The organism is Arthrobacter sp. 2RAF22, assembly GCF_052115325.1.
GTDB lineage: Bacteria > Actinomycetota > Actinomycetes > Actinomycetales > Micrococcaceae > Arthrobacter.
On the sequence record NZ_JBFRGL010000018.1, the window covers coordinates 115,059 to 172,729 of the forward strand.

Annotated in this window: 51 protein-coding genes (2 of these 51 cut by a window edge); 26 read left to right on the forward strand and 25 right to left on the reverse strand. The window is 65.3% G+C overall.

What is annotated here, in order from left to right:
• The 3 genes in view from AB4068_RS13715 to galT are tightly spaced (at most 53 nt apart) and all read right to left on the reverse strand, a layout consistent with a single transcriptional unit that may run on beyond the window.
• On the reverse strand, positions 1-1,003 hold the 5' portion of the coding sequence (locus AB4068_RS13715; protein ID WP_284990399.1) for an acetyl-CoA C-acetyltransferase. Its footprint begins 236 nt before the window's first position; only the first 1,003 of its 1,239 coding nucleotides appear in the window; the start codon lies at positions 1,001-1,003; its stop codon lies beyond the left edge, outside the window.
• Between the two features lie 53 nt (positions 1,004-1,056).
• Entirely contained in the window at positions 1,057-2,226 is a 1,170-nt protein-coding gene (galK, locus tag AB4068_RS13720; RefSeq protein WP_441433666.1) for a galactokinase, read from the reverse strand.
• Complete coding sequence (galT, locus tag AB4068_RS13725) at positions 2,223-3,356, reverse strand: galactose-1-phosphate uridylyltransferase (protein WP_284990401.1); 1,134 nt, start codon at positions 3,354-3,356, stop codon at positions 2,223-2,225. The genes galK and galT overlap by 4 nt, the downstream gene beginning before the upstream one ends.
• A 102-nt stretch (positions 3,357-3,458) precedes the next feature.
• Between galT and AB4068_RS13730 the strand changes: the two genes are divergently transcribed.
• Genes AB4068_RS13730 through ilvA form a run of 3 tightly spaced genes read left to right on the forward strand, consistent with a single transcriptional unit; the run spans position 3,459 to position 7,018 of the window.
• Entirely contained in the window at positions 3,459-4,409 is a 951-nt protein-coding gene (locus tag AB4068_RS13730; protein ID WP_306961152.1) for an aldose 1-epimerase family protein, read from the forward strand.
• A 41-nt stretch (positions 4,410-4,450) separates the two neighbouring features.
• Positions 4,451-5,776 carry an AI-2E family transporter gene (locus tag AB4068_RS13735; protein WP_284990403.1) on the forward strand — a complete coding sequence of 442 codons (1,326 nt, stop codon included), beginning with the start codon at positions 4,451-4,453 and terminating at the stop codon, positions 5,774-5,776.
• 3 nt (positions 5,777-5,779) lie between these two features.
• Positions 5,780-7,018 (forward strand): threonine ammonia-lyase, encoded by a 1,239-nt coding sequence (gene ilvA, locus AB4068_RS13740; RefSeq protein ID WP_284990405.1) that lies wholly within the window; start codon positions 5,780-5,782, stop codon positions 7,016-7,018.
• A 149-nt stretch (positions 7,019-7,167) separates the two neighbouring features.
• Here ilvA and greA read toward each other — a convergent pair whose 3' ends face one another.
• Both greA and AB4068_RS13750 read right to left on the reverse strand, forming a co-directional pair.
• Positions 7,168-7,662 carry a transcription elongation factor GreA gene (greA, locus tag AB4068_RS13745; RefSeq protein WP_184736437.1) on the reverse strand — a complete coding sequence of 165 codons (495 nt, stop codon included), beginning with the start codon at positions 7,660-7,662 and terminating at the stop codon, positions 7,168-7,170.
• Positions 7,663-7,815: 153 nt separating this feature from the next.
• Positions 7,816-8,274, reverse strand: a complete 459-nt coding sequence (locus AB4068_RS13750; RefSeq protein WP_306961158.1) for a DUF4307 domain-containing protein — start codon at positions 8,272-8,274, stop codon at positions 7,816-7,818.
• Positions 8,275-8,400: 126 nt separating this feature from the next.
• On the opposite strand from AB4068_RS13750, the gene mca reads away from it, so the two are divergent.
• The 3 genes from mca to AB4068_RS13765 all read left to right on the forward strand — a co-directional run bounded on the left by mca (position 8,401) and on the right by AB4068_RS13765 (position 11,987).
• Positions 8,401-9,306 (forward strand): mycothiol conjugate amidase Mca, encoded by a 906-nt coding sequence (gene mca, locus AB4068_RS13755; protein ID WP_441433667.1) that lies wholly within the window; start codon positions 8,401-8,403, stop codon positions 9,304-9,306.
• A 70-nt stretch (positions 9,307-9,376) separates the two neighbouring features.
• Positions 9,377-9,781, forward strand: a complete 405-nt coding sequence (locus AB4068_RS13760; protein ID WP_441433668.1) for a hypothetical protein — start codon at positions 9,377-9,379, stop codon at positions 9,779-9,781.
• Positions 9,759-11,987: a thioredoxin domain-containing protein gene (locus AB4068_RS13765; RefSeq protein WP_441433669.1), complete on the forward strand. Its 2,229-nt coding sequence runs from the start codon at positions 9,759-9,761 to the stop codon at positions 11,985-11,987. The genes AB4068_RS13760 and AB4068_RS13765 overlap by 23 nt, the downstream gene beginning before the upstream one ends.
• Positions 11,988-12,001: 14 nt before the next feature.
• Here AB4068_RS13765 and trhA read toward each other — a convergent pair whose 3' ends face one another.
• On the reverse strand, positions 12,002-12,643 hold the full coding sequence (gene trhA, locus AB4068_RS13770) for a PAQR family membrane homeostasis protein TrhA (RefSeq protein WP_307052656.1): 642 nt from the start codon (positions 12,641-12,643) through the stop codon (positions 12,002-12,004).
• Positions 12,644-12,886: 243 nt separating this feature from the next.
• Between trhA and AB4068_RS13775 the strand changes: the two genes are divergently transcribed.
• Together AB4068_RS13775 and AB4068_RS13780 are read left to right on the forward strand one after the other, a co-directional pair.
• Positions 12,887-13,648 carry an isoprenyl transferase gene (locus tag AB4068_RS13775; protein WP_059387964.1) on the forward strand — a complete coding sequence of 254 codons (762 nt, stop codon included), beginning with the start codon at positions 12,887-12,889 and terminating at the stop codon, positions 13,646-13,648.
• 371 nt (positions 13,649-14,019) lie between these two features.
• Positions 14,020-15,294 (forward strand): PhoH family protein, encoded by a 1,275-nt coding sequence (locus tag AB4068_RS13780; protein ID WP_370872299.1) that lies wholly within the window; start codon positions 14,020-14,022, stop codon positions 15,292-15,294.
• Here AB4068_RS13780 and AB4068_RS13785 read toward each other — a convergent pair.
• Positions 15,291-15,917: a GNAT family N-acetyltransferase gene (locus AB4068_RS13785; protein ID WP_441433670.1), complete on the reverse strand. Its 627-nt coding sequence runs from the start codon at positions 15,915-15,917 to the stop codon at positions 15,291-15,293. The genes AB4068_RS13780 and AB4068_RS13785 overlap by 4 nt on opposite strands.
• 209 nt (positions 15,918-16,126) lie before the next feature.
• Positions 16,127-16,897, reverse strand: coding sequence for a hypothetical protein (locus tag AB4068_RS13790; RefSeq protein ID WP_441433671.1), 771 nt, complete (start codon positions 16,895-16,897; stop codon positions 16,127-16,129).
• Between the two features lie 59 nt (positions 16,898-16,956).
• Between AB4068_RS13790 and AB4068_RS13795 the strand changes: the two genes are divergently transcribed.
• Both AB4068_RS13795 and AB4068_RS13800 read left to right on the forward strand, forming a co-directional pair.
• The gene (locus tag AB4068_RS13795; protein ID WP_441433672.1) at positions 16,957-17,514 is read left to right on the forward strand and encodes a prepilin peptidase; all 558 of its coding nucleotides are present in this window, start codon (positions 16,957-16,959) and stop codon (positions 17,512-17,514) included.
• Between the two features lie 164 nt (positions 17,515-17,678).
• Positions 17,679-18,152 (forward strand): NUDIX hydrolase, encoded by a 474-nt coding sequence (locus AB4068_RS13800; RefSeq protein WP_059387959.1) that lies wholly within the window; start codon positions 17,679-17,681, stop codon positions 18,150-18,152.
• Here the strand turns inward: AB4068_RS13800 and AB4068_RS13805 are convergent.
• The 6 genes from AB4068_RS13805 to AB4068_RS13830 form a co-directional block, all read right to left on the reverse strand.
• A complete protein-coding gene (locus AB4068_RS13805; RefSeq protein WP_059387958.1) occupies positions 18,140-18,340 on the reverse strand; it encodes a hypothetical protein in 201 nt (66 codons plus the stop codon). The two genes, AB4068_RS13800 and AB4068_RS13805, sit on opposite strands and share 13 nt — an antisense overlap.
• 116 nt (positions 18,341-18,456) lie before the next feature.
• Positions 18,457-20,169: an MDR family MFS transporter gene (locus AB4068_RS13810; protein ID WP_441433673.1), complete on the reverse strand. Its 1,713-nt coding sequence runs from the start codon at positions 20,167-20,169 to the stop codon at positions 18,457-18,459.
• The gene (locus tag AB4068_RS13815; protein WP_306961173.1) at positions 20,166-20,834 is read right to left on the reverse strand and encodes a TetR/AcrR family transcriptional regulator; all 669 of its coding nucleotides are present in this window, start codon (positions 20,832-20,834) and stop codon (positions 20,166-20,168) included. Before AB4068_RS13815 ends, AB4068_RS13810 begins: the two co-directional genes overlap by 4 nt.
• 132 nt (positions 20,835-20,966) lie before the next feature.
• Complete coding sequence (locus tag AB4068_RS13820) at positions 20,967-22,403, reverse strand: class II fumarate hydratase (protein ID WP_284990418.1); 1,437 nt, start codon at positions 22,401-22,403, stop codon at positions 20,967-20,969.
• A 97-nt stretch (positions 22,404-22,500) separates the two neighbouring features.
• On the reverse strand, positions 22,501-23,115 hold the full coding sequence (locus AB4068_RS13825; protein WP_059387956.1) for a carbonic anhydrase: 615 nt from the start codon (positions 23,113-23,115) through the stop codon (positions 22,501-22,503).
• A gap of 9 nt (positions 23,116-23,124) precedes the next feature.
• Entirely contained in the window at positions 23,125-23,844 is a 720-nt protein-coding gene (locus tag AB4068_RS13830; RefSeq protein WP_441433674.1) for a DUF4245 domain-containing protein, read from the reverse strand.
• 204 nt (positions 23,845-24,048) lie between these two features.
• On the opposite strand from AB4068_RS13830, the gene glpX reads away from it, so the two are divergent.
• Positions 24,049-25,068, forward strand: coding sequence for a class II fructose-bisphosphatase (gene glpX, locus AB4068_RS13835; protein WP_171983398.1), 1,020 nt, complete (start codon positions 24,049-24,051; stop codon positions 25,066-25,068).
• 84 nt (positions 25,069-25,152) lie between these two features.
• Here the strand turns inward: glpX and AB4068_RS13840 are convergent, their stop codons facing one another.
• The 4 genes from AB4068_RS13840 to AB4068_RS13855 form a co-directional block, all read right to left on the reverse strand.
• Positions 25,153-26,088 carry a lipid II:glycine glycyltransferase FemX gene (locus tag AB4068_RS13840; protein ID WP_441433675.1) on the reverse strand — a complete coding sequence of 312 codons (936 nt, stop codon included), beginning with the start codon at positions 26,086-26,088 and terminating at the stop codon, positions 25,153-25,155.
• A gap of 3 nt (positions 26,089-26,091) precedes the next feature.
• Positions 26,092-27,342 carry a mannose-6-phosphate isomerase, class I gene (gene manA / locus AB4068_RS13845; protein ID WP_441433676.1) on the reverse strand — a complete coding sequence of 417 codons (1,251 nt, stop codon included), beginning with the start codon at positions 27,340-27,342 and terminating at the stop codon, positions 26,092-26,094.
• Between the two features lie 76 nt (positions 27,343-27,418).
• Positions 27,419-28,012 (reverse strand): 5-(carboxyamino)imidazole ribonucleotide mutase, encoded by a 594-nt coding sequence (gene purE / locus AB4068_RS13850; protein ID WP_306961180.1) that lies wholly within the window; start codon positions 28,010-28,012, stop codon positions 27,419-27,421.
• Positions 28,009-29,196, reverse strand: coding sequence for a 5-(carboxyamino)imidazole ribonucleotide synthase (locus AB4068_RS13855; protein WP_441433677.1), 1,188 nt, complete (start codon positions 29,194-29,196; stop codon positions 28,009-28,011). Before AB4068_RS13855 ends, purE begins: the two co-directional genes overlap by 4 nt.
• A 171-nt stretch (positions 29,197-29,367) precedes the next feature.
• Here AB4068_RS13855 and AB4068_RS13860 point away from each other — a divergent pair, with 171 nt between their 5' ends.
• Positions 29,368-29,940, forward strand: coding sequence for a GtrA family protein (locus AB4068_RS13860; RefSeq protein ID WP_284989853.1), 573 nt, complete (start codon positions 29,368-29,370; stop codon positions 29,938-29,940).
• A 5-nt stretch (positions 29,941-29,945) separates the two neighbouring features.
• On the opposite strand, the gene AB4068_RS13865 is transcribed toward AB4068_RS13860, so the two are convergent.
• The gene (locus AB4068_RS13865) at positions 29,946-30,644 is read right to left on the reverse strand and encodes a TIGR03089 family protein (RefSeq protein ID WP_307052646.1); all 699 of its coding nucleotides are present in this window, start codon (positions 30,642-30,644) and stop codon (positions 29,946-29,948) included.
• A gap of 365 nt (positions 30,645-31,009) precedes the next feature.
• Here AB4068_RS13865 and AB4068_RS13870 point away from each other — a divergent pair, with 365 nt between their 5' ends.
• Genes AB4068_RS13870 through AB4068_RS13880 form a run of 3 tightly spaced genes read left to right on the forward strand, consistent with a single transcriptional unit; the run spans position 31,010 to position 36,541 of the window.
• On the forward strand, positions 31,010-31,555 hold the full coding sequence (locus tag AB4068_RS13870) for a WhiB family transcriptional regulator (RefSeq protein WP_084784377.1): 546 nt from the start codon (positions 31,010-31,012) through the stop codon (positions 31,553-31,555).
• On the forward strand, positions 31,555-34,887 hold the full coding sequence (locus AB4068_RS13875; protein ID WP_441433689.1) for a glycosyltransferase: 3,333 nt from the start codon (positions 31,555-31,557) through the stop codon (positions 34,885-34,887). The genes AB4068_RS13870 and AB4068_RS13875 overlap by 1 nt, the downstream gene beginning before the upstream one ends.
• The gene (locus AB4068_RS13880; protein WP_307052645.1) at positions 34,880-36,541 is read left to right on the forward strand and encodes a DUF5719 family protein; all 1,662 of its coding nucleotides are present in this window, start codon (positions 34,880-34,882) and stop codon (positions 36,539-36,541) included. The genes AB4068_RS13875 and AB4068_RS13880 overlap by 8 nt, the downstream gene beginning before the upstream one ends.
• On the opposite strand, the gene AB4068_RS13885 is transcribed toward AB4068_RS13880, so the two are convergent.
• The gene (locus AB4068_RS13885; protein WP_441433678.1) at positions 36,535-37,053 is read right to left on the reverse strand and encodes a metallopeptidase family protein; all 519 of its coding nucleotides are present in this window, start codon (positions 37,051-37,053) and stop codon (positions 36,535-36,537) included. The genes AB4068_RS13880 and AB4068_RS13885 overlap by 7 nt on opposite strands.
• Positions 37,054-37,150: 97 nt before the next feature.
• On the opposite strand from AB4068_RS13885, the gene AB4068_RS13890 reads away from it, so the two are divergent.
• From AB4068_RS13890 to AB4068_RS13910, 5 genes are all read left to right on the forward strand, one after another.
• A complete protein-coding gene (locus AB4068_RS13890) occupies positions 37,151-37,525 on the forward strand; it encodes a DUF3499 domain-containing protein (protein ID WP_284752499.1) in 375 nt (124 codons plus the stop codon).
• Between the two features lie 185 nt (positions 37,526-37,710).
• Positions 37,711-37,938 (forward strand): Trm112 family protein, encoded by a 228-nt coding sequence (locus tag AB4068_RS13895; RefSeq protein WP_059387950.1) that lies wholly within the window; start codon positions 37,711-37,713, stop codon positions 37,936-37,938.
• A 41-nt stretch (positions 37,939-37,979) separates the two neighbouring features.
• Positions 37,980-39,461, forward strand: a complete 1,482-nt coding sequence (gene ahcY / locus AB4068_RS13900; RefSeq protein WP_307052644.1) for an adenosylhomocysteinase — start codon at positions 37,980-37,982, stop codon at positions 39,459-39,461.
• 249 nt (positions 39,462-39,710) lie between these two features.
• Positions 39,711-40,943, forward strand: coding sequence for a L,D-transpeptidase (locus AB4068_RS13905; protein WP_284989871.1), 1,233 nt, complete (start codon positions 39,711-39,713; stop codon positions 40,941-40,943).
• A 298-nt stretch (positions 40,944-41,241) separates the two neighbouring features.
• Entirely contained in the window at positions 41,242-42,315 is a 1,074-nt protein-coding gene (locus AB4068_RS13910; RefSeq protein ID WP_441433679.1) for an Ig-like domain-containing protein, read from the forward strand.
• Positions 42,316-42,365: 50 nt separating this feature from the next.
• Here the strand turns inward: AB4068_RS13910 and AB4068_RS13915 are convergent, their stop codons facing one another.
• The gene (locus tag AB4068_RS13915) at positions 42,366-43,166 is read right to left on the reverse strand and encodes an RDD family protein (protein ID WP_306961196.1); all 801 of its coding nucleotides are present in this window, start codon (positions 43,164-43,166) and stop codon (positions 42,366-42,368) included.
• 140 nt (positions 43,167-43,306) lie between these two features.
• Here AB4068_RS13915 and AB4068_RS13920 point away from each other — a divergent pair, with 140 nt between their 5' ends.
• Positions 43,307-44,299: a stage II sporulation protein M gene (locus AB4068_RS13920; protein WP_306961198.1), complete on the forward strand. Its 993-nt coding sequence runs from the start codon at positions 43,307-43,309 to the stop codon at positions 44,297-44,299.
• 146 nt (positions 44,300-44,445) lie between these two features.
• Positions 44,446-45,645: a TIGR01906 family membrane protein gene (locus AB4068_RS13925; RefSeq protein ID WP_307052641.1), complete on the forward strand. Its 1,200-nt coding sequence runs from the start codon at positions 44,446-44,448 to the stop codon at positions 45,643-45,645.
• A gap of 117 nt (positions 45,646-45,762) precedes the next feature.
• On the opposite strand, the gene AB4068_RS13930 is transcribed toward AB4068_RS13925, so the two are convergent.
• Positions 45,763-47,409, reverse strand: coding sequence for a dolichyl-phosphate-mannose--protein mannosyltransferase (locus AB4068_RS13930; protein WP_284989840.1), 1,647 nt, complete (start codon positions 47,407-47,409; stop codon positions 45,763-45,765).
• A 155-nt stretch (positions 47,410-47,564) separates the two neighbouring features.
• On the opposite strand from AB4068_RS13930, the gene rsmI reads away from it, so the two are divergent.
• Together rsmI and AB4068_RS13940 are read left to right on the forward strand one after the other, a co-directional pair.
• Positions 47,565-48,407: a 16S rRNA (cytidine(1402)-2'-O)-methyltransferase gene (rsmI, locus tag AB4068_RS13935; protein WP_441433690.1), complete on the forward strand. Its 843-nt coding sequence runs from the start codon at positions 47,565-47,567 to the stop codon at positions 48,405-48,407.
• 188 nt (positions 48,408-48,595) lie between these two features.
• The gene (locus tag AB4068_RS13940; RefSeq protein WP_441433680.1) at positions 48,596-50,077 is read left to right on the forward strand and encodes an NAD-dependent succinate-semialdehyde dehydrogenase; all 1,482 of its coding nucleotides are present in this window, start codon (positions 48,596-48,598) and stop codon (positions 50,075-50,077) included.
• 215 nt (positions 50,078-50,292) lie between these two features.
• Here the strand turns inward: AB4068_RS13940 and AB4068_RS13945 are convergent, their stop codons facing one another.
• The 3 genes from AB4068_RS13945 to AB4068_RS13955 all read right to left on the reverse strand — a co-directional run bounded on the left by AB4068_RS13945 (position 50,293) and on the right by AB4068_RS13955 (position 55,343).
• Entirely contained in the window at positions 50,293-52,668 is a 2,376-nt protein-coding gene (locus tag AB4068_RS13945; protein ID WP_441433681.1) for a transglutaminase TgpA family protein, read from the reverse strand.
• A gap of 155 nt (positions 52,669-52,823) precedes the next feature.
• Positions 52,824-54,242, reverse strand: a complete 1,419-nt coding sequence (locus tag AB4068_RS13950; protein ID WP_284989836.1) for a DUF58 domain-containing protein — start codon at positions 54,240-54,242, stop codon at positions 52,824-52,826.
• 24 nt (positions 54,243-54,266) lie between these two features.
• Positions 54,267-55,343 (reverse strand): AAA family ATPase, encoded by a 1,077-nt coding sequence (locus tag AB4068_RS13955; RefSeq protein WP_284989835.1) that lies wholly within the window; start codon positions 55,341-55,343, stop codon positions 54,267-54,269.
• 188 nt (positions 55,344-55,531) lie between these two features.
• Here AB4068_RS13955 and AB4068_RS13960 point away from each other — a divergent pair, with 188 nt between their 5' ends.
• Positions 55,532-56,416 (forward strand): TatD family hydrolase, encoded by an 885-nt coding sequence (locus AB4068_RS13960; RefSeq protein ID WP_306961210.1) that lies wholly within the window; start codon positions 55,532-55,534, stop codon positions 56,414-56,416.
• A gap of 266 nt (positions 56,417-56,682) precedes the next feature.
• Positions 56,683-57,671: the 5' portion of a resuscitation-promoting factor gene (locus tag AB4068_RS13965; RefSeq protein ID WP_059387941.1), read on the forward strand. It continues 163 nt past the right edge of the window; the window shows 989 of its 1,152 coding nt (coding positions 1-989); it begins with the start codon at positions 56,683-56,685; the stop codon falls past the right edge of the window.

The following is a 57,671-nucleotide window of genomic DNA, read 5'->3' on the forward strand; positions in this document are numbered from 1 at the left end:
TGAGTTCCACGAGGTCAATGTCCGCCATGCTCAGCCCCGCCAGTGCCAAGGCCCGGCGCGACGACTCCACGGGACCCATGCCCATGAGTTCCGGGGAAAGGGCGCTGACTCCCGTCGAGACGATGCGTGCCAGCGGCTCGAGGCCAAGCTCCCGGGCCCGGAAATCGCTCATGACCACCACGGCGGCGGCGCCATCGTTGAGCGGGCAGGCATTCCCGGCGGTCACGGTCCCTTCCTTGCGGAAGACCGGCTCCAAGGCGCTGACCGCTTCAAGGGTGACGCCGGCGCGAGGTGAATCGTCGCGCTCGACGACGGTCCCGTCTTTGCGGGTGTACGGCGTGATCTCGCGGGCGTAGAAACCGGAGGAGATGGCCGCCTCGGCACGGTTCTGGCTCTGGACCGCCCACAGATCCTGCTCGGCCCGGCTGATTCCGTGGCTCGTGGCGACGTTTTCCGCGGTCTGTCCCATCGCGATGTAGACGTCCGGCATCCGTCCTCCCATGCGGGGATCCGTCCACGGGGTGTTGGACGCGGCCCGGGCGGCCGTACGGGCGCGCGCGGCTTCAAACAGGGGGTTGTGCACGCTGGTGTCGGTTTCCCCTGCCCCGACCCAGTTCTGGTAGCGGGACACCGATTCGACCCCCGCCGAGACGAAGGCGTGGCCTTCTCCGGAGCTGATGGCGTGGAAGGCCATCCGCAGAGTTTGCAGGCTCGAGGCGCAGAAGCGGTTGATCGTGGCCGCGGGGACGGTGTCCAGGCCGGCCAGGACGGTCACCACCCTGGCCATGTTCGAGCCGGCCTCGCCGCTGGGCTCGGCGCAGCCAAGGTAGAGGTCATCGAGCCCGCGGCCGTCTAGTGCCCCTGGATCGAAAGCCGGAATCTTCGCCAGCGCGGCAGTCACCATGGCCGCCGCGAGGTCGTCGGGACGTTCGTCCTTGAGTGACCCTTTGAAGGCCCGTCCAATAGGACTTCTGGCGGTGGAAACGATGACGGCCTCAGTCATGCCCCCAGCTTACGCCGGGGCCGGCCCGCCGAAAGGCGGCGGATGCACGGACCTCAGGCGAGTCGTGTGGCCCCGGCGGCCGGGGTCACGGTGAAGATGTCCGGCGTCGTGAAACCGGCCGCCGCGAAGGCGCGTACGACGGCGTCGCGCACCTCCTGCTCGTGGCCCACCGGGGTGAGGGCGATGGCCGAGCCGCCGAAGCCGCCGCCCGTCATCCGGGCGCCGATGGCACCGTGGGCTCGGGAGGTTTCCACCGCGAGATCCAGTTCCGGACAGGAGATCTCGAAGTCATCGCGCATGGACGCATGGCTCGCATCCAGGAGCCTGCCGATGTGGGCGGGGCCCTCCGTGGTGAGGCGCTCCACGGTCTGCAGCACGCGGTCGTTTTCCGTGACGATGTGCCGCACCCGCCGGAACGTGATTCTGTCCAGGAGGCCGCTGGCTTCCTCCAGGTCGCCGATGCCGACGTCGCGCAGGGCCGGGACCCCCAGTACCTGGGCCCCGAGTTCGCAGGAAGCACGACGCGAGGCATAACCGCCGTCGGCATGTGAATGGGAGACCTTGGTGTCGATGACCAGCAGAACGAGTCCGGCCTCCTGGGCGTCGAAGGGGACTAGTTGCACGCTCTGGTCGCGGCAGTCCAGGAAGACCGCATGGCCCTTTGACCCGCGAAGCGACGCCGACTGGTCCATGATTCCGGTAGGGGCGCCCACGAAGTCGTTCTCGGCCCTCTGCGTTGCGAGGACCATGTCTTCGGCGCCCAGTCCCGCGCCCGTTAGCTCGTTGAGGGCGGAGATGACGGCGCATTCGATGGCGTGCGAGGAGGACAGCCCCGCGCCCAGCGGGACATCCGAATCCATGAGGAGGTCGAAGCCCGGGACAAGGACGCCGCGCTGTTGCAAGGCCCAGGCGACGCCGAGCGGATACTTCGTCCAGCCTTTGGCCGCTTCGGGAACCAACGCGTCGACGTCGGCTTCGACGAGGCCTTGCCCGCCGAAGGTCGACAACAGCCGGACGCGTGAGTCATGGCGGATCCGGACTGCAACCTTCGCGGTCTTGTCGATGGCGAAAGGCAACACGAAACCTTCGTTGTAATCGGTGTGCTCGCCGATCAGGTTCACGCGTCCCGGTGCCTGCCACACGCCGTCGGGGGCTGAACCGAAAGTCGACTCGAAAAGCCCGGAGAGGGCGCCCACGGCGGGGGCGTCGGGAGTGGAGGTCATGCTGGGGCCCCTTCCGGAATAGCGCGCTGGGAATCGCTGGCGACGGCGCGCAGCCGTTCGGCCACCGATTCGGGCGTGGTGTCGTTGATGAAGGCTCCCATGGCGGCCTCGGAACCGGCAAGGTACTTGAGCTTGTCGGCGGCACGGCGTGGGGAGGTGAGTTGCAGGTGCAGGTGGCCGGACGGTCTCAAGGCGGGATCCAGGGGTGCCTGGTGCCAAGCGGAAATGTACGGTGTGGGAGTCGGATACAGGGCGTCCATGCGCTTGAGCAATTCAAGGTAGACGTGGGCTAGTTCGTCGCGTTCTTCGCCGCTCAAAGCGGCGAGGTCGGGAACTTGCCGATGCGGGACGAGATGCACCTCCAGCGGCCAGCGGGCGGCGAACGGCACGTAGGCGCTGAAGTGCTCGGCTTCGAGCACCATGCGGCTCCCGTCCTGGCGTTCGGCCTTGAGGATCGAGGACGTGAGCGATTCCCGGCCCTTGGAGTCGTCGAAGTACCGGCCGGCGGCGGCGCCAAGGCTGGCCGCCCGCGGCGTGACGTAGGGGTAGGCGTAGATCTGTCCGTGCGGGTGGTGAAGGGTTACCCCGATGTCAGCGCCCCGGTTTTCGAACGGGAACACCTGCTGGATTCCGGGAAGGGCGCTGAGCGCCTCAGTCCTGTGCGCCCAGGCTTCGACGACCGTGCGTGCCCTGGTTTCGCCAAGCTCGGCAAAGGATCCGGTGTGGCTGGGCGTGAATGAGACAACTTCGCAGCGGCCGTATGCAGGGCCGGAGGTTCCCCAAGCGGGCATGCCCGGGATCATGCCGACCGCCGGCCCCAGTGAGGGGAAGCGGTTCTCGAACACCACGACGTCGTAGTCCGGCGCCGGGATTTCGGAAGGGTTCGCGGGGGTGGTGGGGCAGATGGGACATTGGTCTGCCGGTGGCAGGTGGGTGCGGCTTTGGCGGTGTGCCGCCACGGCGACCCATTCGCCGCTCAGCGCGTCGTAGCGCAACTCGCCCGGATCGGCGCGCTGCGGCAGCTCACGGTGATCCGTCAGCGAGCCGGGATCGCGCTCCGGCGAGCCGGCGTCGTCGAAATAGATCAGCTCCCGGCCATCGGCGAGGCGTGTGCTGGTAAGGCGAGTCATGGATTTATGGTGCCACAGAGTGCTCAAAAAGGCAAAATATCTAACAAAAAAGAACATTGAGGGTGAAGCCAAGCAACACATGGGATGCAGTACGGTGGTGCCATGCCTCCCACAACACCGTCTTCGACACCGGGCGAAGAGACCGTATCCCGCCGCTTTGCCAGCGGACGCCAATTCGAGATCCGCCGCGGTGACGCACTCGCCGTCGTCACCGAGCTCGCCGCGGGCTTGCGGTTGTTCAGCCGCGACGGCGTCCAGCTCACCGAGAGCTACGGCGACGCGCAACTTCCGCCCGGGGCCACCGGAATTACCCTCGCCCCGTGGGCCAACCGGATCGAGGACGGGATCTGGTACCTCGACGGCAAAAAGCAGCAACTGGACATCACGGAGGTGTCCCGCAACAACGCCAGCCACGGGCTCCTGCGCAACTCGTCCTACGCCCTCGTGGCGGAAGACGAATTCTCCGTGACCCTCGAAGCCGTGATCTTCCCACAGCACGGCTACCCCTTCCTGGCCCGGCATCAGGTCCACTACGAGATCGACGCCGGGCTGGCGCTTCGGGTCTCCCAGAGTTTCATCAATGATTCGGCGGCCCCCGCGCCCTTCGTCCTCGGGGCGCACCCGTATTTGCGTGTAGGGGACGTTCCGCCGGAAGAGATGGTCCTGACTGTCCACGCCGGTACGCGGCTCGTGGCCGACGAGCGGCTGATCCCGCGTAGTTCGGTGCCTGTCGACGGTGATTTTGATTTTGGCGCCGGCCGGAGTGTGGGTGGCCTGGATGTCGACGTGGCGTTCACGGATTTGGAGTTCGACGGCGGCATCGCCCGCCAAACGCTGTCGGCGCCGGATGGCCGAAGCGTCTCCTTGGAGCAGGACGAAAACTGCGCCTACGTCCACATCTTCGTCACGGATACTTTTCCGGGCCGCTCGAAAGCGGTGGCGATTGAGCCCATGACCGGTCCGGCGAACGCGTTCAACTCGGGCGACGGCCTCCGGTGGCTCGAACCGGGGGAGACCTTCACTATGAGGTGGGGAATCGTGGGCGCGCTGTAGATGGGTTTCCTATCGGGCGCTCCCTGCGGAATTATGGGTGAATGACGCCAGCACAGGACGCCACGCCATCGAGTGAGCCCGTTTCGGCCGCGCCCAGGCAGGTGTCGGAGCATCACATTGCGCAGGACATCCCGTACGGAGTCCGGATTGCTGCCGCGTGGGCATGGCGGGTGGGCCTCATATTGGTGGTCGTTGGAGCCCTTATTTGGCTGTTGGGGAAGGTCAGCTTCCTGATCATCCCGCTCATGGTCGCCTCCCTCCTGGCAGGCTTGCTCTACCCGGTCACGGGGTGGCTCAGGAAGCTCAAGATGCCCCAAGGAGCGGCCGTTGCCATCACAGTGGTGGGGTTTCTCGGGGTCATCGCGGGAGCCCTGGCGTTGGTGGGACGGCAACTCGCTGTGGGATTCGGCGAGCTGTGGCAGGAAGCGCTCACGGGCATCCAGCAAATCCAGGCCTGGCTCGCTGACGGCCCGCTGCACCTGACCGCGGACCAGATCGACACCTACATCCAGAGCGCCACCTCGGCCCTGCAGAACAACAGCAGCAGCATCCTCAGCGGTGCCCTGTCCTTCGGTAGTACCGCCGGGCATTTTGCCGCGGGCATGGTCCTGGCCCTCTTCATCCTAATCTTTTTCCTCCTCGAGGGGTCCAGGATCTGGCGGTTCATCGTCGGGCTCCTGCCCCGGACCGCACGCGCAGCGGCCTATGGCGCGGGCCGGCGCGGTTGGTCGTCCATGGTCAGCTACGTGCGCATCCAGATGTTCGTTGCGTTCGTGGACGCGGTGGGGATCGGCGTCGGCGCAGCGATTATCCAGGTTCCCCTCGCCCTGCCCCTGGGTGTGTTGGTGTTCATCGGCTCGTTCATCCCGGTGGTCGGCGCCCTCGTGACGGGAGCCATCGCGGTGCTCCTGGCCTTGGTGGCGAATGGTCCCGTCAACGCGCTCGTCATGTTGGCCATCGTCCTGTTCGTGCAGCAGCTTGAAAGCCATATCCTCCAGCCGCTCATCATGGGCAAGGCCGTATCGCTGCACCCGGTCGCCGTCATCTTGTCGGTCGCCGCCGGTTCCTACCTGGCCGGAATCCCGGGAGCGCTCTTTGCCGTCCCGCTCCTCGCCGTAGCAAATACGGCGGTTCGCTATATTGCAGCGCGGACGTGGGAACATGATGAAGGACTGATGACGGCGTACGCCGGCGCAGGGATTGCACCACCGGACTCCGATGAGGAACCCACCATCAAGGAAATCCACGGTCCCGGCGCCAACGCGGGCGCACGGTCCAACAGCGGCGAAGGCGCCGCAGGTCAGCACGCGGCTGCGGAACGGACATTCGCCAAGGATGCCGCACAGCACACCAACAAAGGAGATTAACCCGTGAATACCCTCGATACCCTGCCCGTCACCCTGGACGATGTCCTTAAGGCGCAGGAGCTGCTCGAGGGCATTATTACCAAGACCCCCATCGAGTCCTCACGGGCCCTGGGAGCGATGGTAGGCGGAGAGGTCTTCTTCAAATGCGAGAACCTCCAGCGGGCAGGTTCCTTCAAGGTCCGCGGTGCCTACGTGCGGATGGCACGCCTGTCTCCCGAGGAAAAGAAGCGCGGCGTGGTGGCGGCTTCGGCAGGCAACCACGCGCAAGGCGTTGCGGTGGCGGCGAAAAGCCTCGGAATCAAGGCACGCATCTACATGCCGCTCGGTGTGGCGCTTCCGAAGCTTGCCGCAACCCGCAGCCACGGAGCCGAAGTCGTCCTGCACGGACACAACGTGGATGAGGCCCTGGCCGAGGCGCAGCGCTACGCGAACGAAACTGGCGCGGTCTTCGTCCACCCCTTCGACAACGTCGACGTCGTGGCGGGCCAGGGCACCGTCGGGCTTGAAATCCTGGATCAGGTCCCTAACGTCGACACGGTCCTGATGGGCGTCGGTGGCGGTGGCCTGCTGGCCGGAGTCGCCGTCGCGATCAAAGCGAGGGCCAGGGAGCTGGGACGCGAGATCCGGATCATCGGCGTGCAGGCCGAGAACGCGGCCGCCTACCCGCCGTCGCTCGCCGCTGACGCCTTGGTGCCGCTCAAGAAGGTTTCCACCATGGCGGACGGCATCGCCGTCGGACGCCCCGGCCAGCTGCCGTTCAGCATCATCCGCGAACTCGTGGACGACGTCGTGACGGTGAGCGAAGACTCTTTGGCCCGGGCCCTCATCTTCCTGCTGGAGCGCGCCAAGATGGTGGTCGAGCCGGCCGGTGCTGTCGGCGTCGCAGCCCTCATGGACGGCAAGATCGAGAACCCGGGGACCACCGCCGTCATCCTGTCCGGCGGCAACATCGACCCCATGCTGATGCTCAAGGTGATCCAGCGCGGCCTCTCGGCTGCGGGGCGCTACATGACCGTGCGCATGATGCTGGATGACCGTCCCGGTTCCTTGGCGACCATTGCCCGCATCATCGCCGAAAACGATGCCAACGTGACCGGCCTGGACCACACCCGGGTGGGCGGCGCGATCAGCATGGGCGACGTCTCCATCACCGTCAACCTGGAAACCAAGGGCCACGAACACAGCGAGCAGGTCCTGGCAGCCCTTCGAGCCGAGGGCTTCCACCCGATCGTGGTGCACTGACGCCGTAGCCCACCCCAACTGACTCGCAGTTGTTGTCGTTATGAGCCCTCAAAACGACAACAACTGCGAGCTAGTTGGGGGGGAACGCAAAGCAAAACGCCGGCCCGCCCCAGGAAGGGGTGGGCCGGCGTCGTTGTTTCGCGGAATAATCAGCCGGCGAACGGCTTGGCGGAAACAATCTCCACCGGAATTTCCTTGCCGTTGGGGGCGACGTAGCTGATCTTGTCGCCTTCCTTGTGGCCCATGATCGCCACGCCGAGCGGGGACTTCTCGCTGAAGACGTTGAGATCGGAATCGCCGGCGATTTCACGGGATCCGAGCAGGAAGGTCTCTTCGTCACCGGCGATGCGTGCGACGACGAGCATGCCGGGCTCGACGATTCCATCATCGGCCGGAGCTTCGCCCACCTGGGCGTCGCGCAGGAGCACGGTCAGCTGGCGGATGCGGGCCTCGATCTTGCCCTGCTCTTCCTTGGCGGCATGGTATCCACCGTTTTCCTTGAGGTCGCCTTCCTGACGGGCGGCTTCGATCTTCTGTACGATCTCCGCACGGCCAGGGCCGGAAAGGTGGTCCAGCTCTGCCTTCAGGCGGTCAAATGCGTCCTGGGTAAGCCAAGCTGCAGGCGCGCTGTTGGTGGTCGACACGGACTTCTCCTTATGGATCTGACAAGCAAAGACCCCGCCGGTGCAGGCCACTCGTGGAACTCAGCAACCAACTCAGCGGGGTTAAGGTATTGATCCAGTGTAGTCAATCCTGTGGACAAACCCAAGCTCACTGAGTCGCGGGTCACACCGTTGCTATTTGCTGCTGTCGACAATCCAGCAGTTGTCCACGACGGCGGACACGGCCTCGGACTCCGTGCGAAGGATGGCCCTTTGGGCGGTTGTCTGGCCACCGTCGGCCCCTGCCTTCGGGGCATTCGGGCCGATCTCAACGACTTTCCAGCCGACCACCGCGAACTTGGAATCCATGGCCTTGACCGCGCATTTTGCGGTGGCATCCGGGTTCTTTGTGACCTGGAAATCGACCGACAGCTGAGTGGCATCAGTGGCGCTGTAACCGATGTCCTTGAAAGACACAGACGATTGCGAGGAAGACATAGTGACCCAAAACAAGAGCCCGATGACCACGAGGAGGACGGCGATGACGATGTTCCGTTTGGTTTTCCCTCCGAAGGCGCGCTTTTGGCTGCCGTAGCGATTGGCTAGGCTGGTAGTCGCTGGCAGCGCCGTGCCCGATGGGTCTTCCGAAGTCACCCACCCAGTTTAGTGGGCTTCCGGCGCCTCTTCGCCCACAGCGGAGTCGCACGCGTTAGAAAGACCTGATCAGTACAGCACCAGCAAACCCAGAACAGCATGACCCGGAAAGAGGAACCGTACCGGATGAGCACATCCACCAGCCCCGACACGCAGCTCCGGCTGCTCGCCGTCCACGCACACCCGGACGACGAGTCAAGCAAGGGCGCGGCAACCATGGCGATGTATGCGGCTTCCGGCGTGGAGGTCATGGTGGCTACCTGCACCGACGGTTCCCGCGGGGACATCCAGAACCCGGCCATGGAGTCCGCCCCGCACCCGAAGCGCGACATGGCAGGCGCGCGCCGTTTGGAAATGAAGCAAGCTGCCGCGGTCCTTGGAATCAAGCAGCGTTGGTTGGGCTTCGTGGATTCCGGACTGCCCGACGGCGATCCGTTGCCACCCCTGCCCGCCGGCTGCTTTGCGCTTCAGCCCCTTGAGCGGGCCTCGGCACCGCTCGTCCGCTTGGTCCGCGACTTCAAGCCGCACGTCATGGTGAGCTACGACGAAAACGGCGGCTACCCGCATCCTGACCACATCATGGCCCACAAGGTTGCCGTCGAAGCCTTCCACGCAGCCGGTGACCCGGAACGCTACCCTGGGACAGGCGATAGCTGGGCGCCCAGCAAGCTGTACTACGACCGCGCCTTCAGCCCCGACCGCTTCCGGGCCTTGCATTTCGCGCTCGAAGAGGCGGGCCTGCAATCGCCCTACGCCGAACGCCTGGCCTCCTGGCTTGAAGCCGACGCGGAAGGACATACTCCGCCGAGGCCTATGCACCAGACCACCACGCAAGTGGATTGCGGTGACTACTTTGAGGCCCGTGACGACGCACTCAGGGCGCATCGGACGCAGATTGACCCCCTCGGCTTCTTCTTCGCGGTATCCCCGGAGATGCAGCGCAGGGCCTGGCCGTGGGAGGACTACACGCTGGTCCACTCCGTGATCCCGGCCGAACTGCCGGAAAAGGACCTGTTCGCAGGGCTAAGATAGGATCGCCGGCGATTTCTATCAAGCGTAGAAGTCGCCACCCGGCTGGAAACTCCCATAGAAGGTTTGAACCGTGCACCACTTTCTCATCGCCCTGGCCACGACCCCGTCGCCTACCCCGACCCCGTCGCTGCGCCCCGGCTTGTCGGAAGACCAGGTGACCCCGGGAACCTGGGGATTCGTCCTGACTGCCTTCATCGTGGTGCTCACGACCTTCCTGATCGTCGACATGGTCCGCCGGATCCGGCGGGTCCGCTACCGCGCCCAGGTTGAAGAAGCCCTGGTCGGGGGTCCCGACGCGGCTGAGGCGGACGGTTCCGGGACTGACGGTTCCGTGACCGGCTCTGGGACCGGCACTGCTGAGACCGGCGGCGCTGCGACCGGCGCTGGGACCGGCACTGCTGAGACCGGCGGCGCTGTTGCGGGCAAGCCGCGCGCAGAAGACTCCGACGGCGATGCCGGCTCCGGAGCCCGCTGACCCGGGCATCACCCGGGAATGGCCGGGGGCGTCCAACGCCCTCGGCTCGGAACCGTCCGCCTATCTCCGCCAGCATGCGGACAATCCGGTGTACTGGCGGCCGTTCGGCGACGAGGCCTTTGCATTCGCGGCGGCCCGCGATGTTCCCGTCTTTCTCTCCATCGGCTATGCCGCGTGCCACTGGTGCCACGTCATGGCCCACGAGTCATTCGAAGACAAGGACACCGCCGAGTATCTGAACGCCCACTTCGTGGCCATCAAGGTGGACCGCGAAGAACGCCCCGACGTGGACTCGATCTACATGGCAGCCACGCAGGCCATCAGCGGCGAGGGCGGCTGGCCGATGTCCGTGTTCCTGACGCCCGACGGCTTGGCCTTCCATGCAGGCACCTATTTCCCGCCGAAGCCACAACCCGGAAGGCCGTCCTTCCGCCAGGTGCTTGAAGCGGTCCATGAGGCTTGGCTGGAACGCCGAGACGCCGTCGAGCAAAACGCGCGAGGGCTCGCCGTCGGCATGGCCGATGCCCAGCTCGCCTCAGCCGTGTTCCTCGACAGGCCGTCCGAAAGCCTGGACAGAAGCCTGTTATCGGAAGCCGTGCGTCTTCTCGCCCGTTCGGAGGACCCCGACGGCGGTGGCTTCGGCGGCGCTCCCAAGTTCCCGCCGTCGGCCGTTCTTGAGTTCCTGATCCGGCACGCTGCCGTACCGTCGGATACCTCGGACGCCGCCCGCGACATGGCGGGCCGCACGCTCGCCGCCATGGCCCGTTCCGCACTGTGCGACCAGCTCGACGGCGGCTTCGCCCGGTATTCCGTGACCGCGGATTGGGCCGTGCCGCATTTCGAGAAGATGCTCTACGACAATGCCCAGCTCCTCCGTGCCTACGTCCACTGGGTCCGGCTTCGGGGCGACTGGGTCTTGCCGGCCGGCGAGGCCGCAAGTGTGGCGTCGCGGGTGGCGGACTGGATGCTCGGCTCGCTCGGCGTGGGTGATCCCGCGGCGCCGGACGGACTCGCTTCCTCGCTCGACGCCGATACCGTGGTGGACGGAGTGCATCACGAAGGGGCGTCCTACCTGTGGACTCCTGCGAGCCTCGAAGCCGTGCTTGGCCCCGGGGACGGCGCCGCAGTGGCCCGGCTCATGAACGTGGGGCCGTCCGGGACGGTCTCGGAACTCGGATCTCCGCTCCATCCCGGGCGCCAGCTCTCCGGTGCGGAATCGCGGTTGTGGAACCGAGTCAGGCCCGCCTTGCGCGCCGCGCGCTCGGCGCGGCCCCAACCGGCCCGGGACGACAAGGTCGTGGCGGGCTGGAACGGCCTGGCCATCGCGGCGCTTGCCGAAGCCGGCGCTGTCCTGGACAGGCCTGAACTGGTGACCGCCGCGGAAAGCGTGGCCGAGTACCTGGTGCGCGCGCACTGGCGTCCGGCCGCCGGCACCTCAAAGCCCGGGGCGAGGGTGCTGATGAGGGTCTCGCACGACGGCGTTGCGCGCGGCATCAGCGGCTTGTTGGAAGACTACGCATTTTGCGCCGAAGGCTTCCTGGCCCTCTACGCGGTGACTGGCCAGCAGCGCTGGTACCGGTTCGCGGAGGAGCTGATCAGCGGAGCCTGCGCGCGATTCGTGGTGGACGGCAGGTTGTCGGACTCCGTAGGGGAGTCGGCCCAGGTATTCAACGCGCAGGGCCAGCACGCGGGCCTGGACCCCTTCGACAACGCGGCGCCCAGCGGGGCAGCTGCGTTTGCCGGAGTGTTGCTGAGCTACGCGGCCTACTCCGGTTCGCACGAGCACAGGGCCATGGCGAGCAACATCCTCTCGCTCCTGCCGCCCATAGCCGGGCGGGCTCCACGGGTAGCGGGATGGTTGCTTGCGACCGCCGAGGCAGCCGCGGTTGGTCCCGTAGAGGCCGCAGTATCCGGCCCACCAGGCGCCAAACAACGGGAACTCCACCGCGCGCTGTTGGCCTCGCCGAGCCCGGGGATGGTGGTTGCGGTCCAGCTCCGTGTGGCCGGCGAACAAGCGCCCGACGACGGCGCCCTGCCCGGGGCCCGGGCAGCGGAACCTGAGGTGCCGCTGCTCGAAGCCCGTACGGCTGCCGCGGACGGCTCACCGCTGGTGTATCTATGCCGGGGGATGGTGTGTGACCTGCCGCTTGGATCGGTCGAGGAACTCGCGCAGCGCCTCGACGCGATGGCGGAAGCCGCCGGCTAGCCCAGGATCGCCAATTAACTCAGCACGGCAATCATGATCGCGGCGAAATGTGCGGCGAACGCCAGCACGGTGAGGGCGTGGAAGAGCTCGTGGAAGCCGAAGTTCAACGGACTGAAGTTGGGCCTCTTGATTCCGTAGAAAACCGCGCCCGCGATGTAGAGGACCCCGCCCACGCAGATCAGGATCGCCGCTGGAACGTTCGCCGTGAAGAACTCCGGCAGGTAGAACAATGCCCCGCAGCCCAGCGCGACGTAGATGGGCACGTAGAGCCAACGTGGAGCGCCGGTCCAGAGAACCCGGAAAAGCACTCCCAGCAGTGCACCGGACCAGATCACCCACAGCAGGAGGACGGCCTTGGGACGCTCCAGCAGCGACCATGCGAGGGGCGTGTAGCTGCCCGCGATCACCAGCATGATGTTGGTGTGGTCCAGGCGCTTGAGGACCATCCTGGTCTTCGGCTCCCAATTGCCGCGGTGGTAGACCGCGGACACGCCGAAGAGCAGCACACCCGTCAAGGCGTAGATGGCGGAGGCGATTTTGCGATCCGTCGTTGGCGCCAATGTCACCAGGACGATCCCTGCCGCGACGGCGAAAGGCGTGGCCACAGCATGGATCCAGCCGCGCCACCTCGGCTTGGTTGTGAGCAGCTCCGACATCGTTAAAGCGTAACCCGCGCCTGGATAAGTTACTGCCGAGTAGCGCCCTTTGCGATCGCTTTCCGCTGTTCAGGTGTGCCGGCTGCCCGCCTTGGGAAGGTAGCCTTGGTGGTGCGCCTACGGCAGCGGTCCGGAGGTGTCGATAGTTGTTTGGCTGGGGGCCGGCTGCCAAGCGGACCGGCCGCCGTCGTCGTTTGTTTCGCTTTTAACGTGCTGTTCATAGGAAGTCAGGTGAGTGTCCGGATGGAGTGGCCCGGCTTCCTCTACGGCTTCTACGAGCGCAAACTGCTCCGTTCGCTCGAGCGGGAGAAGATTCCCCGGCACATCGGCGTCATGGTGGATGGCAACCGCCGCTGGGCGCGGCAGTTCAACGCTCCGACCAGCGAAGGCCATCAGGCAGGCGCGGACAAGATCCACGAATTCCTCGGCTGGTGCCAGGAACTCGGTGTCAAAGTCGTCACTCTCTACATGCTCTCGACGGACAACATGAACCGTTCCGGCGAAGAGCTCGAACTGCTGATGGGAATCATCGCCAATACCCTCGACCGCTTGGATGACGACGCCGATATCTCGGTCCACGCCATGGGCGCGCCGGAGCTCCTTCCGGACTACCTCGCCGAGCGGCTCAACAAGCTCACGGCCCGCACGCCGATCCGCGAGCGGCTCCATGTGAACGTGGCCGTCGGGTACGGCGGACGGCGCGAGATCGTTGACGCCGTACGGGAACTGCTGCACGACGCCGTCGCGCACGGCCGCGACATCACCGAGCTGGCCGATGAGCTCTCAGTGGACGACATCTCGCGTTTCCTTTACACGCGAGGCCAGCCGGACCCGGATCTGGTGATCCGCACGTCAGGTGAACAGCGTTTGTCAGGTTTCCTTATGTGGCAAAGCGCCTACAGCGAGTTCTACTTTTGCGAGGCACTCTGGCCCGCGTTCCGCAAGGTTGATTTCCTGCGGGCCCTGCGGGACTACGCCGGCCGCCAACGCCGCTTCGGTTCCTGACTCGGTGACTTCCGGTGCGCTCCCGTTTACGGGAAGTTCACATGTTGTCTACACGAATCGCCGTTTGGGCTAACCGGAAATGTAATCGCACGGGAATACGTTAATCCCATCAGTAGGCAAACCGCCTGCTGATCGGGGAGGCCAGTAGATGGAGCGAATCATCGCACCAGTTACGTGGGGGGCCGCGCCCGGCCTTCCGGCCGAGCCGCCTCACGAATAAGCCGGGTTCGCCCGGGGCTGGAGTCGATGTGGCTATTTCTGAGCAACTGCCCGTAGTCGTTTCAGACGGGGAAAGTTCAGCTACCTCTCGCACCAAGCGGGCCAACAGCGGGCGGACTGCACAGTCCGGGACCCCGACTGGCCGGAGCTATGTGATTGACACTTCCGTCTTGCTTTCCGATCCGCACGCCCTGTTGCGCTTCGCGGAGCACGAAGTCATTGTCCCGATCGTGGTCATCACCGAATTGGAGGGCAAACGCCACGATCCCGAGTTGGGCTACTTCGCCCGCAAGGCCCTCAGGCTCCTGGATGACCTGCGCATCGAGCATGGCGGATTGAATCAAGCCATCCCGATCGGAACCGACGGCGGCACGCTGCGCGTTGAGATGAACCATGTGTCCACCGAAGTGCTTCCGGCAGGATTCCGTGGCCCGGACAACGACAGCCGCATCCTGGCAGTCGCCAAGAACCTCGCCAACGAAGGCCGCAACGTCACGGTCGTCTCCAAGGACCTTCCGATGCGCGTCAAAGCCTCCGCGATGGGGCTGTTCGCGGACGAATACCGCAATGAACTCGTCAAGGACTCCGGCTGGACCGGCATGGCGGAGATCGAAGCCAGCGAGGACGAAATCACCACCCTGTACGGGCATGAACCGGTGTTCATCCCGGCGGCGGCGGAGCTGCCCGTCAACACGGGACTGGTGCTGCTTTCCAACCGGGGCTCCGCCTTGGGACGCGTCGGCGCGGACAAGCAAGTGCGGCTGGTCAAGGGGGACCGCGATGTCTTCGGACTGCACGGCCGCTCGGCGGAGCAACGGCTTGCGATCGATCTGCTCATGGATCCCAGCGTCGGAATCGTCTCGATCGGAGGCCGCGCGGGTACGGGAAAGTCGGCCCTGGCCCTGTGCGCCGGACTCGAGGCCGTCCTGGAGCGCCGGGAGCACCGCAAAGTGATCGTCTTCCGCCCCCTGTATGCGGTGGGTGGACAGGAACTTGGCTACCTTCCCGGTTCCGAGGCGGAGAAGATGAACCCCTGGGCGCAGGCGGTCTTCGACACTCTCGGTGCACTCGTCAGCCAGGAAGTCGTGGAAGAAGTCATGGACCGGGGCATGCTGGAAGTCATGCCGCTGACCCACATCCGCGGACGTTCGCTCCATGACGCCTTCGTGATCGTGGACGAGGCACAGTCGCTCGAAAAGAACGTGCTCCTCACGGTCATGAGCCGTATCGGCCAGAACTCCAAGATCGTCCTGACCCACGACGTCGCGCAGCGGGACAACCTCCGCGTCGGCCGGCACGACGGCGTTGCCGCCGTCGTCGAGACCCTCAAGGGGCACCCGCTCTTCGGCCACATCACCCTGACCCGCTCCGAGCGCTCGCCGATCGCGGCCCTGGTGACGGAACTGCTTGAAGGGGCCGAAATCTAAGGCTCGGCCTCTGTTGTCCGGAGGGCCGTGGCCAGGTTTCGGGTGAAGGAGCCCGAGGTGAGTCGAACTCGTTGGACCTGCACGACGTCGGTGCCCCATTGGTCGCGGTAAATGCCGTTGGGTTCATAGCCGAGGCTGGCGGAAACGCCCAAGGATTCCTTGTTCCAAATGGCAGCTTCGGATGTCGCTACTTCGGCGTTCAGGTAGTCGAAGGCGTAGCTGAGGGCGGCCGCGCGCATCTCCTTGCCAAGGCCTAGGCCTTGGGCGCCTTTCTTGAGCCAGGAGCCGGTGGAGACGGTCTTCAACGATGCGAAGTTCTTCGCCTCGATATCCTGGCAGCCAATGAACTCGTCGTTATGCCAGATGCCGAGGAGGAGCGTCCATGATTCCGCAGCCATTCCCGCACGGCAGCGCCAATACCACCCGGCCATGTTGGCACCCAACTCATCCTTGGGCAGTTCCGTCCAGGGGTTGCTGAAGGGGGACTTCCCAGGCTCGTGAATGCCGCTGAGGGCGGCCTTGACGGCTGCGGGGATGTCGGCGTCCTGTATGGGGCGCAACTCCAAGCGGGGTGTGGTCAGGATGAGGCCGAAGAAGGGCCAGATGGCGCTTAGCTCATTCATCCGGGAAGCCTAGCGGACATGTGAGCGGGCGTCGGCCGGAAACCCGATATATGTGAGCGGGCGTCGGCCGGAAACCGGATACATGTGAGCGGGCGTCGGCCGGAAACCGATATATGTGAGCGGGCGTCGGGCGGAAACCCGATATACGTGAGCGGGGGTCGGCCGGAAACCCGATATACGTGAGCTAGCGTTCCAGGGCGGGGCCGCGCTCATGCACGGGGACCGATGTCCCAACTGATGTGCTTCCGGACGTCGGTGAGGTTCATCGATTCGGCGAGGAACAGATCGTCCAGCATGTATTCGTCCACCCCCAGGATCCGCATCCAATGCCCGTGGCCGGTGGTATCGCCGTCGAGCGATTGGCTGGAAACGCACACGCCCGTTCCCGAGTCCACCCGCAACAGCGTGCGCCCAGGGAAACAGAGCGGCGTTGCCGCATCAGCAGCCACGTAACTGGATCCCGGCGTCGCGATGGTTTCGAGCGCTGGACGCCCCTCGTGATCCACTTCCCGAATGGCGCCGAACGACACCCTGTTGGACTCGGGAAACTCCATCGGCACCGGCGCATTTCCGGCGAGCTCGACAGGATCGAGGGCAGCCGCGAGCCGACCGTTCCCGAACGACGGTTCACCGTACGCTGCCTCGGGGCGCCGGCGGACCAAGCCGGCGGAGTCATAAACGGGGGTGACCAAGTGGGCCGGCAATAGCCAGGACTTGCGCTTGGAACCAAGGTAAAGCCCGTCTCGGGAGTCGTTGATGCCCGTGGTGCTATGCAGTAACGCACCGTCGACGGTTTCGAGCCGAAGCGCTCCCGGCCGGCGCAACCAGGCGCGCACTGTGGCATCCGCCTTGCCCGGCCTGTCCAGGTATTCGAACCTGAGGCTTGTCCATTTCCACGGGGAGGAGCGGCAGAGGTTTCGGAAGGTGGAGGACATGTCGGCATCCGGACTGCCCTGGATTTCTGCACTGTAACGCCCCATATCCACAGTCTAAGCGTGCGTAACCGGCGAAGGTTTGAGAAAACCGATAGCATCCGAGGGTGATCCGACGACTCGGCGAATTATGGGGGACCAGTTTCCCGGCCTTCTGGCTGCTGCTCGCAGCTTGTGTTTACTTTGCTGTCATGGCTGCCCGGCTCACGGTCATCGACGTCCGTCACCACCTCTTGCCCAACCGGATCGTCTTCCCGTCCTATGCCATCGCCGGTGCGTTGCTGCTCGGCGCGGCGGTGGCCGACACCTTGGCGGGGGGAGCGGCTGGACCAGCGCCCGACGGCGGTGCCCCCTTCCTCGGGGTGCCTGCCTTGGGAATCGTGGCCGGGGGAGCCGTGCTGTGGGTGTTCTATTTCATCCTGCGCTTGGTCTACCCGCCGGGGATGGGCTTCGGCGACGTCAAATTGGCCGGTGTCCTCGGCCTTTACCTTGGCTATCTGGGGTGGGCGCATGTTTTTGCCGGAACATTTGCGGCGTTCCTCTTCGGTGGGCTGTGGAGCCTGGGAGTCCTTGCTGCCCGCCGGGGAACCTTGAAATCTTCGATACCGTTCGGGCCGTTCATGCTGGCCGGTGCCGCTGCGGCCATGTTTGCCCTGCCGGCGTGAGGAGAGCTGTGGGCAAACGGAGCGAGAAGCGACCGTTTGAGCCGCCTTGCCCGCTGTCATTCGGGCATCGCCGGTGGGATACTCGCCCTACTGGCGGATCCGATCCGGAAGCGGAGGCAGAGCTCGTGTTGGTTATGGCTGATTCAACGGAAGCGGGCTAGGCCGTGCCGGTCCCGGAATTCATCCGGGAAATCCGCGAGAAGATCGGCAACGACCCGCTGTGGCTACCCGGCGTCCGGGGCGTGGTCCTGGACGACGAGAACCGGGTCCTGCTGTGCCAACGGGCCGACAATGGCCGGTGGACCCTGATCACCGGAATGCTGGAACCCGGGGAGCATCCAGCCCCTGGTTTGCTCCGCGAGATCTTCGAGGAGACTGCAGTTGTGGCCGAAACCGAGCGCATCCTGGCGGTGGGCGTGATCGGCCCGGTCACGTATCCCAACGGAGACGTGTGCGACTTCCTGGATATTGCCTTCAAATGCCGCTATGTCTCGGGAGAGGCCCGCGTCAACGACGACGAGTCAATCGCCGTCGGCTGGTTTGCCCTCGACGAGTTGCCGGAGATCAGTGCCGGCCACCGCGAAACCATCCGGCTTGCGCTGGAGCCAGGTTCCGCCGTCGCATATCAGCGGGACTGACGGGCCGCGAGGATCGCGCGGGCAGCGAAGAGGCATGCGGCGGCACCACAGGCAATAGCGCCGACGATGGTCCACCATTCGCCCTTGGCGGAGGCTATCGAGACGGCCAGGAGGCCGAAAAGGACTGCCCCGAGTCCCCATCGAACGGCCGGGCTGATGTTCGCGGATTCTTCGGGCTCTGAACTCATGCGTTCCAGCCTAAGCCAGATGCTCGGCCCGGAGGACATGCCCGGCGTTGCGTCCCGGCAGTGGACAGATTCCAATATGTCCACTGGTCCGAGCCAAGGGCGGGCATGTCCCGGGCTCAGCGCCGGGCGAGCTCGCCGTCTTTGTCCCCCAGCGGGCCGGACTCCGGAACAGCGTCTACGGCGCGAGACCCCTCGCCGGAACCCTCGGCGGAACCCTCGGGGGTTCCTCCGAGGCGTTCGGCTTCAAGGCGTTCGGCCTCGGCGCCCCCGACGGCCTCGCCCCGGGCCACCATTCCGGCGGTGTCGGAGAGCGGGATCTGCTTGAGCGTGATCGCGAGGAGGAGGGCGATGGCGATGAACGGGATGAGGTACCAAAACACGGGTGCCAGTGAATCGGCGTAGGCGTTGACGATGGCGTCCTTGACCTGGACCGGCAGTTGGGCCAGCGTCTGAGGGTCAAGCTTGCTGGTGGACTGTGCGGCCTGTGAGGCTGAAGCACCCGCGCCTGTGAATGCCTTGGTGAGGGACTCAGCGAGCCGCGTGGTGAAGATCGAGCCGAAGACGGCGACGCCCAAGGAAGCCCCGACCTCGCGGAAGTAGTTGTTGGTGCTCGTTGCCGTGCCGATCTGCTCGGCTGGAACGGCGTTCTGCACCACGAGGACGATGACCTGCATGATCAGGCCCAGGCCCGCGCCGAAGATGAACAGCTGGATGCAGATGACCCAGATCGGGGTTGCCGCGGTGAGGGTCGTGAGCCACAACATGGCAACGATCGTGAGGCTCGCTCCGAGGATCGGGAACATCTTGTACTTGCCGGTCTTGGAGATGCGGATACCGGAGTAGATGGACGTACCCATGAGTCCCACCATCATCGGCAGCATAAGCAGGCCGGAGACGGCGGCCGAGGTGCCGGAGGACATCTGCAGGAACGTCGGCACGAAGGCGATAGCGGCGAACATGCCCAAGCCCAGGGTGAAGCCGATGGCCGTTGCGTTGATGAAGATCCGGTTCTTGAACAGGCTCAACGGAATGATGGGATCTTCGGCTTTACGCTCCACAAGGACGAAGAGGAAGGCAGCAAGCACCATGCCGGCGCCGAAGGCCCAGGTCAGCGGGGAGTCCCAGCCTTGGTCCTTCTTGCCGCCGAAGTCGGTGAAGAAGATCAGGCAGGCCGTGGCAGCGGACAGCAGCAGCACGCCCAGGATGTCGATGCGCTTTTCGGCCTTCTTGTTCGGCAGCGTGAGCGTGAACCAGGCGATCGTGAACGCCGCAATGCCGACGGGGATGTTGATGTAGAAAGCCCATTCCCACGTCAGGTGATCGACGAAGAAGCCGCCCAGGAGCGGGCCGGCCACGGCGGAGAGGCCGAAGATGGCACCGAGGGGACCCATGTACTTGCCGCGTTCCTTGGCAGGCACGATGTCCGCGATGATGGCCTGCGACAGGATCATCAGGCCGCCGCCGCCCAGGCCCTGGACGGCGCGGAAGATCACGAAACCCCAGAAGTCGGTGGCGAAGGCGCAACCGATGGAAGCTGCGGTGAACAAGCCGATGGCAATGAGGAAGAGGTTCCGCCGGCCCAGGATGTCACCGAATTTGCCGTAGATCGGCATGACGATGGTGGTGGCCAGCAAGTAGGCCGTGGTGATCCAGGCCTGGTTCTCCACGCCGCCGAGCTTGCCGACGATCGTGGGCATGGCCGTGGACACGATGGTTTGGTCCAGGCTCGAGAGCAGCATTCCGGCGATGAGCGCCGAGAAAATGATCCAGATCCTTCTCTGGGTCAAGAGCAACGGTGCGGCCGCTTTGGTCTTGAGGGTGGTACTCACGGTTGGTCCTTCTGGGGTTCGACGGGGTGGGTGTCCAGCGCTTGGGCGAAGAGAGTACGGGCTGCGTGGAGGTTCCGGTCCAGCAATTCGCGGTAGGGCTCGGTGTTCTCTTCGGAAAAGAACTGTTGGCTTGTCTTCTTGGTGACGGCGCCGAAGACCGCCGCGGCCATGACGATCTCGGCATGGTCCGCGGCGAGGCCTTCACGGGATGCGATGAGCTCTGCGAATTGGCGCTCGCGGACTTCGCCTTCACGGGTCAACCGGCCAAGGAGCTGGGGCTCGGCCTTGACTGCGGCGATGAGCTGGCGGATCTCCGAAGGGCTGACGGTGGACCGCTCGAGGACCGCCAGGGTGAAGTGCCGCAGGGCGGACAGCAGCGAGCCGGAGATCGTGCCGGCTGCACGATCGGGATTGCGGTTAAAGGCTTCCAGCGCGTCCTCGGGAAGCTCGTCGGAGAACGAGCCGATCACTGCGTCTTCCTTGGTGTGGAAATAGTTGAAGAAGGTCCGCCGCGATATGCCGGCCTGCTCGCAGGCTTCCTCGACAGTGAAGCCGTTGAGTCCGTGCTGGGCCGTCAAGGACCGCGCGACGGCGGAGATCGCCGCGCGGGTCTGAGCGCGCTTGCGCTCCCGGAGTCCGCCGTCGTTAATTGCACTATTTTCCACAAAGTAAAGTTTTGCACTTTTGATTGGAAAGTGCAAGAAATCCTATGCGGGCAGAAACGACGACGGCGGCCGGCGCCTTCCGTGGGGAAGGTGCCGGCCGCCGTCGGGCTGGCCAGTCGGGCTGGCTGGAAACTAGGCCTTGTGGGCCGGGCGGGTCATGGTGGTGACGTCGAGGGCCTTGTCGAGCTGCTCTTCAGTCAGTTCGCCGCGCTCGAGGTAACCCAGGGAGACCACGGCTTCGCGGATGGTCAAACCCTCCGCAACGGCCTTCTTGGCGATCTTTGCCGCTGCTTCGTAACCGATGAACTTGTTCAGCGGGGTCACGATGGACGGGGAAGCCTCGGCCAGGAAGCGGGCGCGCTCGACGTTCGCGGTGATGCCGTCGATCATCTTGTCGGCCATGACACGGCTGGTGTTGGCCAGGAGGCGGATGGATTCGAGCAGGTTGGCAGCCATGACGGGGATGCCGACGTTGAGCTCGAAGGCGCCGTTGGTACCGGACCAGGCGATGGCGGTGTCGTTGCCGATGACCTGGGCGCAGACCATGATCGAGGCTTCGCAGATGACCGGGTTGACCTTGCCCGGCATGATCGACGAACCCGGCTGGAGGTCCGGGATGGAGATCTCGCCGAGTCCCGTGTTGGGTCCGGAGCCCATCCAGCGGAGGTCGTTGTTGATCTTCATGAAGGAAATGGCGATGTTGCGCAGCTGGCTGGAGCCCTCGATGAGGCCGTCGCGGTTGGCCTGCGCTTCGAAGTGGTCGCGTGCCTCGGTCAGCGGCAGGCCGGTGTCGGCTGCGAGCAGCTCGATGACGCGCTCCGGGAAGCCTTCTGGGGTGTTGATGCCGGTGCCGACCGCGGTGCCGCCCAGGGGGACCTCGGCGACGCGGGGGAGGGCGGCGTTGATGCGCTCGACGCCGTAACGGACCTGCGCCGCGTAGCCGCCGAACTCCTGGCCAAGGGTCACCGGGGTGGCGTCCATGAGGTGGGTACGGCCGGACTTGACGACGTCCTTGAACTCCACGGCCTTGCGGTCCAGGGAAGCAGCCAGGTACTCGAGGGCCGGGATCAGGTCGTTGATCAGGGCCGACGTCGCGGCGACGTGGACCGACGTCGGGAAGACATCGTTGGAGGACTGCGAAGCGTTGACGTGGTCGTTCGGGTGGACAACTTTGTCGCTCCCGGCGGCCGCGAGGGCGCGCGTCGCCAGCTCGGCGATGACCTCGTTGGTGTTCATGTTGGAGGACGTGCCCGAACCGGTCTGGAAGACGTCGATGGGGAAATCGCCGTCGTACTTTCCGGCGGCAACCTCATCGGCAGCGTTGGCAATGGCCTCGGCGAGCTCGCCGTCGAGCACCCCAAGTTCAGCGTTCGCCAGGGCCGCGGCCTTCTTGACGCGGGCCAGGGCCTCGATGTGCGCGCGCTCAAGCGTCTTGCCGGAGATCGGGAAGTTCTCCACGGCGCGCTGCGTCTGGGCGCGGTACAGGGCGTTCACAGGAACGCGAACTTCGCCCATCGTGTCATGTTCAATACGGAACTCGGCCGTGTTGGATTCTTGAGTGGAAGTCATGGGGCTAGCTTATGGCGAGCAGCCGCTTGACCGAAAACCGGTGGAACAAAGCTACGGCCGCCGCTTGCCGCCCCTTCGGGGCGGCCCGGCATCCGGCCTAGAGCTTGCCGATCCCGGAAACAAGCGCCGCGCGGCCTTCGTCCAGTTTGTAGGAAAGCCCGACGACGGCGGCCCGGCCGTCGTCGATCGCGTCGGAAATCACACGGGAACTGTCGGCGAGGCGGCGGGCCGTCTGCTTGACGTGCTCCACCACCATCTCGTTGACGTCCGTCTGCTCGTTGCGCATTGCGGTGAGGACGGAAGGCGTGATGCGCTCCACGAGGGAACGGATGAAACCTGCCGGCATTTCACCGGTCTCGACGGCACTCTTCGTCGCGGTCACCGCGCCGCAGCTGTCGTGGCCAAGGATCACGATGAGCGGAACATGCAGTTGGGAGATGCTGTACTCCAGCGAGCCGAGCACCGCGTCGTCGATCACCTGACCGGCGGTGCGGACCACGAAGGCATCGCCCAGGCCGAGGTCGAAGATGATTTCGGCGGCCAGGCGGGAATCAGAACAACCGAAGATCACGGCAAAGGGGTGCTGGTCCTCCACCAGGGAATGCCGGCGGGAAGCGTCCTGGTTGGGGTGCATGGACTCCCCGGCGACGAAGCGTTCGTTTCCTTCGCGCAGACGGCGCCAGGCAAGTGCAGGAGTCAGATAGGTAGCCACGGCGCTACTTTACGGCTTCGTGGTGCCAGGCTGCGAAACTGTGTCGCCCGGCTTCGTGCTCGCGTCCGCCGAAGCGACCGGAGCTGCGTCCATCGCCTTGACCAAGGCGGTGGCCAAGGTGGAGAACTCGTCCAGGCCGGCGCCGCCGCTCAGGATGATCGTGGTGCCGCGGTAGTTCAGGACCATGCTGCGGTTGCCCTTGGCCGTGTCGTGGAGCTCCCAGTCGTGGCCGCCGGCGCTGCGCGTTCCGGTAACCGGAGCACTCCCGGTCTGCTGGAAGATCCAGGTTGGGTTGGCCTTGCGGGTCTGGACAATGCCGATGAAGGCCTGCTTGGGAGTGACGTATCCGACCTCCCACGTGGGCACGCCATCGCCGGTTCCGGATGACCAGCGGGCGTAGTTCGGACTAAATGTGTCGCCGGTATCCGGCGCCACCGGTGTGAAACCCGCCACATCTTTCGCGTTGGCTGCGGTTGCCGCCACATCGACGTTGGGCTTGTAACCGTTGCTCTTTGGCGCCGGATTCATGAGCACAATCGGCAGGAACGCCAGCACGCAGAGGAGCAAGGCGATGAGCATGCCAATCACCGACGCGTTGGCCCTTTTGGCTGCTTTCGCCGGGATAACGGGCTTCACCGCAGCCTGACCGGCGTCGTCGGCGCCAGCTGCGCCCGTGCCTCCGCCGTCGGAGGGGGCGGCGGCAATTGCTTTGTCTTGCGTTTCACTCACGCTTCAATAGTCTCCTATCCAAGCGGCTAATACACATCGGCCGGTCCGCGCAAGGGGCGTTCCGGGAGTTGGTCATCCCATGACCGCGCCACCCCGCCCCGACTATGATCTCTTCTAGAGGAATCATTCAGGCCGCCAAGCCCAGCCATTCCTGGTCCCACGAATCGCGTCATCGAAGAAGAGGTTCACGTGTCTCCAGCGCCAATGTCCCAGAAGTATTCCACGATTTCGCCGGCGCTCGCCGTCGGGACCGATGAGCCGGACCGCAACCTGGCCCTCGAACTTGTCCGGGTTACCGAAGCTGCCGCCATTGCGGGCGGCCACTGGGTTGGATTCGGCGACAAGAACAAGGCAGACGGCGCCGCCGTCGACGCCATGCGCTCCTTCCTCCACACCGTCCATTTCAACGGCGTCGTTGTCATTGGCGAGGGTGAAAAGGACGAAGCCCCCATGCTCTTCAACGGCGAGCACGTCGGTGACGGCACCGGACCCGAGTGCGACGTCGCCGTCGACCCCATCGACGGAACCCGCCTGACCGCGCTGGGCATCAACAACGCCCTCGCCGTGTTGGCAGTTGCCGAGCGCGGCACCATGTTCGATCCCTCCGCCGTGTTCTACATGGAGAAGCTCGTCACGGGTCCCGAAGCAGCCGACATGGTGGACCTGCGCCTCCCGGTGAAGCAGAACCTGCACTTGATCGCCAAGGCCAAGGGCGTCAAGGTCAACCAGCTCAACGTCATGATCCTGGACCGCGACCGCCACCGCCCGCTGGTGGAGGAAATCCGCGAAGCCGGTGCCCGCACCAAGTTCATCATGGACGGCGACGTCGCAGGCGCCATTGCCGCTGCACGTTCCGGCACCGGCGTCGACGCCCTGATGGGCATCGGCGGCACCCCCGAAGGCATCGTTGCCGCTTGTGCCATCAAGTCCCTCGGCGGTGTCATCCAGGGCCGCCTGTGGCCCACCAGCGACGACGAGAAGCAGAAGGCCATCGACGCCGGACACGACCTCGAGCGCGTCCTCTCCACGAACGACCTCGTCACGAGCGACAACTGCTACTTCGCCGCTACCGGCATCACCGACGGCGACCTCCTCAAGGGCGTGCGCTACTCCAAGGACAAGGTCCTGACCCAGTCCATCGTGATGCGCTCCAAGTCCGGCACCATCCGCTTCGTCGACGGCGAGCACCAGGCCAGCAAGTGGGAGGGCTACGCCCGCAAGTAGGACCCACCCCCCAGCGCGAACTGGCAGCAAATGCCCTCTGAATCGAGGCAGAGGGCATCTGCTGCCAGTTCGCGCGAAGGAACCCTAGCGGAGCTTTTCGCGCAGCTTCCGGGCCAGCTGGTAGGCCCCGTAGCGGAGCTTGTTGACGGGAAGGTCCCACGTGCCTGGGTAGGCGATTTCCCTGCCTCCGAAGGACTTCTTGAAGGCGGTGAATCCGGCCCACTTGTGGTCGGGCTCGTCCTCCGGGGCCACGCCCCACAGGTCGACGTGCTTGAGCCCCTTGTCCTTGGCATCGGCCATGAGCGTCACGAGCAAGGGAATGCCCGCGCTGAGCTTGCGGTGCGTGTCATCGAGCGCTGCGTGGGCGTAGGTGCGGGTGTCGGCGGAGTCGTACGCCAAGGCGGCCGCAATGGGTTCGCCCTCGAGTTCGGCGATGAACAGCGTGCCGGCACCAGCGGGCATGAGGGAGCGGGCCACCGAGCTCAAGTAGTCATCGCTCTGGGGCTTGAAGCCGTTGCGTGCCGCTGTCATGTGGAGGAAGTCGAGAAGTATCGAGATCTCTGCAGGATCCTGCGAGGACCGGAAGGTGACGCCCTTCTTATGGATGTTGCGGTACAGGTTCCGGTTGGTGGGTTTCATGCCCGCAAGGACGTCTTTGAAGTCGCCGTCCAGATCCACGATCCAGCTCAATTCCGGCTGCTGGTTGGACGGCGCGGGCTGGAGGCCGCGTCCCCCCAGCACCGCAGCGGCGTCGGCCGCTTCAAATCCAGCAGTGACGGGTTCCATCCTCACAAACACCGCCTTGCTGCGGCGCGCAATCGCCACCAGCGCGGCCAGGGCTTCGTCGAAGGCTTCCAACGAGTCGGCCACGGGGCCGTAGGGGGAGTAGATGACCTTTCCAGCCGGGTTCTTTTCCTCCACGGCGAGGAAACGCCACCCCAGACCGGACTCCTCGTGCACGGTGCGGCCGAGGGATCGCTGGAAGGACGCCCATGCGGGCGTTTGCAGGAAGTACTCCACCCTCTAATTCCCCAAGCCGGTTGTGACGGCAAAGGCGACGCTGGTTCCCGTTGCGCCGGAAACCGGGTGCACCATTACGGGCTCTTCGGATGCCGGGATGAAGGCACTCCCGCCGCGTTCCACGGCGAGCTCGCTCTTGGGGGAGTCGAGCACCACGGAACCCGAAACCACGACGACGACGGCGGGACCGGCTTGCGCCATCGGCACCGGTTCCGCTCCGGGAGCCAACTCGATGCGCTGGAGCTGGAATTCCTTGAAGGGCGGCACATAGAGATCCTGGCCGAATCCGGAGATCCTGGGCTCGATGCGCGGTACGCCGAGGGAAGCGAATTCGATGGTCTTCAGGAGTTCGGGGACGTCGATGTGCTTGGGGGTGAGGCCGCCACGGAGCACGTTGTCCGAGGCCGCCATCACCTCGACACCGAGGCCTTTCAGGTAGGCGTGGACGTTTCCGCCCGGCAGGTACACCGATTCGCCCGGGGACAGGAAGACGAGGTTCAAGAGCAGCGAAATCAGGACACCGGGGTCGCCCGGGAACTCATTGTTGATGTCCATCAAGGTGGAGAGTTCCGCGGCGTGCTGACCCATCGGTGCGCCCGATTTCAGGATGGAAACCACCTGATCGGTGGCGGCGGAGACGGCATCCCCGCCGGTAATCAGCCGGGTGAACGCAGCCTTGAGTGCCGACGGCTCATCGGGCTCGGAGAGATCCGCGATGACACCGGTGATGACGTCCGGGACGTCGACGGCGGCAAGGTCCAGGAGGGTTGCGAGATGCTCGAAGACACGCTGCGAATCCGCGGCCGGACGGAAACCGCAGAGGGCGTGAAACGGGGTCAGCGCAAAGATCATTTCGGGCTTGTGGTTGTCATCCCGGTAGTTGCGCTCGGGCGCGTCCGCCGCCATGCCTGCGGCATTTTCCTTCGCGTATCCGTCCTTGGCCTGCTGCAAGCAAGGGTGGACCTGCAAGGACAGGGGCTTGTCGGCCGCAAGGAGCTTGGTGAGGAACGGCAAGCGCGGACCGAATTCGGCCACGCTCGTTTCACCGAGGAAATGCACGGGGTCCACCTTGATCAGGGCGTCCAAGGCGACGGACGATCCATCCGGACGGGTGGCCACGGACGGCGAGTCTGGGTGCGCTCCGATCCACAACTCCGCCTCCGGACCGCCCGAGGCGGACCTTCCCAGCAGAGCGGCGATCGCCGTCGTCGATCCCCATGCGTAGGGGCGGAGAACATTCTCAAGCTGGTACACGGCAGGGGATCCTTGTCATTGCGGGACGGTACATTCGGGATTGCCGGGGATGACCTCTTAACGGCTGCCCGGGCTCTTAACGACTGCTTCGGGCGGAGACGTTCGCGGTGGAGAAGACTTCGGCGACCTTGTCGCGGAGCCGGGCGCCTTTCTCGGTGGCGGTGTTGTTGAGCTCCTGGGCGAATTCGAGCAGTTCGCCGCGAAGCCGCACGGCCAGCTCGTCGGTTCCGGACGCCAGCATGCGCACTGCCAGGAGGCCGGCGTTACGGGCGCCGCCGATGGACACCGTGGCGACGGGAACACCGGCGGGCATCTGCACGATGGACAGCAAGGAATCCATACCGTCCAGGGTCTTCAGCGGGACCGGGACGCCGATGACGGGCAGCGGGGTGACGGAGGCGAGCATCCCCGGCAAGTGGGCCGCGCCGCCGGCTCCCGCGATGATGACGCGGAGGCCACGTTCATGGGCAGTCTGGCCGTATCGGATCATTTCCGTGGGCATGCGGTGGGCTGAGACGACGTCGGCTTCGAAAGGGATGCCGAATTCTGCCAGGGCGTCCGCCGCGGCTTCCATGACCGGCCAGTCGGAGTCGGAGCCCATGACGAGGCCTACGATCGGGGCGGCGACAGCCGCATCCGCGTTTTCGGCTTCCATGTTCTCTGCGCTCATGCGGTCTCCTCGGAGGTGGTTTCGGCCGGCATGCGGCCGTCGCGGATGATGTCGGCCACTACGGTGGCGCGGCGTCGGATGGAGTCGACGTCCGCCGTCGAGTTGCCGACGAGGTTCACGTGCCCGATCTTGCGGCCGGCCCGCACGGACTTGCCGTAGCAGTGGACCTTTGCGGCAGGTTCGTAGGCGAGGGCCTTGGGGTAGGCGCTGAAGAGATCCTGGTTGTCGCCGCCCAGGAAGTTCTTCATGACAACTACTGCGCCGAGCGCGTCGGTGGCACCGAGCGGGAGGTTGAGGACCGCTCGCAAGTGCTGTTCGAACTGGCTCGTGACGGAGCCGTCTTGCGTCCAGTGGCCGGTGTTGTGCGGCCGCATGGCGAGCTCGTTGACCAGGAAGCCGACTCCGACGCCGGGCGTTTCGAAGAGTTCGGCCGCCATGACGCCCGTGACTCCGAGTTCATTGGCGATCCGCAGCGCTGCCTCTTCGGCTGCCGCGGCGACCTCTACGGGAATGTCCTGGGCCGGCGCAATCACTTCGTCGCAAACGCCGTCCACCTGGACGGTGTGGACTACCGGCCAAGCACGGGATTCGCCGTCTGGGGTCCTTGCGACGAGCGCGGAAAGCTCGCGGCTGAAGTCAACCTTCTCTTCCGCGAGCAGCGGGCTCATGGCGTCGAACCAGTCCGTGGTGCTCCGGGCGTCGTCGGCGGAATGGACGATGCGCACGCCTTTGCCGTCATAGCCTCCGCGCGGGGTCTTCAAGACGATCGGCCAACCGGTCTGCTCACCGAATGCCACGAGGTCCTCGACGCCGTGGACTGCAGCCCACGCCGGATTGGGGAGCCCCAAGCGGTCGATCGCGGCGCGCATCACCAGTTTGTCCTGCGCGTGCACCAGGGCATCGGGGCCGGGCTGGACGTTGACTCCGGCCTCGATCAAGGCCCGGAGGTGCTCGGTGGGAACGTGTTCGTGGTCGAAGGTCATGACGTCCAAGCCCTCCGAGAACTCAAGAAGGGCCGCGAGGTCCTTGTAGTCGCCAATGGGGGCCGTTGCTACGGCCTGGACTGCGGAAACGTCCCCACCTTCAGCAAGGACCCGGAGTTCAAAGCCGAGAGCGGTTGCGGCCGGGGCCATCATTCGTGCGAGCTGTCCGCCGCCCACCACGCCAATTACAGGAAAAGTCACAAGGTTCAGCCTACCGAACCAGCGGCTGGTTCCCAGATTCTGCTCGCCGCTGGGTCCTTGGAACCCGGCTCGAAGCCGTCGGTACGGAACAAATGGGCAAGCTCCAAGAAATCGGAGCTAAAATGGAGGCTTCGGCCCATCGGCCCCCTAGAACAACGGCCATGGAGGGTCATGATCAACACACTTGCAGATCGCATCCGCGGGCTCGCCTCGCTCTTTTGGCGCGAAGTAGCCAAGTTTGGCGCTGTCGGCGGTGTTGCGTTCGTCATAGATAACGGCTTGACCTACTATCTCATGCACGGCCCGATGTCGGACAGTGAGGCGAAGGCCCGTTTCGTCGGCGCCACCGTGGCCACCGTGTTCTCGTGGATCGCCAACCGTTTCTGGACCTTCCGCCACCGCCGCCAGCAGAACGTGGTGCGCGAGTTCGTGATGTTCATCATCATCAACGGAATTGGTATCGGCATCTCCACCGGCCTCACCGCCATCGCCAAATACGGCATGAACATCCAGGACAAGAACGTCCTCTTCGCCGCCGGAGTCGTCGGCATCCTCGTGGCCACTGTCGTGCGCTTCTTCGCCTACCGCTTCCTGGTCTTCAACAAGGAACTCGACGAAGAGCCCGCCTTCTCGCATGACCACGAGATCATCGAGGCCCACCACAGGGCCAAGGCCAAGGCCATGCATGTTGCCAGCTCCGAGACTGGCTCGGACCAAGGCGAAGACGCGGTCAAGCGCCGCTGACGTGCCTAGGCGCCGCTGACGCGCTCGTTGTCCAGCAGGTGCCGGGTGACGTCGACGTCCGGGTGCACGAGGACCACTGAACCGTCTTTGCTCCACGCGCCCAGTGCGTCCGCGAGGGCCGACTCCAAGCCGTCGGCCGCGCGGACCAGCAGGCGGACGCCGGCGTCGTGTTCCTTGGCGAAGCCGTCCAGCAATTCGCCGTGCGAGTGTCCGGCTTCAGGGCGGCGCAGCGCCGGAAGCGCGGCGTCCGGTTCGGCGTGCGCCATGAACACGTCGCCGTGGGAGCGGACTTCGGCCGCGTAGTCCACGACGCCGGCAGGCAGTTCTCCCGGCCAGCGCATCGCGAGTGCCGCGAGCGCCACGGCGACGACGGCGTCGAAGTCGGCTCCCGCACCGACGTCGGGGGTGTCCGTGACAAGCAGGTCGGCGCTGCCGCCGTCGAGCACCAGTTCCATCCCCAACTGCCATCCGGCCAGCGCCCATACGAGGGACTTCCAATGGGCCGGCAGGTCGAGGCGAAGGCTCATGCCCGGTTCGGCGTCGAACTCGTCCTGGAGTAGGTTGCTGGTCTTGGCCACCCAATTGTCCAGGACCCGTCCCGAGAGCTCCACCCGTTCGGCGTCCGGCCCGTACCAGGTCAGTCGGGGGGATGTGGCGTGTCCGGAGCGCAGGGCTGCCATCAGGTTCATCGCGGGGGTGTTCATGGCTACATCTTGCCACGGGGCGTCCGGCCCGGCGCAGACGGGTATGACTTGCGCCACATGGGGCCAAGGGCCGGTGACGGCACGGCGCTTGAGGGGCCAAGCAATTTCCCTGAAATTCAATGAAAATACATCTTAAGTGAGTCGAAGCTTCCGTTTTTCCGCGGAAGCGCGCGGATGGGGCAAAAAAATCGCGGGCGTGGCGCGGCGGGAGTTAGTGCGGAAAGTTGATTATTATCCCGGCGCGGCTTGACGGCTTGGTAGTTACACGCGTGTAATTAGATATCGAACGCCGCTGCGGGAGTATCGGGTACATAACCGAGTACCGAATGAGCACGGCAGCAGCTGCACACATCAGGAGGGACGCCATGGGGCAAGCGTTGCGTATCCAGGAAGATGCAGTCGTCGCGGAATATGCGTCGGTGAAGTACCGGTCGCGTGAAGTTCCGGGGGATTGGTATGTTGACCCGGCAGATCCGCAGGCGGCGGACCGCTACATAGAGACCACTCGGGAGTCGCTGGAAGACGAGGCAACAGCCTTTCTTGCTGCCCACGAGGCTCTTGTGGGAGGCACGCCGGCAGATCCGGAGGATGATCTCGACGATCCTCCGATGGAGCTGCGCCGTCCGCTCGACAACCCGGCCCAGCCGGTGTGGATCGGGCTTCCGCGCCAGGGGGACTTCGACGACGAAGGCGAACTCGGCTGGCAGACGGACGCCTTGTGCGCCCAGACGGACCCGGAGGCGTTCTTCCCTGAGAAGGGCGGCTCCACGCGGGATGCCAAAAAGGTTTGCGGTGCGTGCAATGTCCGTTCGCAGTGCCTTGAATACGCACTCGCCAATGATGAACGTTTTGGTATCTGGGGCGGGCTCTCCGAGCGTGAACGCCGCAGGCTGAGGAAGCGAGCGGTCTGATTCTCAAGGCAGTACACGTTACCGCCGTCGTCGTCTCGCACGATGGCGGTAACTATCTCCCCAGAACCCTGGCGGCTCTGCTGGACCAGACGCGTCCGGCAGATGCCGCCATTGGCATTGATACGGGCTCCCGCGACAAGTCCGCCGCGTTGCTGCAGCGGGCTCTCGGCAAGGCCAATGTCACCGGCACCGGCGAACACAAAACAGGTTTCGGTGCGGCCGTCATGGCCGGCCTGGCCCGCTCGGCGCCACCTTCGCGGGAGCCGGGAGCCGTGGAATGGATCTGGTTGTTGCACGACGACGCCGCTCCCGCCCCGGATGCACTCGCCGAACTGCTTCAGGCAGTCGAGCGAGCCCCTTCCGTCACAGTGGCCGGTTGCAAGCAGTTGTCCTGGAACGCGGAACGCAGGCTCGTCGACGCCGGCCTGTCCACGAGCCGCTGGGCCGAACGGCTGACGCTCATAGAAGCCGACGAACTCGACCAGGGCCAATACGACGGGCGCACGGACACTTTCGCGGTGAATTCCGCCGGCATGCTGATCCGCCGCGACGCCTGGGAGCAATTGGGCGGCTTCGACCCCGCGCTTCCCGGAGTGGGAGACGACGTCGATTTCTGTTGGCGCAACTGGCTGGCGGGCAACAGGGTCGTGGTGGTTCCGGCGGCGCGCATGTTCCACGTGGAGAACCGTCCCCACAGCCTGGCGACACCTGCGGCCGCACGCAAGAGCCAAGTCCATTTGAGGCTCACCCACGCTTCGCCGTGGAAGGTTCCGCTGCACGCGCTCGGCGCGTTGCTCGGGAGCATGGTCAGGCTCGTCTTAAGCATCCTGGTCAAAGAACCGGGTCACGGAATTTCCCAGCTTGGCGCGACCGTTGCGGCGCTCGGCCGTCCCGGGGCGATTTGGCGTTCGCGGCGAAACGCCGCCCGGACGCGACGCGTACCGCGGTCAATGGTCAAGGGCCTGCAGACACCGCGGCGCGAGGTTTGGGCCCATCGACGCTCCCTCGTCGAGGCGATTGGCGCAGACGAATTCCAGGAGACCGACTCCCTGGCTCCGGAACCGAGCGGTGACGCAGGTGACGATTTTGTGGCCCTAGCAACGAATGAGCGGGGTTGGATCGGGACGGGCGCGGTGGCCGCCGCGTTTGTTGCACTGGCTGCCTCCATCGTGGGGCTGCTGGGGCTCCTGGGTGCAAACGGCGTGACGGGCGGCGGCCTCTTGCCGTTGTCCGCCGCAGGCGACATCTGGCGGTCGGCATCCACGTGGTGGATTGGCTTGGGCGCGGGTTTGCCCGGACACGGGGATCCGTTCGCCTACATCCTGTGGCTTGTGTCATTGCTCGGCGGAAGCGATTCCAGCACGGCGATCGTGTGGCTGTTGTTGTTGGCGATGCCACTGTCAGGATTGGGCGCCTGGTTTGCCGCGGGCGCGATGACCAGCTTGCGCCGCTACCGCTTCATGGCGGCGCTGATCTGGGCCGCAGCCCCGGCCCTTCAAGTCGCCGTGAACCAAGGACGGGCCGGCGCCCTCTTGGCCCACGTAGTGATGCCCTTGTTGGTGCTGGCACTCTTCCGGGCCACCGGATCGGCCCTGGGGCGCGGGACTACGCTGGACCAGGTCCAGCAGTCCGGCCGCGCCGCAACCAGGCCGTTGCCGGGCAAGCCGGGCGTCAACGGCACTCCGTCGTGGACTGCTGCTGCCGCGGCCGGCTTGGCGCTGGCCGTGGTGACTGCCTCTGCGCCATCCCTGCTTCCTCCCTTTGCTGTCCTCATTGTTTTTTGCGGCATCGCCTTGGGGCGGCGGGGCCGGACCATTTGGTGGTCGCTGCTTCCAAGCGCCGCGCTCTTTGCGCCGTACGTCCTCTCGGCGCTTGAACGGCCCCGCACCATGCTGGCCGATCCTGGCGTCCCGTTGGGATTCGAAGCCGCACCGTTGTGGCAGCAACTGCTTGGCCAACCCTTGAAATTCGACGTCAACGGCGGATTGGCCGGCTTGGCATTATTCGGCCCGTCGGGTATTCCGTGGGCGCTGGCGCTTGCCCTGCTGATCGGCGCGCCGGTCCTGCTCCTCTCCATCGCCGCACTCTTTGTCCCCGGAGGCCGGTCCCGCGTCACGCGTTTCCTCTGGGCCGGAGCCCTTGTGCTCCTCGCCTGGGCATGGCTCGCCGGACACGTCGCAACCGGAGTCGACGGCAACCTGCTCGTCGCGCCATTCACGGGTCCGGCAGTTTCCGCGGCCGGGTTCGCGTTCCTGGGAGCGGCGCTGATCGGCGCCGATAACCTCCTCCACCTGAAGGCCAAGGCGGAAGACGGCCGCCCGGTCCAGCGCGCGGCAGTGCGCATCGTCTCCGCTGTAGCGACGCTTCTCCTCATTGCCGGACCCCTGGCAAGCATGGGCCTCTGGGCAACCCAGAATGTCCTGGCCGGCCCAGACAGCCCGCCCTCGGCTAGCGGCGCGCTGGGCACGCCGCGACTGGTCCAGCCCGCAGGTCCCGGCACGTTGCCGGCCACCGCCGTCGACCACGGCCAAGGGCCGGAACAGACCCGCACGCTGGTCATCACCGCCGGTGAGAACGGTGGCTACACGGCATCCCTCATGCGCGGAGCCGGAACTACTTTGGACTCGCTCTCGACTGTCGCTGCCGGACGTTCCATTGTGGGATCACCCGGGCAGGAACGCCTCGTGGCCGACGACGACGCTACCGCGTCCATCCGGAACGCCGTAGCCACGATTGTCGCGGGAACAGGGGTTGACCCGCGGCCCGCACTTGAGCAGCTTGGCGCAGGATTCGTGGTTCTGAAGTCAGCCGACACCGCCGCACCGTTGACGGCCAACCGGATCGATTCCGTGCCCGGCCTGGTGGCTGTGGGCAAAACCGATTCCGGGTGGCTGTGGCGGGTCACGCCGCTCAACCAGGCCGCCGCGGCCGACGCCGAAACGGCACACCGTGTCAGGGTGGTGGACGCAAAAGGTGCCGTCGTTGCGCTCTTGCCTTCTGTTGGATCCTCTGCCACCGGCAACATCCCGGCGGGCGGGGACGGACGCCTGGTGGTGCTCGCTGAGCGGGCAGATGCCGGTTGGAGCGCTTGGTTGGATGGCCGCCAACTGAGCCCGACGACGTCCGGATGGGCCCAAGCATTCACCTTGCCGTCCGCGGGCGGCCAGATCGAGATCCGCTACACCACCGTGTGGGAGCCTTGGCTCAGCATTTTGCAGGCCGTGGTGATTGGATTGACCGTCCTTCTGGCCATCCCCATGCCTGCCCGCAGGCCGAAAGCCGGCCTCCTGAAGGAACAAAACTCCCTCCGTAAGGAGTACAGCAGTGTCTGACAACCAAGGACCGGCAGCCGAGCCCGGAGCGGGGTCGAGGAAGCGCGGCCAGCGCAAAGCCCACAACCAGAGCAAAGGCCAGAACAAGAACAAGGCCGTTGTGTTGGGAGCGCTTTCCGCGACGTTGCTCCTTGCTGCAGGGGCCGGGATGGTGTCGGCAGCCTCGATCCTGCCGTCGCCGTCGGGAAGCAAAACGCTGGACATGACCCTCGCGGATGTCCCGGCGGGCAGGACAGCCGCAGTGTGTCCGGCACCTCCCCGTCTCGCCGAGGGAACGAGCGCGGGCACCGACAGCCAGTTCAGCCCTGTTTCGCGGTCGGCAAAGAGCTTCCTGGACGCGGTGGTGCTCAGCGACGCCGCAGGATCCGTTCCCGGGAGCAACCTCGCCTCGCTCGGTGGTTCTGCAATCGCCGACATTGCCAAGCCCCCCGCCGCCGCCCCAGCCCCTGCGTCCGGGCCGCCCGTGCTGAACGCCGGCGTCGTGGCCCAGCGGCCTGCGGGCGACGTCACCGTGGTGGGCGCCGATCCCATCAGCGGCCAGAAGGCCGCGGTAGCGGGCCTGATGAGCTACACCGCGAGCGACGGCGACCTCCGCGGACTGGCGGCAGCACCCTGCCAGCAGCCGGTCAATGATGCATGGCTCCTTGGAGCGAACACTGCACTCGGGCGAACGGCGGTCTTGAACATCAGCAATGCCTCGGGCACCCCGGCTACCGTCAATCTCGAGCTGTTCGGCGCCCACGGGCAGATCCAAGCCCCGGACAGCCGAGGCTTGCTGGTTTCGCCGGGAGCTACCCGGTCCATCAATTTGGCCGGACTGGCCCCGAACGAGGGTCAGCTCTCGGTGCATTTGCGCAGCAGCGGCGGCCCGGTCGCGGCAACCATCCAGCAAAGCGTCCTCCGGGGCCTCACCGCCGGTGGCGTCGAGGTCATCACTCCTGGTGCCGGCGCCGCCGATTCCCAGGTCATGACCGGGGTGGACGTCCAGGACCCGGCCGCCGTGAAGTCACTCGCGGACAAGCCCGGTTTTGCCGACGTCGTTCCGGCCCTGCAGATCACCGTTCCCGGTCCTGTGGACGCCGTCGTGGACGTGCGCTTGTACGGGCCGAACGGCCAGCGCGCTTTGCCCGGCGGGGGAGCCGTGACCGCGAAGGCGGGTTCGGTCACCGAAGTGCCGCTCGCGGGCGTCCCGGCCGGTATGTATACCGTCAGCGCTAGCTCGGATGTTTCCTTCGCAGCTTCCTCCCGCGTAACGCGGGGGCTCAAGGCGGAGGACCCCGTTGACTTCGCCTGGTCTCCGGCTGCGGTCCGTTTGGGCAGCCAGCATGTGATGGCGGTACCCCAAGGCGGGACCCGTTTCCTCAGCTTCGGTGTGCCGACGGGACGGGCCACTGTCAGTTACACGCCGGTCACCTCGGACGGCAAGGTACACAAGGCGCAAACGGTCGACATCGCCGGAGGGACCACGGCGGTCATCGGCGTTCCGGACAAGTCCGACGGCGCGGCGGTTTCGGGCTACATCGTGTCGGCGGCAGGGGATGCGGCCTACGGCGCGCTCGTCCTCGGCCAGGGCGATCAACCAGGCGTTTCGGTCCTGACCATCCAGGATGGCGCTGCGGGCCACGAAAAAGTGCAGGTCACGCTCGGTTACTGATACCGGCGGCGGTACACGGGGTCCAGGGTCTCCGGCGGCACTCCGAGCATCTCGGCGGTGTACTCGACGACGATGTCGTGCACCAGGTCCTGGAGGTCCTCGCGGCCGCCGGTGGTGTGCTCGACGACGCGCCGATAGATGGTGATGACGGGACCCGCGCCGCGGGCTGCCGGGGTGTACGAGCCCAGCGGTGCCGCGGTGCCTTGTGCCACCAGTTCCTCAAGGTTCGGCGGGATCTCGTCCACCGCGAACGCGACGCCGTCGAGCCGTTTGCCCCACATATCCTGCAGCCGTTCAGCGGAATCGAGCACGAGGTCGTCGAACCTTTCGGCGCGCGTCCGGTAGCCGGGAAGGTTGGGAAGGATGATTTCGCCGCGCAAGCCCCGCCCGTGGCGGTTCCTGCGGCGCTCCCTGAAGCCGCGTGCGGACGTGCCCGCCGTCGTCGTTTCCTGGCTGTCCCCGGTGTCGGACAAATGGACTGTGAAGCCCGGAACGTGGTGCTGTGACTGCATATATCGACTCTAGACCCGTGATTCCGCCAACGCGACATAATGCGCGCAAAGGGGCAATGCACCGCGCCGCGGGGAAGTGCGGCTAATCTGGGATGTTGTGGGTGCAATTCGTCAGTGTTCCAGATCAGCTTGCCGCCAATCCGCGGTGGCTACTTTGACGTACGTCTATGCCGAGTCCACGGCGGTGCTTGGTCCGTTGGCCACATATGCCGAGCCGCATTCCTACGATCTGTGTGCGCAGCATGCCGAGTCGCTGACCGTACCGAGGGGCTGGGAAGTCATGCGGCTCGCCATGCCGTCCTCACCGCCCCAGCCGGGGCCGGACGATCTCCTTGCCCTGGCGAATGCTGTGCGGGAAGCCGCATCGGCGCCTGCCGCGCCGGAACAGCGCACAGTCCGGGCCCCCTTTGACGGACCGGCCCCCGTGGAGGGAACAAGGCGCCACCTGCGCATCCTGCGCGATCCGTCCTGAACCCGGACGACAGCAACCACGCGTCCATTGCCTCCGTGTACCGCCGCGTGTGTCGCCCAATGTGTCGCGGCTCCCTGAGCGACAAGCATTGTGACACCGTGTGCAGCGCCGCTGGGTTGTACTCTGGAAGCTGCCATATCTGTCCAAAGCGGCGTCCGCGAGATGCCATCCAGGGAGCTTCAACCATGCCAAAGGTCAGTCCTGAATTGTTGTCCATCCTGCGGTGCCCTGTCACCGGGTCCCCGCTGGAGCAGGACGGCGAGGAACTTGTCTCGACGGCCGCGTCCGCCTCGGGTGAGAAGCTCCGCTATGCAATCCAGGACGGAATCCCCTTGCTCCTGCCCCCGGAGCTGCTGGCCGCCGCCAACGCCGCGGCCTCAGACCAGCACGACGCAGGCCGGCACGACGCCTGAGCCCCCCTGACTCGACCATTCGGTACTTCCAAAGGACTTCCATGACTTTCGACTACAAGGTTGCAGACATCTCCCTGGCCGAAGCCGGGCGCCACCAGATTCGCCTGGCAGAGCACGAAATGCCGGGCCTCATGTCGCTGCGCGCCGAGTTCGGTCCAAGCCAGCCGCTCAAGGGGGCGCGTATTGCCGGGTCCCTGCACATGACCGTGCAGACCGCGGTGCTCATCGAGACGCTGACGGCCCTCGGCGCGGAGGTGCGGTGGGCCTCGTGCAACATCTTTTCCACCCAGGACGAGGCAGCGGCCGCCGTTGTCGTCGGCAAGGGAACTGTCGAGGATCCCCGGGGTGTTCCCGTGTTCGCCTGGAAGGGCGAGACCCTCGACGAATACTGGTGGACCGCCGAGCAGATCCTCACCTGGCCGGGCGCGGACGCCAACCCTGAGCTTGGGCCCAACATGATCCTCGACGACGGCGGAGACGCCACGCTGCTGGTCCACAAAGGCGTCGAATTCGAAGCAGCCGGCGCGGTGCCGACCGCCACGGAGAGTGATCCCGAAGAGTATGCGCTGGTCCTCGACGTGCTGCGGAAGAGCCTTGCCGCCGACCCGAAGAAGTGGACCCGCATCGCCGCCGGGATCCGTGGCGTGAGCGAAGAAACCACCACGGGCGTGCACCGGCTCTACCAGCTCGCCGAACAGGGCAAGCTGCTGTTCCCGGCCATCAACGTCAACGACTCGGTGACCAAGAGCAAATTCGATAACAAGTACGGCATCCGCCACTCCCTGCCGGACGGCCTCAACCGCGCCACGGATGTCCTGATGGGCGGAAAGGTCGCCGTCGTCTGCGGCTATGGCGACGTCGGCAAGGGCGCCGCAGAGGCGCTCCGCGGCCAGGGTTCGCGCGTGATCGTGACGGAGATCGACCCCATCTGCGCGCTCCAGGCAGCAATGGACGGGTACCAGGTGGCCAAGCTGGATTCCGTGTTGGAACAGGGCGACATCTTCATCACGACTACGGGCAACAAGGACGTCATCATGGCCTCCGACATGCTCCGCATGAAGAACAAGGCGATCGTGGGCAACATCGGCCACTTCGACAACGAGATCGACATGGCCGGACTGGCAAAGGTCCCCGGCGTGCACAAGGTGGAAATCAAGCCGCAGGTCCACGAGTGGGTGTTCGCCGCAGCCGACGGCCGCGAGGAGCGTTCGATCATCGTGCTTTCCGAAGGCCGCCTCCTGAACCTGGGCAACGCCACGGGCCACCCCTCGTTCGTTATGAGCAACTCCTTCGCGAACCAGACGATCGCCCAGATCGAGCTGTGGACCAAGAGGGACCAGCCCGAGGCCGAGCGCGAATACTCGAACCAGGTCTATGTCCTGCCCAAGATCCTCGATGAGAAGGTTGCCCGCCTGCACCTGGATGCTTTGGGCGTGGAACTGACCGAGCTCAGCAAGGAACAGGCGGAATACCTGGACCTTGACGTTGCCGGGCCGTACAAGCCGGAACACTACCGGTACTAAGAACACTGGCTGGGGGCACGCCGGAAGGCGGGCTCCCAGCCAATATCAAGCCGCGCCCCTTAGGATGCGGCTGTGGGGCGTGAGTTTTATTGGGGGGCGTGAGTTTTGGAGAAAAAAGGAATGGGCCTTAATCCCGACGGCGAGCAAGCGGACACTTTCGAGCAAGTGGACGCTGCGAGGCTCTTCGACACCGAGCAGGACGGCGGCAGCGCCCGGCACTTGGATGCTGGGCACTTGGACACTGGGCACATGGATGCTGGGCCGACGAAGCGAAGCAGGTTCCGCAAGGTCGCCTGGATCGTGGTTGTCTGCCTCATTGCCGCGCTCAGCGGCACGTTCGCCGCAGTGGCCCCGCATGCGGCGAGTGCGGCAATCGAGTCCGAGGGATCATCAGGTGAACGCAGCGAGGCAGCGGCGGTGCTGCCCGTCGTGAAGCCTGCCACGGTGGTTGCCTCGCCTGCGAGCGGAGCCAAACAGGTGAACCCGGCTGCGCCCGTCACTATCAGCGTCAAGGACGGAACCCTGGACAGGGTCTCCCTGACGAGCGCCCAAGGGAAGACCGTTGATGGTGCGTTGACCCCGGATGGACTGAGCTGGACGGCATCCACTCCGCTCGAATTCAACTCCTCCTACACCTTCAATTACACCGTTGCCGATGCGGCCGGTCGCGCAACGTCGAAGACCGGATCCTTCACGACGGTCTCCACGCAGAACGAGGCCGACGCCGCCATGTACCCCCTGGACGGGGCGAAGGTGGGCGTGGCGCAGCCGCTCCAGCTCACGTTCAGCGAACCGGTCGTCAACAAGGCCGCTGTCGAGAAGGCCATCAAGGTCACCTCCACGTCGGGCCAGGTGGGGGCCTTCCACTGGTTCAGCGACACCATGGTGCGCTACCGTCCGGAGAACTTCTGGGCAGCGAACAGCACCGTCACCGTGGATCTCAAGCTGTTCGGGGTGGACTTCGGCAACGGCCAGATCGGCAACTTCAACAAGACGAACACCTTCAAGATCGGCGACAAGAAAGTGGCGGTGGCCGACGCGGTTGCCCACACGTTCACGGTCAGTATCAACGACCAGCAAGTGGGCCAGTGGCCGGACACCATGGGCGACACCAGGTTCCCTTCCGCGCGCGGCTACTTGGTCCTTATGGAGAAGTACCGGGTGGAGCACATGGACGCCTCCACCATCGGCCTTAAGCCGGGGGATCCGGCCTACTACGGACAGCTTGACGTCAACTACGCGACGCGCCTGACGCCCAGCGGCGAGTTCATCCACCAGGCCACCGACTCGGCCTTGCCGTACATCGGCGTCACGAACCTCTCCCACGGCTGCATCGGATTGGGACCTGACGGCGCGAAATGGGTGTTCGACAACATGACGACCGGAGACGTCGTCCAAGTGGTCAATACCCAGGGTGACTACGCCAACTACGACGACGGCTTTGGCGACTGGAACATCCCGTGGGCCCAATACGCCAACTGACCCAATACGCCGACTGACCCAGTACGCCGACTGATAGGGCGCGCCTGAGCGCACTGCCCCGGACGCATCGGAACCCCCGGTAGACTTGGCGGGTCAGTCTTGGGGGCTGGGTTTCTGCCGGGGGATGTGGAGTTGCACTGTGGCGTCGCAAAGGAAAAGCAAGACCGGGAAGATTCTCGGAATCATGGGGATATGTGCCGGCGTTGCGGTCGGAGGAATCGGTGTTGCAACCGCCCCGAACTGGCTGCAAACGGCGGTCGAATCAGAAGCGGGATCTCCGCAACGCACGGATGCGGGGTTGGCGTCCGCTGTCGTCAAGGCAGTGGAACTGGGAATCACGCCCCTTGACGGCGCCCGCGAAGTGAATCCCGCCGTCGGGCCTTCCGTGAAGGCGGTACACGGCACGTTGAAGGACGTTGAACTCGTCCCGGCCAAGGGCGGAAAGGCCATCACGGGAAGCATCAGTTCCGATGGCAGCACCTGGTCCACGCTGGATCCCTTGGCGTTCAACACCGAGTACCGTTATGGCTTCACTGTTGTTGACGGCGCGGGCCGGGAAACCCGGAAGACGCAATCCTTCAGCACAGTATCCACGCCCAACGAGGCCAATGCCTTGGTGTTCCCCAACGACGGTTCCGTCATGGGTTCGGGGCAACCCATCGAAATCAACTTCAGCGAGCCTGTGGCGGATAAAGCCGCCATGGAACAGGCCGTGAAGATCGGCGTTTCCTCTGGCCAGGAAGTGGCCTGGCGCTGGTACTCGGACCGCAAAGTGCGGATCCGCCCGGAGACCTTCTGGGCGGCCAACACGAGCGTCACAGTGGACATGCCTTTGTTCGGCAAGGATTTCGGCAACGGAATGATCGGCAACTCCAATGTCAAGGCAGTGTTCACGACCGGTCCGCAGCGGATAGCGGTAGTGGACGACGCCACCAAGACCATGAAGGTGTATTTCGACGGCGCACTCGTCAAGACAGCTCCCGTCACCCTTGGCAGCCCGGACTGGCTCTCGCCCACCGGATACGCCGTGATCATGGAGCAGGAACGCCACTCCAAATTCAACGCCGGCAGCATCGGACTCAAACCCGGTGACAAGGGCTACTACGCACCGCTCGTCGTCGAGCACGCCAACCGGCTCACGAACTCAGGGGTCTACGTTCACCAAGCGCTTCCATCGGCTTACGGGGCCGTCGGCGCATACAACGTCTCGCACGGCTGCGTTGGCCTGCTCCCGGCCGATGCCGCGTGGTTCTTCAACAACATGCGTACGGGGGATGTGGTGCAGGTACTGAACACCGGAGCCCCCGCGGTGGAACCGCTTGAAGGCTTCGGGGACTGGAACATCGCCTGGGCCGGCTACGCGAAGCGCTAAGCCCTGCCGGGACGTGGAGGCAGTTGTGCCCGACGGCGTTGCGCACCGTGCTAGCGCGTGAACGGGAGCCTGTTGAGCCGGTCGCCCATAACGGCGCTGCGTTGTTCAGCGCGGCGCAGCCGTTCCAGGTCCCGGTTTCGCCGCTCGCCCAACACTGCGTTCAGGTAGCCTTCCGGCGTCGTTCCGGGCGGCGGAGGTGGAGCGACGTAAGCCGCCAGCTCGCTTGCGAGGGCCGCGGCCAGGCGGGCGCGTGAGTCCGGAGCCATCCGCCAGGCCTGCTGGATGAACTGTGAGGCCCGCCTCGCCGTCCCGTCGGGAACCCTGCCGATATCGGCGAGCGCCACCCAAGCCTGCAGGTGCGGAGGCGCGAAGGGGAGGATTTTGGGTTCGGCAGGAACGCGCTGCCTGAGCGCATAGGTTCCTGCCACGACGTCCCCGAGCCTCTTCGACTTGTCATTGAACAGTGCCACGGCAATGGCCAATCCGCCGAACGTCGCGTAGATCTCCAGGAACCCGATCAAGCCGCGGATCACCGCGTGCCGGAAACGGATGGATCCGCCGTCGTCGCGCACGATCCTGAGCCCGGTAGCCAGCTTGCCCAGAGAACGGCCACGGCTCAGCGTTTCCACCGCCACGGGGACCACGACGAGGCACAGCACCCCACTGGACAAAACCATCGCGTTGCCCGCGGCCACGTCCACATCAGGTGCCGCCATACCGATCAGGAACAACAGGCCCACCAGCAACACGACGTGAACCAGGACATCGAGCATGAGCCCAAGGGCCCTCGCCCCGAACGATGCCGGCCGCAGTTCAAGGACTACGGCCTCGCCGGTAATGATAGAACTCAAGCCCGCCCCCAAGCATTGCCACGACCTCCGCAGGACCGGACGGCTCCCGCTGGATCGAGTCTAACCGCGGCCGCCGATGCGGAGGAGGGCTTTGCGTGGATGTGGGACTGTTTGGGGAGGGTGGGGATTAGGGTAGAGCCGTGGACATGGATGCCTTCTCCGTGGTGAACGGGACCAAATGGGCCCGCTTGCACGAGCTCGCGCACAAACGACGCCTGGACGGCGGCGAAGCCGACGAGCTGCTGCGTTTGTACCAAGTGGCGTCATCACACCTGTCCCTCATCCGGTCCGTGGCCCCGGAGAGCGCACTCTCCGCCTCCTTGTCGGCGGCCCTCGCCCAGGCCCGCACGCGCTTCACCGGGGCACGATCGAATTTCATGGAAGACCTCGCCCGCTTTTTCGTGGTGTCCCTGCCAGCCGCGTTCTACCGATTGCGGTGGCTCACTGTCTGGTGCGGGGTTTTCTTCTGCCTTGTGGCCGGTGCCTACACGTTCTGGATCGGAACGTCCCCGGACGCCTTGAGGGCCCTCGGAAGCAGCAACGCCGTGAAGCAATACGTCGACCACGACTTCGTTGACTACTACTCCGAGAACCCTGCTGCATCCTTCGCCGGCGCGGTCTGGACCAACAATGCCTGGATAGGGGCGCAGGCCGTGGCCTTGGGCATCACCGGATTCTGGGTACCCTACATGCTGTTCGGGAATGCCCAGGGCCTGGGAGTTGCGGCTGGCGTGTTTGCCGCCACCGGCAAGATGGACGTGTTTTTCAGCTACATCCTCCCGCACGGCCTCATGGAGTTGACGGCTGTGTTCATCGCCTCCGCGGGCGGTCTCCGCATTTTCTGGGCGATGGTTTCACCGGGTCCGAGGCGCAGGATGCAGGCAGTCGCGGAAGAAGGCCGTTCCCTGATCACCGTGGCCCTGGGCCTGGTGCTTGTCCTGTTCGTTTCCGGACTCGTCGAGGCCTTCGTCACGCCGAGCCCGCTTCCCGTGTGGGCCAAGATCCTGATCGGTTCGCTCGTTCTCGCGGCATACTGGATCTATGCCTTGGTGCTGGGCGGGCGGGCATTCCGCGCCGGCGCCACGGGTGACCTGGACGCAAACGACGCCGGATACCGGGAGATTGCCGCCTGACGGCACCCGGGTCCGGCCGCAATCCGACGTCCGCCGGGGTGGCTCATCGTCTCTCCGCGAGGGCTGACGGTAGGCTCGATGGCAGAGAAGATTGCCAGCGGACCGTTCCTGCTCCGGCATGTGAATCCTACGGAAGTGAAATCCAAGTGACCGAGAAGAGCCCGATCCCCAAAGATCCGGACGCGGATATCCACGACGACGGCGACGAGCCGGCCTTCGAATGGATGAAGCCCGCGGCCAAGTCCGCAGCCACTGATGCACGTCCGGCCGGGGCCCCTGACGGAGCCCGGGACTCTTTGAGCACACGGGAGCCCGAAGAGGGCAGACCGGGAGACGGCGCCGTGGGAGCGGCAACCGCAGGCGAAGCTGCACGGCCGCCCGCGGGACGGCCCGTGGCAGGACCGTCCGTCGCAGGACCTCCCGTCGCAGGACAACAGGCGGAGAGCCGGGCAGACCGCAAAGCCGCCGAGGCTGCGGAGGCCGGACAGGAACCAGCCCTCTTCGCGGAGCCCTTGCCGACGTCGGCCCTTCAGGTCCGCCCCCCGGAAGCCGAAGTGGAACGCCGCAACCACGAGCGGGAGCAGGCCGCCAACGCCAAGCCGCTGGCCCCGCGCATTTTCCAGGTCCTGCTGGCCGTCTTCTACCCGGTGGTCCTCCTGGTGCTGGCAATCCGCGCCGTGGCGAGCCCGCTGTTCTTGTGGGTGGAGTACTACCGGCCGGGATTCCCTGGCGACGGCTACGGCTTCAACGCCGATGACCGGATGACTTATGGGTCCTACGCCCTGGACTATCTCAGCAACTGGTCCGGTCCACGCTACTTGGGCGAGCTCGTCAACCAGAACGGCGAGAAGCTGTTCAAGGAAGGCGAAGTTTCCCACATGGCCGACGTCAAGACCGTGATGCTCTCCGCATTCGGTGCCGGCGCGCTCATGATCATCATCGGCATCATCGCCATGCTCTATCTGCGCAAGCGAAGCACGGGCGGAATCCGCCGCGGAATGTTTGCCGGTTCGATCGTCACTTTGGTGCTCATCCTTGGACTGGGCACGCTTGCGGCCTTGGGCTGGCAGCAGTTCTTCACGGACTTCCACCACATTTTCTTCGCCAACGGCACCTGGACATTTGCGCTCGACGACACGCTGATCCGCTTGTTCCCGGGGCAATATTGGATGGACTCCGGGATTGCGATCGGTGCATTGGTCTTCATCACGGCCCTGCTGACACTCATCTTCACCTGGCCTACCCGCCGTCGTCGCGGACTTGCACCCAAGAACCAAGCTGCTGCGGAACACAGCGCGGATGCGGACCCGGAGGTCCGCGCGGAAGCCGGCACGCCGGAGAAGTAGCACCACCGCAACAACGAGAAAAGCGGTCCGCCTGGGAGTCTCCAATCCCAGGCGGGCCGCTTCGTTCATGCGGGGGTGTTTAGTGTGCGAGCCGTCCCGGCCTTCCGGTCAGGCCGCTCAGATCCAGGACGGCATCCACATGCGCATCCGCCAGTCCTGGTAGCTGATCACTTCCGCCGTCCACACCGGATAGAAGAACGCCGACAACAGCACGGCAAGGACCACCACAAGGCCCACCAGGTACAGGCCGGAGCGGCGCCGCCATGGAGGAGCCCCGCTCCTGCCGAGCACCAGTCCCAATCCATAGACGAGGGCCAGCACGAGGAAGGGCTCGAAGGAAAGCGCATAGAAGTAGAACATGGTGCGCTCCGGGTACATGAACCACGGCAAATACCCGGCGGCGACCCCGGCCAGGATGGCCCCTGCCCGCCAGTCGCGCCGTCCCGCCCACCAGAACAGCACCACAAAGAGCGCAATCGTGGCACCCCACCAGACCACCGGGTTGCCGACCGACAGGATCGCCGAAGTGCAGTTGGGCAGATCGCAGCCGGGAGTGCCCGGCTTGGGGGACTCATAGTAGAACGATGTGGGCCGCCCCATGACAAGCCAGGTCCACGGACTCGCCGAATACGGGTGCGGCGAGCTGAGGCCCTGATGGAAGTTGTAAGCCTGCACGTGGTAGTACGCCAGGGAGCGCAACGGCCCGGGAATCCAGCCCCACGTGGCGGAAGGATTCGTGTCGGCCCAGTGCCGGTAGTAGGCGTCGTTGGAAAGGAACCAACCGGTCCAGGTCGACAAATACACGGCAGTCGCCGCGGGAATCATGGTGAAGAACGCCGGAATGCCGTCCTTGATGATGCCTGCGCTGGGCCAGCTCCGGATGCCCGCAATGCGCCGCGCGCTCATGTCCCAAAACACCGTCATCAAGCCGAAAGCAACAACGAAGAACAGCGCCGACCACTTGGTGCCGACCGCCAAGCCGAGGCAGACACCCGCCGCCAGCCGCCACCACCGGAATCCGAGCCACGGGCCCGAGGCGAGGTGCACCGCCGTCGGACGGCCGTCCTTGGCTCCGCCCGCCAGCGCGGCAAGCCGTGCCGCCAAGCGGCGTCGTCCGTCGTCGCGGTCCATCAGCAGGGCGCCAAAGGCGGCGAGCAGCCAAAACATCAGGAAGATGTCCAGGAGCGAGGTCCGCGACATGACCAGGTGGTGGCCGTCCACGGCGAGCAACAGTCCCGCCACCGCGCCCAGGATGTGGGAACGGAACAGCTTCAGCGCGATCAAGGCGACCAGGAAGATGGAGAGCGTGCCGGTCAGAGCCGCGGAAAACCTCCAGCCGAAGGAATTGTCCGAACCAAAGAGCCACATCCCGAAGGCGATCATCCATTTCCCTACCGGGGGATGCACCACGTACTCGGGGGAGTTGAGCAGGACGTTGGGGTTGCCCGCATTGAAGGCATCGTTGGCCTTGTCCGGCCAGCTCCGCTCGTAACCGCTGACCAGGAACGAGTAGGCATCCTTGACGTAGTAGGTCTCGTCGAAGACGAGGCTATGCGGGTCACCGAGGCGGACAAAACGCAGAATCCCGCCGATCACGGCCGTGATGGCGGGGATCAGCCAGAACCACAGCCTCAACGACGGCGGATAATCCCGCCAGCTCTGGATGGTTCCAATGAGCCGCGTCCGCAGGGCCTCGGCCGTGAAAGCCTCCCGGGGCCGTATCAACCAGGTTTGCGGGGCGGGGCGCACGGAGGTATCGGTCACTCAGCCCATGCTACCTTTTGCCTCCGGTAGCTCCCTGAAGGCCGGAGGCGGAGCCAGGGCATTAGGCTTGTTGGGTGACTGAACAGCTGAGCTCCCCGGATGAAACCACCGTTCCTGATTCGGCGGAGTCCCTTGAGGCGCACGCGCTTCCTGACCTGCCCGACGGCGTAGGCCGGATAGTGCTGGCTGCCACTCCCATCGGCAACGTTGGCGATGCCTCCAGCCGGCTCGTCGAGTTGCTGCAGACGGCCGACATCGTCGCAGCGGAGGACACCCGGCGCCTGCATCGGCTCGTCCAGTCGCTCGGCATCACCGTGTCCGGCCGGGTCATCAGCTACCACGAGCACAACGAGGCCGCCAAGACCGAGGAACTGCTGGACCACGTCCGGGCCGGCAAGACCATCATCATGGTGAGCGACGCCGGAATGCCCGCAGTGTCCGACCCCGGCTTCCGCCTCGTGGAGGGAGCCGTGGCCGCCGGGCTCTTCGTCACCGCCTTCCCCGGCCCGTCCGCCGTGCTGACGGCCTTGGCGCTATCGGGGCTGCCCACCGACCGGTTCTGCTTTGAAGGATTCCTGCCCCGCAAAGCCGGAGAACGCAGCTCCCGGCTTGCGGACCTCGCCAACGAACGCCGGACGATGGTGTTCTTCGAGGCCCCGCACAGGCTTGAGCCAATGCTCCGTGCCTTGCACGAGCGTTTCGGCTCGGACCGTCGCATCGCGGTCTGCCGCGAATTGACGAAGACCTACGAGGAAGTCATTCGGGGAACCATCCGGGAATTGCTCGAGTGGGCCGAAAACAACGAGGTCCGCGGCGAGATCGCCGTCGTCGTCGCCGGCGCCCCCGAACAGGCGCCAGGCAAGCCTGAGGACCATGTTGCCGCCGTCAATGAACTCATCGCCCAGGGAATCAGGCTCAAGGAGGCGGTGGCCGCAGTGGCCGAGGACGCCCGCATCAGCAAGCGCGAGCTGTACTCTGCCGTGCTCGCGGCGCGTTAGGCCGTGCTTGCGGCGCGGTTGCTTCAGCCCCCACTCCGGGGCTGTGCAACTGCACAAACTCTTGCGCCCGCGGCAGTGCGCGAAGGCGTAGACACTGCTTCGCGGCGGGCAGTACCGTGACAGTAATTCCACAAAAATCAAGTGTTGGTGCATCCCTACAACGTGCGCTGACTGACGAAGGAGTCACTGTGACTGTTACCGCCGATCGCGAAAGCGAACTTCTCGCCTCCGTTCCCACGGGGCTGCTCATCAACGGCCAGTGGCTGCCTGCCGCGTCCGGCAAGACGTTCGACGTCGAGGATCCCTCCACCGGCAAGGTGCTCGTGAGCATCTCCGACGCCGGAGTGGAAGACGGCGCCGCGGCGATGGACGCTGCCGCAGCCGCCCAGGCTTCCTGGGCCCGTACAGCTCCGCGCGAGCGTGGCGAAATCCTGCGCCGGGCATTCGAGCTGGTCACGGCACGTGCCGAAGACTTCGCACTGCTCATGACCTTGGAAATGGGAAAGCCCTTGGCCGAAGCCCGCGGTGAAGTAGCCTATGGAGCCGAGTTCCTGCGCTGGTTCTCCGAGGAAGCCGTCCGCGTCAGCGGCCGCTACTCCGCAGCTCCGGACGGCAAGAACCGCATCCTCGTCCAGAAGAAGCCGGTTGGTCCGTGCCTCCTGATTACCCCGTGGAACTTCCCGCTGGCCATGGCCACCCGCAAGATTGCCCCCGCGGTGGCCGCCGGCTGCACCATGGTCCTCAAGCCCGCCAACCTGACCCCGCTGACCAGCCTGCTCTTCGCACAGGTCATGCAGGAAGCAGGCCTCCCCGCAGGCGTGCTCAACGTCATCCAGACCTCCACGGCCGGCGCCGTCACCGGGCCCCTGATCAAGGACGACCGCCTGCGCAAGATCTCCTTCACGGGTTCCACCGCCGTCGGACAGGCCCTCATGCGCGAAGCCGCGGACAAGGTCTTGCGCAGCTCCATGGAACTCGGCGGCAACGCCCCGTTCGTGGTCTTCGAGGACGCCGACCTGGACAGGGCTGTCGAAGGCGCCGTCGCGGCCAAGATGCGCAACATGGGCGAGGCTTGCACTGCAGCCAACCGCTTCATTGTGCATGACTCCATCGCTGACGCCTTCGCCGACAAGTTCGCTGCCAAGATCTCGGCACTGAACACCGCGCGCGGTACCGAACCGGACTCCACGGTCGGCCCGTTGATCGACGGCAAGGCCCGAAACGGGGTGCATGCACTCGTGTCCGACGCCGTTGCCAACGGAGCGGTCGCCGTCACCGGCGGTGCCCCGGTGTACGGCCCGGGCTACTTCTACCAGCCCACCGTGCTCAAGAACGTGTCCGCGGACGCGCGCATCCTGAAGGAAGAAATCTTCGGGCCCGTTGCGCCGATCATCACCTTCAAGAGCGAGGATGAGGCCATCAAACTGGCCAACAACACCGAATACGGCCTGGTGGCCTACGTCTACACCAGGGACCTGAACCGTGGACTGCGCGTCAGCGAAAAGATCGAGACCGGCATGCTCGGCCTCAACGCAGGCGTCATCTCCAACGCCGCGGCACCGTTCGGTGGCGTGAAGCAGTCAGGCCTGGGCCGTGAAGGCGGTTTCGAAGGCATCGAGGAATACCTCACCACGCAGTACGTCGGCATCGCGGATCCCTACGCCGACTAGTAGGACTTCGGCGGACCTCTCGCAACGGGGAACTGCCGTTGAGTGAAAGGCAGGGCACTGAACCTTTGGGTTCCGGTGCCCTGCCTTTGCCGTTCCATCCCAACTGATCCCCACCGCCACCCTCGCCTCGCAAGCTCGGCCAGGGAACCCTGGCGGCGTGGCCCCTCACTGTCGTTTTAGGCGCCCATAACGACAACAACTGCTAGTGAGTTGGGTCAGGGCCGCCAGCGGATGGAACTGAACAGCCTTTGCCAGGATGCTGCCGCACGGCGAGCCGCGGCGGTGGACATGCCACCCAGCCAACGGAAGGGGGTCGATAGGAGCTGGAACCACCGGGACATCAAGGATGGCGGGAACCAATCCGCACGGAAGGCCTCGAACCATGTGGCATTGCGCCGGAACGCCGCACGGACAGCCGCGATCCGGATCGGGGCCGCGTTCGCTTGCTCCGCCGCAGTGTCCGCAGGGACGCCCGCCGGGGGACCGTAACGCTGCCGTTCGAAGTCGCCCGTGAGCGAGGCTACTGCGTGCTGCCCGGCGTCGTCGTCGGCTCCCGACGGCGACGCTGCCGCCACGGGCGCGCCGAGCACAGCCGAGTTGCTCAATCGGGCCGCGAAATGCCGCGCCGTTTCGCTCGGCACCGGCGGTACACCGTAATCCGTGGCGAGGTCCTGGAGCTCAGCCCATGCCAGGACCGGACCACCCGGCCTCAGGCGCCGCGCCCGGATGCCGGAGCGGACCAGCCGCGGGGAGGCCACCAACACCGCCAAAAGGAGCGCCGCTGCGGTGACGTACAAAATGGCCGCGGAACCGGTGCCCGTGCCCGGTCCGACCCCCGGACCCGCAACGGGCGGTACAGCGGCGGTGCTCGGCGCGGGAGTCGAGGCACCCGGGGCCAGGTTTTCGTCATGCAGGTTGGTGCTCGGGCCGCCCGCTGCAACAGGGTCGCTCGCGTAGGGCGGGACCACGCCGCGGGAAGGGGTTGGTTCGAAGGCGACCCAACCGACTCCCTCGAAATAGAGCTCGGGCCAGGCATGGGCGTCGCGGGCATCCACCTGGTATTCGGGAAGGGGTTCCTGTCCCGCCACGGCAACTGTGGCCCCCGTGGCGTGGCCCGGCGCGTAGCCGACGGCGATGCGGCTCGGGATTCCCTCCAGCCGTGCCATGACGGCCATCGCGGAAGCGAAGTGCACGCAATAGCCGCTCTTCTGCTGCAGGAAATCCGCCAGCACGGACAGGCCGTTGCCGTCATAACCGCCCTGGACGGGAGCCTGCAGGGAGTAGCTGAACTGGGACGAGCGGAGATAGTTCTGGATCGCCATCGCCTTGGCATAGTTGCCGTTGGCGCCTGCCGTCACTGTCTTGGCGGTGTTCTTCACAATGTCAGGAACATTGCTTGGCAACTGGATGAAATCCTGCGAGATGGAGGTGGGCTTGGCATTGTCCTGGCTCAACGTCGCGGACGTCACGGAAGGCAGCGCCGAATATACCGTGTACTGCTGGTTCCGGGTGGTGCTGTCCTCGCCGCGGATGCTCAGTGTCTCGGGATCCCAGGACCAGCGTCCGCTCAGGCCGTTGACGGCGGTCGGGGCATAGGGGACCGGGAGATACGGGCTGGTGAACTGTCCGGTATCGACCACGGTCAATTGGCGGACCAGCTCGGCAGGGAGCGGGTAGTCGGGCGCCATCCGGCCAGGCCCGATGCGCCGGGAGGCTTCGCGGTCGTCCGGCGCCCAGGTATCGCCGTCGAACTTGTCAATGGTGACCGAACGCAAGTACACCGGGGCCGTGGAACTCGTGGCGTAGGTGATGCTGCCGTCACCGGTGGGATTCCGCAGGCTGTTGCCGAGCGTGATCATGGGATTCAGGCCGTTGGACACGCCCCAGGGATTCAGCCTCGAACCGACCGGAAACGTCCCGCGCTCAAAGCCCGGAACCGCCAACGGCAACAGCAGCCCCAGCACCAGGGCCACGCCACCGATCACCATGGACCGTTTGAGCTGCCCCGTACCGTGGGCGTTGTCGGTCTGCAGCCTCGAGTCCGGTGCGAACCACTGGCTGCAGCCCAGGATCAGGATGAATCCGACGGCGGCAGCCAGGAATCCGGGCAGGCCGCCGCCTTGCGGCTTGATGGTCGCCGGGAACACGAGGACTACCAGCAGGCCCAGTCCACTTGTCGCGGGCATGCCGAGCGGGACGGCCAAGGCGTCGATGAGGAGAGCTACCAAGCCCAGCCCCGCGCACGCAACGAAAACTATTCCGGCGTTCGGGGAGACGGGTGCCGTCTCAGATACCACCGTTTCGCCGGCCCGTTTCAGGAATTGGCCCAGCGTGTCAAGGGTCGCGCCGGAAGGAATGAAGCCCGCGATGCTTTCCGGCCGGAAGAACGTGAAGTCGAGGATGAACACCAAGGCGAGAAACCCGCCCAAAGTGGTGAGTACCGGGTGGACCCTCAAGGCACGAAGGACGGCGAGGGTCAATCCGACGACGAACACCGTGGTGATAGCGGGAACCAACCATGCCCAGCCCCTGAAAACCCCGTTGAGGGAGAGCGAGGCTCCGAGTACGGCGAAAGCGATGGCCGCCGACATTGCCCAAGGGTAGGCTCCAGGTCCCGGCTTCCGCGGGGAAAGGGGCGCCCTTCCCGGACCGCTGGACCTTCCCGGACTATTGGAGGAGGGGTCACTTGTCCCCGCCGGCTCCGGGCTCGGGGGCCGTCCCGGGGGGCCGTTCCTGGAGGTTGTGGTCATCGTGGCACCGCCGCGCCACGGCGGACGTCCATCGCTGCGGCAGCAGCTGCGAGGATCTCTCCCTGATCGAAGCCGGCCCAGGCGGCGGGAAGGTCCGTCCTCGAGCTCACGGCGACGGCACGCCATCCGCCCAGCTTGAGGGCTTCGATGACAGGCTGGACATGGCGCGGGTGGTCGGTAACAACGAGGGCAAATGCGTTGGCCCCGTAGCCGGCGGCCGGCGCCAACGCCCGGGCCTCGGAGAGCGGCATGTTGCCAAGCAGCGCGAGAACGGGGCCACGGAGGCGGTGCGCGGCCAGCTTGTCCATCAGGTGGTCGTCGAAGGGGGCCTCTGCACCCTCGACGGCGGCGGTTTCTTTACGGCCGCGCTCGCCGTGGACGTGCCGTGGACCGCTGAGCTGGATGGCGGCGAGGCTTTCGGCAATGGACTGCAGGCCTCCCAAACCACTGAATTCCTCGGTTTCGGGATACGGGGCGGAGCGGGATGAACGGAATGCGGGGTGTCCCGCGGCATCCAGGAACCGCAGCGAATAGTTGCGATCGGCGAGGTGGGTGCTGATCGACATCGCCGCCGTCACGACCCATTCGAAGTTCTCGCTGCTCACCAGTTCAAAAGCGTCGTCGTGCGCAGGGCCGAAGACCGCGGCCGGGCCGGACACGAAAGCGGAATAGCGCTGGTCCAGGATGATGGTCGCCTCTGGCGTGGTGACGGATTCCTCCTGCCGCACCATGAGCTCTCCGTGCCGCGCTGTCGCGGCCCAGTGGACGCGTCGCATGGGGTCCCCGTGCCGGTATTCGCGGGTCATCACGTCGTCGTCACTGGGGTTGGCGCGGATCCGGGTGGCCGTCACGCCGTCGTTTCCGCGCGCGCCGGCCAGGCCGGTGGCGGGGAGTTCGACGGCGGCAGGCGTCACGGTGAGGATGTCGCCGTCGTCGATCTCGTGGCGGTGCAGCGACAAGCCGAAGGGATCGCAGAACTCGGCCGTCACCGGACCGATCTTGAACTGGCCGCGCTTACCGGAGCGCAAATGGTATTCATAGCGGCTGGTGCCGCCGGAAGCGGCGCGGGCAGGAAAGCGAAAGGCCGGAGGTTCGCCGAAGCGCGGCGGCAACTGCTCCTCCATGATCACCGGCCCGGCGGCTGCACCGGTCCGTGCCACTGCCAAGCGCACCGTGGCCGTGGAAGAGGTTTCCACGGAGGAGGGATGGAATTCGCGGAACACCTGGAAGCGCGGTTTGAGGATACGGACCCCGGCAAGCGATACCAGCGGCAGCACCAACAGCAGGATCCCCAGGGCCAGCAGATCCCGCCTGCCCATGATCTGGGCAAGCAGCAAGGAACCCACGCCGCTGGCAAGCAAGCCCCACCCGCGGGTCGTGAACAGATGCTTCGGAAGTAGATCGACCAGCGCCATGCCTGCCCCCCTTCTTCGCTTCCCCTAGGCGCCGCGGCGTTCCGCGCCGGCGTCCTGGCTGACGGGGAGGGAGGCCAGGATGGCCCGGATGATGCTCTGCGGAGTGTCACCGGAACTCGCGGCCTTGCGGTCAAGGATGATGCGGTGTGCCAGAACGGACTCAGCGACGGAAATGACGTCGTCGGGAAGGACGAAATCCCTGCCGTCAAGGGCGGCCGTCGCTTTGGCCGCCCGCAGTAGTTGCAGCAGGGAACGGGGGCTGGCTCCGAGGCGCAGGCGTGCGCTGTCGCGCGTGGCCCGGCCCAAGGCAACCGTATATTCCTTGACCGATTGGGAAACGTAAACCTGCTGTACCGTGGCGATCATCGCGGCTACGTCCGCGGAAGTGACCACAGGGGTGACTTTGGCGAGGGGTGAGACAGCCTGATGCGTCTCGAGCATCTCGATCTCCGAGAGCTTGTCGGGGTAGCCCATTGAGATGCGGGCCATGAAACGGTCCCGCTGCGCCTCCGGCAACGGATACGTTCCTTCCATCTCGATGGGATTCTGCGTCGCGACAACCATGAACGGTTCGCCCAGCTGGTACGAATGGCCGTCCACTGTCACCTGGTGTTCCTCCATGCATTCGAGGAGGGCGGACTGCGTCTTCGCGGAGGCGCGATTGATTTCGTCGCCGATCACGATGTTGGCGAACACCGCACCCATCCGGAACTCGAACTGCCGCGAGGACTGGTTGTAGATGGAGACGCCCGTGACATCCGAAGGAAGCAGGTCCGGGGTGAACTGGATACGGCTGACCTTGCAATCGATGGTCCGGGCGAGGGTCTTGGCGAGCAGCGTCTTGCCAACGCCCGGCACGTCCTCCACCAACAGGTGGCCTTGGGCGAGGAGCACGGTGAGGGCAAGCGTGGCGGCCTCGGCCTTGCCGTCGATCACTTTGTTGATGGCCGCCAGGATCTTCTCGCTGGCAGCATGGAATTGCCCAGGATCCATGACGCTCGGCTTGTGCCCGTTAAGGGACTCGCGCTCAGGCGGCAAGGCAACCACGGCCTCGTCCCGTAGCAACTCTTCGTCAACGGTGCCGTGTCGCTTTGAGTCCATGGACAATCCCCTCAGCCATGACAGAAACCCCAGCCGGGCCGCGGTGCCCTGGCCGGGATATACCGCCTTTTGTACCAGACTACCCAGCCTACGGCCGCCGCAGACAGAGGCATGTTCTTGAGGAATGGATACACGGGGGATTAGCTCGCGGTCCCGAAGGCATCAGCAGGGAAAGATAGGGTGGATCCATGTGCAATTCCCTCCCACCGGCTTCCTACCGCGCAACTGAAACCGGCGATTCCCGCAAGGAATACCCGCCCGCTCCCGAACCGCTGCCGGTCCCCGTGATGGACAACCACACGCACCTCGATTTCCGGCACGGCCTGCTCGAAGTAGCCGTCGCGGATGCTTTGGACGCCGCCGAAGCCGTGGGGGTCCAGGGCGCCGTGCAGGTAGGTTGCGACCTTGAGTCATCGCGGTTCACGGTCCAGGCGCTGGACGCGGACCGGCGGCTCCTCGGAGCTGTCGCGATCCACCCCAACGATGCCCCCGTGTACGCGGGACGCGGAGAGCTGGAATCGGCGCTCGCGGAAATCGAGGAGCTTGCGGCGCATCCTCGGGTTCGTGCGATCGGTGAGACCGGCCTTGATTTCTACCGCACCCATGGCGACGGCCTGGTGCACCAGCGCCATTCGTTCCGCCGCCACATCGATATTGCGAAGCGGCTGGACCTCACCCTCCAGATCCACGACCGTGACGCGCATGACGACGTCGTCCAGGTTCTCCGGGAGGAGGGGGCCCCGGAGCGGGTGGTGTTCCATTGCTTCTCGGGCGATGAAGAACTGGCGCGGATCTGTAACCTGAACGGCTGGTACATGTCCTTTGCGGGCACCATGACGTTCAAGAACGCCGCAAATCTGCGGGACGCGCTGGCCATCGCGGATCCGGAACTGGTGCTCGTCGAAACGGATTCCCCGTTCCTCACGCCGCACCCCTACCGGGGCCGTCCGAACGCGAGCTACATGGTGCCGTACACCGTTCGTTCCATGGCCGAAGTGACCGGAACCGAGCTTTCCACGCTGTGCTCGCAACTGGCCCAAAACACCGTCGCAACGTACGGTTCCTGGGACTGAGCCGAATCCGGTTTACATACCCAGTATGTAAAAATCTTGGTCACTTTATAACGCTTCGGTTACAGTGGGTAACCAGTAGCCGGGGTCGGGGAAGGCCTTCGGACAACTAACTCCGTTCGCAATTGGTGTTTTCAGTTGAATTGAGTGTGGCGGCGCACAACTCCGCTGCAGTCCTCCAGCATGCTTCGGCAGGCATCCGGGACCGCGGCAGGAGGCCCCTGTGCGCTTTTCCCCGTGCCCGGATGGTCCAAAAGTTACGGGCAAACATGGTTAAGTTCTTCACCACGGGCGGCAAGTTCAGTTTCGTCAAAGTCGGTGCGCAGCTGCTGGTGCTTTCGGCACTGGTGCTGGGAGTGGTTGCTTTTACAGGCAACAACAAATCAGTCACCCTCAACGTCGACGGCAAAGTGAGTTCCGTCCAGACCTTCGGCAACACCGTTGACCAAGTGGTCAAGGCAGCCAAGGTCGATCTGAAGGCTGAAGACCGGGTATCCCCGGCCTTGGACGCCTCGGTGCAGAACGGTTCCATCATCAACGTCAACCTGGCCAAGGCCGTCACCGTCAGCCTTGATGGCGCCCAGCGGACGGTCAACACCACCGCCCCCAACGTCGAAGGCCTCGTTTCCGAGCTCGGCGTCGCGAGCGCATCGGCCGTCTCGCAGCCGAAAGACACGCAGCTGGCCGTCTCCGGATCCTACGTTTCGATCCTGACCCCCAAGACGATCAGCCTGATTGTCGACGGTCAGAGTTCGGCAAAGACCACGACGGCGGCCGACGTGGGCACCGTCCTCAGCGATGCCGGCGTCTCGCTTGGCGCCAACGACCGGGTTTCGCAGCCCAATTCGGCTCCCGTTGTCCAGAACATGGTGATCAAGGTTTCGCGGGTGGACACCAGCAAGACCGCCACCGAGACCGAGAACGTCCCGTTCGACACGGTCACGACGGAAGACGCCACCCAGTTCAGCGACCAGAAGACGGTCACCCAGGAAGGGGTCCTCGGGCTGCTCAGCAAGACGTTCAAGCTCGTCCTGGTGGATGGCCGTGAGGCTTCCCGGACGTTGGTCTCCTCGGACGTCACCGTCAAGCCGGTCTCCGCGAAGGTAACGGTCGGAACCAAGGAACGCCCCAAGCCCGCACCTGCCGCAGCTGTTGCCTCCGGACCTACGGGTGCGCCGAACGAGGCAATGTGGGACAAGATCGCACAGTGTGAGTCCGGCGGGAACTGGGCCATCAACACCGGCAACGGTTACTACGG

What these genes read in the sequence shown, in the direction of transcription:
- galK (WP_441433666.1), bottom strand. Translation starts at nt 2,226, where the DNA reads ATGACCTCCACTCCCGACGCCCCCGCCGTGGGCGCCCTCTCCGGGCTT.
- galT (WP_284990401.1), bottom strand. Translation starts at nt 3,356, where the DNA reads ATGACTCGCCTTACCAGCACACGCCTCGCCGATGGCCGGGAGCTGATC.
- AB4068_RS13730 (WP_306961152.1), top strand. Translation starts at nt 3,459, where the DNA reads ATGCCTCCCACAACACCGTCTTCGACACCGGGCGAAGAGACCGTATCC.
- AB4068_RS13735 (WP_284990403.1), top strand. Translation starts at nt 4,451, where the DNA reads ATGACGCCAGCACAGGACGCCACGCCATCGAGTGAGCCCGTTTCGGCC.
- mca (WP_441433667.1), top strand. Translation starts at nt 8,401, where the DNA reads ATGAGCACATCCACCAGCCCCGACACGCAGCTCCGGCTGCTCGCCGTC.
- AB4068_RS13765 (WP_441433669.1), top strand. Translation starts at nt 9,759, where the DNA reads ATGCCGGCTCCGGAGCCCGCTGACCCGGGCATCACCCGGGAATGGCCG.
- trhA (WP_307052656.1), bottom strand. Translation starts at nt 12,643, where the DNA reads ATGTCGGAGCTGCTCACAACCAAGCCGAGGTGGCGCGGCTGGATCCAT.
- AB4068_RS13775 (WP_059387964.1), top strand. Translation starts at nt 12,887, where the DNA reads ATGGAGTGGCCCGGCTTCCTCTACGGCTTCTACGAGCGCAAACTGCTC.
- AB4068_RS13785 (WP_441433670.1), bottom strand. Translation starts at nt 15,917, where the DNA reads ATGAATGAGCTAAGCGCCATCTGGCCCTTCTTCGGCCTCATCCTGACC.
- AB4068_RS13790 (WP_441433671.1), bottom strand. Translation starts at nt 16,897, where the DNA reads ATGGGGCGTTACAGTGCAGAAATCCAGGGCAGTCCGGATGCCGACATG.
- AB4068_RS13805 (WP_059387958.1), bottom strand. Translation starts at nt 18,340, where the DNA reads ATGAGTTCAGAGCCCGAAGAATCCGCGAACATCAGCCCGGCCGTTCGA.
- AB4068_RS13820 (WP_284990418.1), bottom strand. Translation starts at nt 22,403, where the DNA reads ATGACTTCCACTCAAGAATCCAACACGGCCGAGTTCCGTATTGAACAT.
- glpX (WP_171983398.1), top strand. Translation starts at nt 24,049, where the DNA reads ATGTCCCAGAAGTATTCCACGATTTCGCCGGCGCTCGCCGTCGGGACC.
- purE (WP_306961180.1), bottom strand. Translation starts at nt 28,012, where the DNA reads ATGAGCGCAGAGAACATGGAAGCCGAAAACGCGGATGCGGCTGTCGCC.
- AB4068_RS13860 (WP_284989853.1), top strand. Translation starts at nt 29,368, where the DNA reads ATGATCAACACACTTGCAGATCGCATCCGCGGGCTCGCCTCGCTCTTT.
- AB4068_RS13865 (WP_307052646.1), bottom strand. Translation starts at nt 30,644, where the DNA reads ATGAACACCCCCGCGATGAACCTGATGGCAGCCCTGCGCTCCGGACAC.
- AB4068_RS13870 (WP_084784377.1), top strand. Translation starts at nt 31,010, where the DNA reads ATGGGGCAAGCGTTGCGTATCCAGGAAGATGCAGTCGTCGCGGAATAT.
- AB4068_RS13885 (WP_441433678.1), bottom strand. Translation starts at nt 37,053, where the DNA reads ATGCAGTCACAGCACCACGTTCCGGGCTTCACAGTCCATTTGTCCGAC.
- AB4068_RS13895 (WP_059387950.1), top strand. Translation starts at nt 37,711, where the DNA reads ATGCCAAAGGTCAGTCCTGAATTGTTGTCCATCCTGCGGTGCCCTGTC.
- ahcY (WP_307052644.1), top strand. Translation starts at nt 37,980, where the DNA reads ATGACTTTCGACTACAAGGTTGCAGACATCTCCCTGGCCGAAGCCGGG.
- AB4068_RS13905 (WP_284989871.1), top strand. Translation starts at nt 39,711, where the DNA reads ATGGATGCTGGGCCGACGAAGCGAAGCAGGTTCCGCAAGGTCGCCTGG.
- AB4068_RS13945 (WP_441433681.1), bottom strand. Translation starts at nt 52,668, where the DNA reads ATGTCGGCGGCCATCGCTTTCGCCGTACTCGGAGCCTCGCTCTCCCTC.
- AB4068_RS13950 (WP_284989836.1), bottom strand. Translation starts at nt 54,242, where the DNA reads ATGGCGCTGGTCGATCTACTTCCGAAGCATCTGTTCACGACCCGCGGG.
- AB4068_RS13955 (WP_284989835.1), bottom strand. Translation starts at nt 55,343, where the DNA reads ATGGACTCAAAGCGACACGGCACCGTTGACGAAGAGTTGCTACGGGAC.
- AB4068_RS13960 (WP_306961210.1), top strand. Translation starts at nt 55,532, where the DNA reads ATGTGCAATTCCCTCCCACCGGCTTCCTACCGCGCAACTGAAACCGGC.